Below are 57,671 nucleotides of genomic sequence, written 5' to 3' on the forward strand. Positions count from 1 at the left end.
GGGCAGGGTGGGTTAGTTGTTTAGGTGTTGAATGTGCTGGCGTCTTCGCGAGCAGGCTCGCTCCCACAGGTTTCTCAGTCGCACACAAAACTCGGGAGAACACCACGAATCCCCTGTAGGAGTGAGCCTGCTCGCGATGGCGGTGGGTCATTCAATAGTGATGTTGGCTGGATGGACGCTATCGCGAGCAGGCTCACTCCTACAGGGGTTTTGTGCCGAACAGAGAATTCGGGGCACACCACAAATTTACTGTGGGAGCGAGCTTGCTCGCGAAGGCGGTGTGTCAGGTTAGGTGATGTTGGATGTACTGGCGCTTTCGCGAGCAGGCTCACTCCTACAGGGGTTGGGGTTGTACTCGGAATTTGGGGTAGGGCGAAGCTCATTTTCTTTTAATAAGAAATTTTATTAGTTGCGAATGAAACGCGGTGCGCGGTGTTTAGTTGCTAAAAGCTTTAACAACTTCACTGGCTAAACCCAATCGCACTAACCCAACTAATAAAGTTGCCATTGATCGCTAAAACCCCTCTCTCGCCGTTGTGTTTTTGCCAACTGTTCTAGGCTGATTCCCCATCAGGCCGGAGGCATCACAGTGCCAACACTCAACGAGCCAAATGAGCCAAAAACACAGCGCCGCAAGGAAACGCGTCTATTCCTTTTCCTGGTCGTGTGCCTGTTTCCATTGCTTTCCATCGCCATCGTCGGTGGTTACGGTTTCATGATCTGGTTTTTCCAAATGCTTTATGGCCCGCCCGGGCCGCCTAACTGATCGTCCTCAGCACTCTGTTGGAGTCAGCACATGGAAGAAGCGCTGCATATCGCCAGCCTTGTGGTACTTGCCCGGCCGGAACTGTTTGATGCGGTTAAAGCCAACTTGCGTTTGTTGGACGGTCTGGAGTTGCATCATGAAAGTGCTGCCGGAAAACTCGTGGTGGTACTTGAAGCCACGCACGAAAACCAGATCCTGCAACGCATTGAACAGATCAATAACTTGCCCGGTGTGCTCAACGCCGCGTTGATCTATCACGAACTCCTCGAACCCGCAGGAGACTCCCAATGAGCATGTCGCGCCGCGAATTCGTCAAAGCCCAGGCCGCTGCGATTGCGGCAGCGGCCGCCGGGCTGCCGATTGTCACGTCGGCGAGCAATCTGATCACCGAAGCCGACATGGTCACGCTGGACTGGAACAAGGCGCCGTGCCGGTTCTGCGGCACGGGCTGCAGCGTGATGGTGGCGACGCGCGACAACAAAGTCGTGGCCACCCATGGCGACGTCAAGGCCGAGGTCAACCGTGGCTTGAACTGCGTGAAAGGCTATTTTCTGTCGAAAATCATGTACGGCGTCGACCGTCTGACCCAGCCGATGTTGCGCATGAAGGACGGCAAGTTCGACAAACAGGGCGAGTTTCAGGCGATCAGTTGGGACAAGGCTTTCGACATCATGGAGGAGAAATTCAAGCAGGCCCTGAAAGCCAAAGGCCCCGAGTCCGTGGGCATGTTCGGTTCCGGACAGTGGACGGTCTGGGAGGGTTACGCCGCCAACAAATTGATGAAGGCCGGTTTTCGCAGCAACAACATCGACCCCAATGCGCGCCATTGCATGGCCTCGGCGGTGATGGGTTTTATGCGCACGTTTGGCGCGGATGAACCGATGGGCTGTTACGACGACATCGAAGTCACGGACGCCTTTGTGCTCTGGGGTTCGAACATGGCCGAGATGCACCCGATTCTCTGGAGTCGCGTGACCGACCGGCGCTTGAGCCAGCCGAATGTGAAGGTCGCGGTGCTGTCGACCTTCGAGCATCGCAGTTTCGAACTGGCCGATATCCCGATGGTGTTCAAGCCGCAAACCGATCTGCTGATCCTCAATTACATCGCCAATCACATCATCGAAACCGGCGCGGTGAATCAGGATTTCATCAGCAAACACACGCGCTTCGCTAAAGGTGCCGATGACATCGGTTACGGCTTGCGCCCGGACGATCCACGGGAGAAACAGGCGAAAAATGCCGACAAGGCCAACACGTGGACGGACATGTCGTTCGAGCAATACGCCGCGTTCGTCAAACCCTACACGCTGGAGCGCACGGCGAAAGAAACCGGTGTTTCCGCTGAGCGGCTCAAGAGCCTTGCCGAGTTGTACGCCGACCCTAAACGCAAGGTCGTGTCGTTCTGGACGATGGGTTTCAACCAGCACACGCGCGGGGTTTGGGCGAACAACCTGATCTACAACATTCATTTGCTCACCGGCAAGATCAGCGAGCCGGGCAACAGTCCATTCTCGCTAACGGGCCAGCCTTCGGCCTGTGGCACCGCGCGCGAAGTCGGCACGTTTTCCCATCGTTTGCCGGCTGATCTGGTGGTGACCAATCCCAAACATCGGGCCACGGCGGAGAAGATCTGGAAGCTGCCGGCTGGCACGATTCAGGAGAAAGTCGGCTTCCACGCGGTGCAGCAGAGCCGCATGCTCAAGGACGGCGTGCTCAATGTTTACTGGACGCAGGCCAGCAATAACATGCACGCCGGGCCGAACATCATGCAGGAGGTGCTGCCCGGTTGGCGCAAGCCCGACAACTTCGTGATCGTGTCGGATGTTTACCCGACCGTGTCGGCCCAGGCTGCCGATCTGATTCTGCCCAGCGCAATGTGGGTGGAGAAGGAGGGCGCGTTTGGCAACGCGGAGCGGCGTACGCAATTCTGGCATCAGTTGGTCAGCGCGCCGGGTGATGCGAAGTCGGATCTGTGGCAGTTGATGGAGTTTTCCAAGCGCTTCACCACCGATGAAGTCTGGCCTGCCGAGTTGCTGGCGAGTGCGCCGGAGTACAAGGGCAAAAGCCTGTTCGAGGTGCTGTTCAAGAACGGTCAGGTTGATCAGTTCCCGGTCGAGCAGATTGTGGCTGGCTTCAAAAATGACGAGGCCAAGGCCTTCGGTTTTTACGTGCAGAAAGGTCTGTTCGAAGAGTACGCGCAATTCGGTCGCGGCCACGGTCATGACCTCGCGGCCTTCGATCGTTATCACGACGAACGCGGACTGCGCTGGCCGGTGGTCGATGGCAAGGAAACCCGCTGGCGCTATCGCGAAGGGCTCGATCCGTATGTCGAGGCCGGCAGCGAGGTGCAGTTTTACGGTTATCCGGACAAGAAGGCGATCATCTTCGCCTTGCCTTACGAGCCGCCGGCGGAAGCCCCGGACGCAGATTTCCCGTTCTGGTTGAGCACCGGCCGGGTGCTCGAACATTGGCACACGGGCACCATGACGCAACGGGTCGAGGAGCTTTATAAAGCGGTGCCGGATGCGCTGGTTTACATGCACCCCGAGGACGCGAAAGCCTTGAAGGCGCGGCGAGGCAGCGAGGTGAAGCTGATCAGCCGACGCGGGGAAATACGTGCGCGTATTGAAACGCGCGGACGCAATAAACCGCCGCGCGGATTGGTCTTCGTGCCGTTTTTCGACGCCAACAAGTTGATCAACAAAGTCACGCTCGACGCCACTGACCCGATCTCCAAGCAGACCGACTACAAGAAATGCGCCATCCGCATCGAGTTGATCAGCGCGGCTTGAGGAGAACCGTGATGCCTTTTCGAATCCTGCCGTGGGTATTGCTCGCCGTGATCGGCGTGACGATTGCCGCCGAAGTCGATTACCCGCTGGATGCGCCGGCCCCCGACGGCCGACGTCTGGGCGGCACCATCACCCAGAACTCGCCCGCGCCGCCGATTGCCAACGACGAGAACAAGGATCTCAAGCGCGAGCGCAATTACCCGGATCAACCACCGACAATTCCGCACAGTATTCGCGGCTATCAGATCGACAAGAACGGCAACAAATGCCTGTCGTGTCACAGCCGTGCAAACAGTGCGCGCAGTCAGGCGACCGCGATCAGCATCACGCATTACATGGATCGCGATGGCCAGGCATTGGCGGCGGTGTCACCGCGTCGCTACTTCTGCAACCAGTGCCACGTGCCGCAAAAAGAGGTGCAGCCGTTGGTGGGCAACAGCTTTGAAACCATCGACAAGATCCTGCAAGACGACGCCAATGCTGCGCAGAAACCTTGAGGAGGCGCCATGAAAGCACTGTTCGCCCTGCTTAAGGATTACTGGGGCATCCTCTGTCGGCCGAGCGTTTATTACAGCCTGGGGTTTTTGACGTTGGGCGGGTTTGTTGCCGGGATTATTTTCTGGGGCGGATTCAATACCGCGCTGGAGATGACTAATACCGAGAAGTTCTGCATTTCGTGCCACGAGATGCGCGATAACGTCTATGTCGAGTTGCAGGACACCATCCACTACACCAACCGTTCCGGTGTACGCGCCAGTTGCCCGGATTGCCACGTGCCCCATGAGTGGACACACAAGATCGCGCGCAAGATGCAGGCGTCGAAGGAAGTGTGGGGCAAGTTGTTTGGCACGATTGATACCCGCGACAAGTTCCTCACACTGCGCCGTGAACTGGCGGAGCATGAGTGGGCGAGGCTTAAGGCCAATGATTCACGCGAGTGCCGGAACTGCCATAACTTCGAGTTCATGGACTTTACCCGCCAGGGCAAACGCGCGGCGGCGATGCACTCGACAGCGCTGGCGAATGGCGAGGCGACATGCATTGATTGCCATAAGGGCATCGCGCATAAGTTGCCGGATATGAGTGGGGTGAAGGGGTGGTGATTTAGGGGATTAGTGGTGATCGGGCTGCCGCTTTCGCGAGCAGGCTCACTCCTACAGGTTTCCCTGTCGTACACAAAACCCGAGACGCACCACAAATCCCCTGTAGAAGCCGAGCTTGCTCGCGAAAGCGGTTTGTCAGCCACAGTGATGCCGGATCTGCCGCCGTCTTCGCGAGCAAGCTCAGCTCCTACAGATTTTCTGTCGTACACAAAATCTGAGTCAGAACACAAATCCCCTGTGGGAGCCGAGCCTGCTCGCGAAAGCGGTGTACCAGGCACATTGATATTGAACGTGCCGACGTCTTCACGAGCAGGCTCGCTCCCACAGGTTTCATTGGTGTACACAAAATCCGAGACGCACCACAAATCCCCTGTAGGAGCGAGCCTGCTCGCGAAAGCGGTGGGTCAGGCACATTGATGTTGAATGTGCCGCCGCCTTCGCGAGCAGGCTCGCTCCCACGGGTTTTACTTTGGATTTTCAACTGGTGGGTCTTGATCGAGACTGTAAGGTTCCCCCGTGTCGATTTCAGACCAAACCATGACGCCATCAGGCTACTGAGCCCTCCACCAAGCCAGATAAGGTGAAGTGTCTTTTCATTAAAAAACCACATCGGTTTGATAAGAACTGCGGCGGTTGGACGGGGTTTCTTGTACGGCAACAACGGTGATCCGTTGCCCCTGTCCAGTCGCTTAAATGTCGATCAGCAGAGAATAAAAAAACCAATGATTAGCCCGTCCAAGGATTCGAATGGCCAATTGGCGCAGGGCTTTAAGCCTCGTCACGTAACAATGCTGTCTATCGCCGGGATCATCGGCGCCGGTTTGTTCGTGGGCTCGGGGCATGCCATTGCGGCGGCGGGGCCGGCGGTGTTGTTGGCGTATTTGTTCTCGGGTTTGCTCGTTGTGCTGGTCATGCGCATGCTCGGTGAAATGGCGGTGGCCAATCCGGACACCGGCTCGTTTTCCACCTACGCCGATCAGGCCATCGGGCGCTGGGCGGGGTTTACCATCGGTTGGCTTTACTGGTGGTTCTGGGTGTTGGTGATTCCCATTGAAGCGCTGGCGGCCGGCCATGTGCTCCATCAATGGTTTCCGCAGATCGATGCCTGGCTGTTCGCGTTGGTGTCGATCATTGCGCTGGCCGTGACCAACCTGTTCAGCGTGTCCAAATACGGTGAATTCGAGTTCTGGTTCGCCATGGCCAAGGTCGTGGCGATCATCGGGTTTATCGGCGTCGGTTTTGCCGTGTTGATGGGTTGGGTGCCGGATCGCGAAGTCAGTGGCCTGAGCGGTTTGATGGCCACGCACGGCGGTTTTGCGCCCAACGGCCTGTCGGCGGTGGTCGGCGCTTTCATCACTATCATGTTCAGTTTTATCGGCACTGAAGCGGTGACCATCGCCGCCGCCGAATCCAACAACCCGGCGCAGAACATCGCCAAAGCCACGCGCTCGGTAATCTGGCGCATCGGCGTGTTTTATCTGCTGTCGATCTTCGTGGTGATTTCCGTGGTGCCCTGGAATGATCCGTTGCTGGCGTCGGTCGGCTCGTATCAGCGGGCGTTGGAAATCATGAACATTCCTCACGCCAAGTTCATGGTCGACGTCGTCGTGTTGATCGCCGTCGCCAGTTGCATGAATTCTTCGATCTACATTGCTTCGCGCATGTTGTTTTCGCTGGGACGCCGTGGCGATGCGCCGAAGGCGTTGAAGGTGACATCGGCCGCCGGCGTGCCACGGGCGGCTGTTTTCGCCAGCACCGTGTTGGGCGCGGCGATCACCGTGTGGAGCTATTTCATGCCTGCCGGGTTGTTTGAATTTCTGCTCGCCAGTTCTGGCGCGATTGCCTTGCTGGTGTACCTGACCATCGCCGTTTCGCAGCTGCGCATGCGGCGGATCTTGCGTCAGCGCAACGTCGAGCTGACCTTCCGCATGTAGCTGTTCCCGTGGCTGACCTGGCTGGTGATCGTGTTCATTTGCGCGGCGTTGACGGTGATGATGATCACCCCACAACACCGCACCGAAGTGAGCACGACCATTGGCCTCGCGTTGCTGATTTCCTTCCTCGGCCTGGTGACCTCGCGTGATCCTGCGCAGGCGGCCCGGGTGACGTCAGCGGGTTAACGCCGAACCACCAACGCTTCTGTAAGGACACAAATCCGATGTCATCGAACGCCGCCGCGCCTGACGGTGCGACCCAATCCGTTGGCTTTCTGCTGCTGGACAAATTCACCCTGATGTCGCTGGCGTCCGCCGTCGAACCGTTGCGCATGGCCAATCAATTGTCCGGGCGTGAGCTGTATCGCTGGCAGACGTTCAGCGTTGGCGGCGCGCCGGTCTGGGCCAGCGACGGTGTGCCGATTACGCCGGATGGGTCGTGGAGTAATCCTTGCGTGGATACGGTGATTGTCTGCGGCGGCGTCGGCATTCAGAGCGTGATCACGCGGGAGCACATCACTTGGCTGCAGGCCCTGGCGCGTCAATCGAAGCGCTTGGGCGGCGTGTGCACCGGCAGTTGGGCGCTGGCGAAAGCCGGGTTGCTCGACGGTTATGAATGCAGCGTGCATTGGGAGTTTCTCGCGGCGATGCAGGAAGCGTTTCCGCGTGTCAGGGTCAGCACCAGCCTGTTTAGCCTCGATCGCAATCGCGTCACCAGCTCCGGCGGTACCGCGCCGCTGGACATGATGCTGCACCTGATCAGTCGCGATCATGGCCGCGATTTGTCCGCTGCCATCTCTGAGATGTTTGTCTATGAGCGCATCCGCAACCAGCAGGATCATCAGCGCGTGCCGCTCAAGCACGTGCTCGGCACGCATCAGCCGAAGCTGCAAGAAATTGTGGCGCTGATGGAGGCCAATCTTGAGGAGCCGATTGAGCTGGATCACCTGGCGGCGTACGTTGATTTGTCGCGGCGACAGCTGGAGCGGTTGTTCCAGAAATACCTCAACTGTTCGCCGTCGCGTTATTACTTGAAACTGCGCCTGATTCGCGCGCGGCAACTGCTCAAGCAAACGTCGTTGTCGATCGTTGAGTTGACGCATGTTTGCGGCTTTGTTTCGACGCCGCATTTTTCCAAATGCTATCGCGAACACTTTGGCGTCCCGCCGAGCGACGAGCGCGGCGGGTCGGAGATGAGCCGAAAACCGGCGCTGAGGCCAGTGTCGACTCAGCCGCTGACGGTGCTGGAGCAGGCACGGAATGAGTCGACGTTTGCCAGTATTCGGATGGTTGACCACGCGGATTTGGCGCAGATAGGCTGATCGACATTCATCAGTGTGGGAGCGGGCTTGCTCGCGAAAGCGGTCGGTCAGCTACATTGATGTTGAATGTGCCGACGCCTTCGCGAGCAAGCTCGCTCCCACAGATTTTCTGTCGTACACAAAATCTGAGTCAGAACACAAAGCCCCTGTGGGAGCGGGCTTGCTCGCGAAGGCGGTGTATCAGTTAAACAAATGTCGACTGACACGACGCTTTCGCGAGCAAGCCCGCTCCCACAGGGGGCCGGTGTTAACTTTCGCGTTCGTCGAAGATGTCTTCAATGGGCATTTCGAATGCCCGGGCAATCTGGAATGCCAGCGGCAAACTCGGATCGTAGCGTTCGTTTTCGATCGCATTGATGGTCTGCCGCGACACGTTCAAGCGTTCTGCCAGATCAACCTGCGACCACTTGCGCTCGGCGCGCAGTTCCTTCAGACGGTTTTTCATTGGTAGCGGCGTCGCGCAATCTGCAGCCCAACAATCCACATCAGACCCATCACCGGCCACACGCATGTCCACGGAATGTGCGGCGCGCCGACGTTTTCCAGAAACCCGTAACTGAAGGTCAGCAGTGCCGAGGCGGCGAAGGCAAAACCGAGGGCTTCGAACTGGATACGCAGATGCATTTCATCCATGCGGCGCATGTTGCGCACGATCGCCCAGCACATCAGGCCTGCCGGAATGACCGGGGTCAGGGCCACCACGGATCGCAGAAAAATGTTGGCGTCCAGCAGGGATTGGCTGGCGATCAGGGAAAGGCTCAACACCAGCACGTAGAGAACTGATGCGGCGCCCATTTCGAGGTAGTAGCGGTTCATTCTTCACTTCCTATGTAAAAGACCCTTTACATCCTCACCGAAGAATTTGCCGATGTAAAGCACGCTTTCCATCAGCTCAAATAAAACGGGGCGGCATGATCATTAATCAGGCCGCCCCGCAGGTGTTTCAGTCAGTCAGATCAGTGCATTTTGCTGTGATCGTGACCTTCCATGTTGGTCAGCGAGCGAACCGGCGCTTTGACCTCGAGGGTTTCTTTCTCGCCCTTGGCGTTCTCGACGGTCAGGGTCAGCGGCACGGTTTCGCCTTCTTTCAGCTGCGCGCTCAGGCCCATCAGCATCACGTGGTAGCCGTTCGGATCAAGCTTTACGGCTTTGCCAGCCGGCAGTTCGACGAACTTCACCGGGCCCATGCTCATGACGTCATTCTTCATGGTCATTTCGTGGATCTGCACGTCTTTGGCGATCGGTGTGGCGACGCTGAGCAGCTTGCTGTCGCTGTCGGCCGTGACGGTCATGAATGCGCCGCTGGCGGTCTGGGTCGGCACGGTGGCGCGAACCCAGGCGTCGTCGACTTTGGTCTGCGCGGAGGCCTGAAACGCCAGGCCCATCAGCGACAGGGCAATCGCAGCACGTTTGATGTTGTTCAGAACAGGGTGCATCAGCAAACCTCCATAACGGTAAGCAAGTCTTCCGTGCATTCTTCTGCCGAAAGCGAGGTGGACAGGCCCAGGCGCAGGCCGCCACGGGAGTCGTAGACGTAACTGGTCGACGTGTGCGAGATGGTGTAGGTGTCGCCGGCCGGGACTTTCTCGTAGAACACGTCGAATTCCTTGGCGGTGGCCTTGGTTTCTTCAACGGTGCCGTACAACGCGACGAAGCTCGGGTCGAAGGCTTTCATGTAGGCGTCGAGGATTTCTGGCGTGTCACGTTCGGGGTCGAGGGTGATGAAGATCACCTGCAAGCGATCGCCGTCCTTGCCCATCAGTTTCTTGATTTTCGCCGCGCGGGCGAGGGTGGTGGGGCAGACCGCCGGGCATTGAGTGAAGCCGAAGAAGATCATCGGCATCATGCCGCGAAAGCTCGACAGCGACATGGTTTCGCCGTCGGTGTTCTTCAGCTTGAAAGTGCGTCCCAGGATCTTGTCGCTCAGATCTTTGCCGTACTTGTACGACAGTTCGCCGCGGGTGTCGCAGCCGGCGAGCAGGCCGAGCCCGAGTACGCCCATTCCCGCAAGCACCTTGCGGCGAGTCAACAAAGCCGTCATCTAATACCGCCTTTTGCAGCCCGCCCGTCGACAGGACGGGCGGTGGTTAACCGTAAAAGCGGCGCATGATACCAAACTGACGGCAACGACCGGCTCCGGATCGCCGTACGGCGTAGGATCTGGCGACAAAAGGTGTAAGAAAAAGTGACCGGTAGCGCGTGAGCGTCAGAGAGGGCGGCCCGTCGGACGCCTGTTTGTCTTGCCACCCGTTGTCATCAAATGAAAAGCCATTGTCGCCTGATGCGAAGCGATTGCCTGGCGCGCGACCTAGAGTCAGGTCAACGCCAATCGAGCGATACGCCCAACCTTGCAGGGAGAATAAGAAAAATGGCCAAAGCAGTGCGCTTCTACGAATCCGGTGATCCCGACGTGCTTCGCTTTGAAGATGTCGACGTTGGCGATCCCGGCCCAGGCCAGGTGCGTCTTCGCCATGTTGCGGTGGGCCTCAACTACGCCGACACCTACTTTCGCAACGGCACTTACCCGATCCCGCTGCCTAACGGCATGGGCGTTGAAGCCTCCGGTGTGGTGCAGGCCATCGGCGAGGGCGTGAGCAATGTGCGGGTGGGCGATCGTGTCACCTACACCGGGTTTCTCAACACCTTGGGCGCCTACAGCACTGAGCGTCTGATATCCGCCGCACCGCTGATCAAACTGCCGGAAACCATCAGTTTCGAAACGGCTGCCGCGATGACCATGCGCGGGCTGACCTCGGCTTACCTGATGCGGCGTATCCACAATTTCAAAGCGGGCGACAGTATCTTGCTCCACGCTGCTGCCGGTGGCGTCGGTCTGATCGTTTCGCAGTGGGCCAAGTTGCTCGGGCTCACGGTCATCGGCACCGTCTCCACCGAGGCCAAAGGCGAAATCGCCCGTGCCCATGGCTGCGACCATGTGATCAATTACAGCCACCAGGACGTCGCGCAACAGGTTCGTGAATTGACCGACGGCGTTGGCGTCAACGTGGTGTTCGACAGTGTTGGCAAGAACACCTTCATGGGCTCGCTGGACTCGCTCAAACGTCGCGGTCTGATGGTCTGCGTCGGTACGGCTTCCGGGCCGATTCCGCCGGTCGATCCGATGTTGCTGGCAATGAAGGGCTCGCTGTTTATGACCCGCCCGGCCTTGGCTGACTACATCGCCGACCCCGAGGAAAAAGCCGCGTTGGCTGGCGAGCTGTTCGACCTGGTCGGCAGTGGCCGGATCAAGATCGAAATCAATCAGCACTACGCGTTGCAGGACGCCGTTCAGGCCCACCGTGACCTGGAATCGCGCAAGACCACCGGCTCATCGATTTTCGTCATCTGAAGGAGTCGTCAGCCATGAGAGTCGAACAACTGACGTGCAGCATTGGCGCCGAGCTTGAGGGCGTCAGCCTTGCCGACGCGGTACATGACGACGGTCTTTTTGCCGAAATTCGCGCGCAATTGCTCAAGCACCGCGTGTTGTTCCTGCGTAATCAGGACATCAGCCGTGCCGATCACGTGGCCTTTGCCCGGCGCTTCGGTGAGCTTGAAGATCACCCGATGGTTGGCAGTGATCCGGATCATCCCGGGCTGGTGCGGATCTACAAGAGCCCGGAGCATCCGCCGGAACGCTACGAAAACTCGTGGCACACCGACGCCACCTGGCGTGAGGCGCCGCCGATGGGTTGTGTCTTGCGCTGTGTAGAATGTCCGCCGGTGGGCGGCGACACCATGTGGGCCAATATGGTCGAGGCGTATGCGCGCTTGCCGGAAGACGTGAAGATCAAGATTGCCGATCTGCGTGCCCGGCACAGCATCGAAGCCAGCTTCGGTGCCGCGCTGCCGATCGAAAGACGCCTGGCGCTTAGGGCGACGTACCCCGATGCCGAGCATCCGGTGGTGCGCACGCATCCGGACACGCTGGAAAAAGTGCTGTTCGTCAACGCCTTCACCACACACTTCAGCAATTACCACACCCCCGCTCGGGTGCGATTCGGCCAGGACGCCAACCCCGGCGCAAGTGAGTTGCTGCGCTACCTGATCAGCCAGGCGTACATCCCGGAATACCAAGTGCGCTGGCGCTGGAAACCCAACAGCATTGCGATCTGGGATAACCGCAGCACCCAGCATTACGCCGTGATGGATTACCCGTTGTGCCATCGCAAGATGGAGCGTGCCGGGATCGTCGGCGACAAGACTTACTGATCGACCCTTACTGCATTCGCACTCGAAAACGCCAGCCCGGTGCGAACCCGGCTGCGCGGACAATCATAAAAAAGGAGTACCCCATGCAATTTCTCGACGATTCCCTGCACCCGGAAAACATGGAAAAAGTGGTGATCACCGTGGCCCCGTATGGCCCCGAGTGGATGCCGGAAGATTTCCCCGAAGACATCCCGCTGACCATGGATGAACAGGTGCAGAAAGCGGTCGATTGCTACGAGGCGGGCGCCACTGTCTTGCACCTGCATGTGCGTGAACTCGACGGCAAGGGTTCCAAGCGTCTGTCGAAATTCAATGAGCTGATTGCCGGTGTGCGCGAAGCGGTGCCGGACATGATTATCCAGGTCGGCGGTTCGATTTCCTTCGCCCCGGAGAGCGATGGTGAAGCCGCCAAGTGGCTGTCCGATGACACCCGGCACATGCTCGCGGAACTGACACCGAAACCGGATCAGGTCACGGTGGCGATCAACACCACCCAGATGAACATCATGGAGTTGCTGTACCCGGAATACCTTGCAGGCACCTCGCTGGACAACCCGGCCATTCATGCCGCATACAGCGAAATGACCGTGCCGGCCGGCCCGGCCTGGGTCGCCGAACATTTGCGCCGGTTGATGGCCGCAGGCGTCCAGCCACACTTTCAACTGACCGGCATGCATGCCCTGGAAACCCTGATGCGTCTGGTGCGCAGCGGTGTGTACATGGGCCCGCTGAACCTCACCTGGATCGGCATCGGCGGTGGTTTCGACGGGCCGAACCCGTTCAACTTCTTCAACTTCATCCATCGCGTGCCGGACGCGTGCACCCTGACGTCCGAGTCGTTGCTCAAGAACGTGCTGCCGTTCAACACCATGGCGTTGGCGATGGGCTTGCATCCGCGGGTCGGCAATGAAGACACGATCATTGATCACAAAGGTGATCGCTTCGGGTCGGTGCAGCAGATTCAGCAGACCGTGCGCATTGCCCATGAACTGGGGCGCGAGATTGCTACCGGCAAGGAAGCCCGCGAGATTTATCGCATTGGCGTGGCGTATCAGAGCATCGAAGAAACCTTGTTGGCCAACGGCATGGCGCCCAACCGCAAGGCCGGGCAAAAAGGTCTGCCGCAACGCGGCTGACTGAACCGGGCGAGGGGCCGCTGGCCTCTCGTTCGTTGCGTTACCCCAACAGCTCGATAACAACAAATACAACAAAGTTTCGAGGAGGCTGCATGGCCTATCACCCCAGCGCCAGCGATGACGACGATAACGACGTCGGTGTTGCGCGCACATATGCCTGGATCGTTTTTGCCCTGACGTTCGGCTTGTTGATTTCCGATTACATGTCGCGTCAGGTGCTCAACGCGGTGTTTCCGATGCTCAAGGTCGAGTGGGCCTTGAGCGACAGTCAACTGGGCTTGCTCAGTGGCATCGTCGCGTTGATGGTCGGGCTGCTGACCTTTCCGCTGTCGCTGCTGGCCGACCGTTTTGGTCGGGTGAGAAGTCTGGCCTTTATGGCTTTTCTCTGGAGCGTGGCCACACTGGGTTGCGCGGTGGCGCAGGACTATCCGCAGATGTTCATTGCGCGGTTTATGGTCGGTGTCGGCGAGGCGGCTTACGGCAGCGTCGGCATCGCCGTGGTGATTTCGGTGTTTCCCAAATACATGCGCGCCACCCTGGCCAGCGCGTTTATGGCCGGTGGTATGTTCGGCTCGGTGCTGGGCATGGCGTTGGGCGGGGTGATCGCTGCGAAGATGGGGTGGCGCTGGTCGTTCGCTGGCATGGCGCTGTTCGGTCTGGTGCTGGCGCTGCTGTATCCGCTGATCGTCAAGCAAGCGCGGATTGCGCCGCAGTGCGCAACCCGTGCGGCGAGTAAAGCCGCGGCGGCGATCAAGCGTCCACTGCGCACCTTGTATTCCAGTCGTTCGGTGGTGGCGACGTACATCGGCAGCGGTTTGCAGTTGTTCGTCTGCGGCACGGTGATCGTCTGGATGCCCAGTTACCTCAATCGTTATTACGCTATGGGCACTGACAAGGCCGGTGCTGTGGCGGCGGTCATTGTGTTGTGCAGCGGCGCGGGAATGATTGTCTGCGGGATGATCAGTGATCGGCTGTGCCGTCATGCGCCTGAGCGCAAAGTCGCATTGGCCATCGCTTATTGCCTGGGCAGTTGCTTGCTGCTTTCGGCGGCCTTCGCCTTGCCGGCTGGGCCCGCGCAATTGCTGCTGATCGGCCTGGGCATGTTGATCGCCACGGGCACCACCGGACCTGCCGGGGCGATGGTTGCCAACCTGACGCATTACTCGGTGCACGGCACAGCTTTCGCCACACTGACCCTGGCCAATAACCTGCTGGGGCTGGCGCCCGGGCCCTTCATCACCGGCAAATTGTCCGATCTGATCGGCCTGCACGCGGCCTTCCAATTCGTGCCGCTGGTGAGTATCGCGGCCGCCGCAGTGTTCTTCTACGCGCGCAGTCATTACCTCAAAGACATTGCCCGGCTGGCGGGCGAACGCGTCAGCGACCCGGTCAATGAAATCGCCTGCGAGGTGAAAGTATGAGTCGTCTTCCTGCGTTGCGCGTTGCTGTACCAGACAACAAATGCCCGCCGAGAGGAGGGCGGTCACTGTTTGAGTTCGCCGATAAAAGCCTGGCGCTGTTCAACGTTGACGGTGAGTTGCTGGCCATCGACGACAGCTGTCCCCATCAGGGTGCATCGCTGTGTGGCGGTCGGCTGGAGGGCCAGGTCATTCAGTGTTGCGCGCATGGTTTGCGCTTCGATCTGCGCAGCGGCTATTTGCTCAATTCGAAGCAGGTCAAAGTCACACGCTACCCGGTTGAAGTCATTGATGGTCAGGCGTTTATCGTCCTCGCTTGCGAGGAGTCTATGGCATGAGCACCGTTGCGCTTACCCGTATTCATAGCCAGACACGCGAGTTGGCACCGGGGTTTATCGTCAGCCTTATCGTCGCCGCGGCCGCTTCGTTTTTGTCCGAGCATTACGGTGCACCGGTGATGCTGTTCGCGTTGCTGCTGGGCATGGCGCTGAATTTTCTGGCCGGTGATGGCGTGTGCAAGGCCGGCATCGAATTCACTGCGCGCACGGTGTTGCGCATTGGCGTGGCGTTGCTGGGTATGCGCATCACCCTTGAGCAAATTGCCGCGCTGGGCTGGAAGCCTGTGGCACTGGTGGTGTTTTTGGTGGTGGTGACCATTGGCGTGTCAGTGGTGGCCGCGAAGGCGTTGGGCTTTCAACGCTTGTTCGGCATGCTCACCGGCGGCGCCACGGCAATTTGTGGCGCTTCGGCGGCGTTGGCGCTGGCGGCGGCGCTGCCCCATCACCCGCAGAAAGAGCGGGCCACGCTGTTTACCGTCATCGGCGTTTCGGCGTTGTCGACCACGGCGATGATTGTCTACCCGATGATTGCCAAGTGGCTGGAACTCTCGCCGCAAGTGGCGGGCGTGTTTTTGGGCGCGACCATTCATGACGTCGCGCAGGTAGTGGGTGCCGGTTACAGCTTGTCGACGGAAACCGGTGACACCGCCACGGTGGTGAAATTGATGCGCGTGGCCATGCTGTTGCCGGTGATTGTCTGCGCGGCGATGGTCACGCGTTTGCAGGGGGCTGATACGTCAGGGAAACGCCCGCCATTGCTGCCTTGGTTTGCCGTCGGTTTTCTGCTGCTGGCCTGTATCAACAGCACCGGTTGGGTAGCGCCGGCAGTGCAAGGCGCGGTCAATGAGCTGTCGCGCTGGAGCCTGGTGATTTCCATCAGCGCACTGGGCATGAAGACACAGCTCAAGGAGCTGGCCGCCGTTGGCATCAAACCGATTTTGCTGATGGTCGGGGAGACGGTGTTTCTCGCGGTGCTGGTGCTTCTGGTGTTGCACTGGGGTTTCTAAGGTAAGGCAGGCCGCACCGTGCTGACTCGTCGGCCCGGTGCGGTAGTTAAACCGGTGCCAATCACACCGGTTTTTTCGCGGCGACTGTACCAGCAGTTGCCGTTTTTTTTGCCCGCCAGGTGGCGGGCGGCATGTCGAACTGGGTAATGAACCAGCGGGTGAAGGAGCTGGCCATGGAGTAGCCGAGCAAGTCGGCGATGCGGCTCAGCGAGTAGTTGGGATTTTCCAGGTAGCGCAACACCAGATCGCGTCGCACTTCATTGATCACATCGTTGAAAGCACAGCCGTCGTCCTTGAGGCGACGTTGCAGCGTGCGCACGTTCATGCCTTGGGTCTGAGCAATTTGCTCGATGGTGGCGCGGCCCATCGGCAACAGCAGATAGATAGCCTTGCGCACTTCAAGCAGCAGCGAATGGCTTTCATGACCTTGCAGAGAATCCAGATAACTCTGCGCATAGCGCGCCATGGCCGGGTCGGCGTTAGGGTTGGTGACGTCGAGGCTGGCATCGGAACAGACGATGCCGTTGAACTCGCTGCCGAACTCCAGCGTGCAGCCGAACAGGCGTCGATGCAGTTGCAGATTATCGGGCGCCTGATGTGTGAAGTTAACGCTGTAGGGATGCCAGTGCGTACCGAGCAGCGCCGAGCACAGACGGAACATCACGCCAATGGCCAACTCGGTGGCCTGTCGGCTGGGCATCGGCGTTTGCGTGACCACTTCTTCGCGAATGATCACCATCTTGCCGGCCTCTTCAACGAAGATAGCCAGCGAGTCATTCATCAAATGCCGGTATTGCACAACCACCTGCAGGGCGTCACGCAGCGTGCGCTGATGGCTGAGCAGCAAACTGACCACGCCGAAATCTGAAAGCTGACGGGATTCGGCCATGCTCAGGCCGAACGTCTGGCAGCCGCTGGCGGCCGCCGAGTCTTCCAGTAGCCGCACCGCCGAATCAATCGGAATGCGCTGCTCGGGCGCCAGCAGCTGTGCTTTGCTCAGGCCGACCGCCGCCAGTACATCACGCGGATTGAAGCCAAGGTATTGCGTGACCTCCAGGTAGTTGGTCAGGACAGCGGCGCGAACAAGCGTGGGCATGCTGGGTTCTTTCCTGGTTCGATAACGATAAGGAAGTACTGGGTGACTATATCCAGAGCATCTGCAATTGAACAGTTGCGACAGCGGCTGTGTTAACGCTGTCGCAAAGTCGTGATCGGCGATCTGTGTAGGAGCTGCCGAAGGCTGCGATCTTTTGATCTTGTTTTTGAAAGACAACGTCAAAAGATCGCAACCTGCGGCAGCTCCTACGGGGGCGGCATCCGTCCGGCGGAGGAAATTCTGTCATCAAAAGAAAAGTGCCTGACGTCCAATGAAAAGCACCCCGGCCGAGCGCTCTTTAATGTCGACACAACAAAAAGATTCTGGCGAAACAGCCAGTCGAGTCATCGAGACAGCGAAGGTGTTGACGTGGACAAATTGCAGACTGCCGCAACCGTTCTGATCGTACCGGGCCTGCGTGAGCATGTGGCCGAACATTGGCAGACGCTGCTTGAGGCGCGCCTGGAAAAAGTCCGCAGTGTGCCGCCGCTGACCACCGACAAACTCGACCTCGCTGCGCGCATTCGAGCGATTCAACAGACACTGGAGCAGATCGACGGCCCGGTGATTCTGGTCGCCCACAGCGCCGGCGTGTTGATGGTGGCGCACTGGGCGGCGCAGCACTCGCGTGCAATCAAAGGTGCATTGCTGGCGACGCCACCGGATCTCGATGCTCACTGGCCGGCGGGCTATCCGTCAGCGCAGACCCTGCAAGCGCAGGGCTGGAACCCTCTACCCCGTGGCCCATTACCGTTTCGCAGCCTGGTCGCTGCCAGCACTAACGATCACCTCGCCAGCCTCGAAGCCGTCACCCACCTTGCCGAAGGCTGGGGCGCTGAGCTGCGCTCGCTGGGAGCTGTGGGTCATCTCAACCCGGCCGCCGGTTTTGGCGCGTGGCCTGACGCCGAACTGTTGATCCAGGAACTGGATCGTTGATTCAGACGCCGGCTGGCTGAACGCCTGCCGGCACGTGCCCTCATTTCTGAAAACGTCTTCCCGCACACCGGGAAAGCGCGAGGGCGGCTGCGCTTAAAAACAACTACAAAAAAGCGGAGAAGACACGATGCACATCACCAAGCGCCATGGCCTTGCGCCTTCGCGTTACACCTTGCTGGCCTCGGCCATTCTGGCCGCAGCGCTACCGAGCGCCCATGCGGTCGAGATCGATACGGGCAACCCGGACTGGACGGCGCGGCTGGATAACACCGTCAAATACAACTACGGCGTACGCACGGAAAGTGCCGACAAACGGATGTTGGCCACGCCAAACAACAACGACGGCGATTACAACTTTCGCAAGGCCGGCACCAACATCAGCAACCGTATCGACCTGCTGACCGAGATGGACGTGGTCTACAAAAACTCGATGGGCTTTCGCGTCAGTGCGGCCAGTTGGTACGACCAGGCCTATGAAAATACCGGCTCCAATTCCAATCCTTTCGTCAATGGCAACGACGCACGATCGGGTCTGGTCGCCAATGACCCACGCCTGGCCGGTGTGACTCAAGACAACGTCGGCAACGGCAGCCCGCACCTGAGTCGCTACGCCCAGCGTTATTACACCGGGCCTTCCGGGGAAATTCTCGATGCTTTTGTGTTTTACAACACGGAAGTCGGCGAGCAATCGCTGCTGAGCCTCAAGGCCGGTCAACACAACGTGTTCTGGGGCGAAACGCTGCTCAACCCGGTGCATTCGGTCAGCTACGGCCAGTCCGGGCTGGATCTGGCGAAACTGTCGGCGTCGCCCGGCACTGAAGCCAAGGAGCTGTTCGTCCCGCGCAAGCAATTATCGACGTCCTTCACCGTCAACCCTGAACTGACGCTGGGCGCTCAGTATTTTCTTGATTGGGACGCTGCCCGTTTGCCGGAGGCCGGCACTTACTACGGCGGCTCCGATCTGGTTGGTTTCGGTGCGCAGTCTTTTCTGCTCGGCAACACCAATGGCGTGGTGCCCGGCAGCCCGCTGGGCTGCGGCGTCGCTCCGTGCAACGGCCTAACAAATGTGCGTCGCGGGCATGACCTGACGCCGGGCAGCAGTGGTGACTGGGGCGTCATGGCCAAGTGGTCGCCTGCGTGGCTCGACGGCACGCTCGGCTTTTACTACCGCAAGACCTCCGACATTCTCCCTCAAGCCTGGTTGAACGCCACCGGCCTGACATCGCTGAATGCCAACGGCAGCCGCCCGGCGGGGCAGGTGCCCGGTGTCGTCAACATCCTCAACTCATTGAGCACCAGCAGTTACCAACTGGCGTACGCCGACAACATTCAGATTTTCGGCCTGAGTTTGTCCAAGGACGTGGGCGGAGTGAGCGTCGGCTCGGATCTCAATATCCGGCACAACATGCCACTGGCGAGCATTCCGGCGATTGTCAGCTCGACCAGTCCTGCAGGGTTGGGCGCAGGTTTAGGGCTGTTGCCGGCACGTACCGCCGAGACGGGCGTGATCTACGACACGCCAAGCCGTGGCGACAGCATGAGCGCCACGGGTGACACGCTGCACTGGACGCTCAATGGTTTGATGTCACTGCCGAAGACGCCGCTGTTCGATTCGGCAACCCTGCTCTCCGAGCTGTACTACAGCAATCTGCTCAAGCTCGATGACAAGAACAAAGCGCTCTACAAAGGCGAGGACAGTTATCGCGGCATCGACGCGCCCACCCGGGATAACTGGGGCATCGCGATCAACTTTACGCCGACCTGGTACCAGGTGCTGCCGGGTGTTGATTTGAATATGCCGCTGTCGATCAACGCCGGTCTGGCCGGGGTGTCGCCGGTGTCCGGTGGCGGTGCGAAAAACACCGGCAACTATGCGGTCGGCCTCGGTGCCGTGGCGTACAACAAATACTTTATCGACCTCAAATACGTCGACGCTTTCGGCAAGACCGACAAGTGCGACACCAGCGGCCTGAGCACCGGCGCCGACCAGGCCGGCAAGGGCGATGGTTCGACCCCCAACGCGTTCAGTGGCAACCAGAACTACGCCTGTTACGGCGGCGGCTACTCGGCGTTTTCCGGTGGCGGCGCGACCACGGCTGACCGTGGCGCCGTGTACCTGACGATGAAAACCACCTTCTGATTCAACCTTGGCTCAAGTCTTACAGACAGGAGAACCACACGATGAAATTCGTCCATACAATGCTCGCCGTTTCACTGAGCATGGCGATCGCCGCGCAAGCGCAGGCCGCCGTTTCGGCGCAGGATGCGGCCAAACTGGGCAATAACCTGACCCTCGTCGGCGCGGAAAAAGCCGCCAATGCCGACGGTTCGATACCCGCTTACACGGGCGGGCTGACCACGCCGCCGGCCACCTACAAAACCGGCGACAGCATGCGCCCGGATCCTTTCGCTGACGAGAAACCGCTGCTGGTGATCGATGGCAAGAACGTGGATCAGTACAAGGGCGAGCTCTCGGCGACGGCGGTCGAACTGGCCAAGCGTTTTGCCACGTTTCACATCAATGTCTACCCGACGCACCGCACCGTCTCACTGCCTAAAGCGGTGCTGGACAACGGTGTGAAAAATGCCACGGGCGCCAAGTCGCTCGAAGGTGGTCTGGCCGTCGACAATGTTCTGCCGGGTGTGCCGTTTCCGATTCCGCAATCGGGCAACGAAGCGATGTGGAATTTCCTGCTGCGCTATCAGGGCGTCAACATCAGCTCAAAATACGACTCATGGAATGTCGACGCTGCCGGGGTTGCCAGTCTGGCTATCACCGGGCAGGCGTTCATCTCCTACCCGATCTATGAAAACCTCGCGCAACCGATCAGCAGCGCTGACGTGTATTACCAGATGAAGCTGACGTACACCGGCCCGGCGCGCCGTGCGGGTGAAGCGATGATGCTCAAGGACGCCGCCAACCCGTTGCAACAACCGCGTCGCGCCTGGCAATACCTGCCGGGGCAGCGCAGGGTCAAACTGGCGCCGAACCTGGCGTACGACACGCCGAACCCGGGCACTGCCGGTGCGGGTACTTATGACGATGTGTTCGTGTTCAACGGCGCACTGGATCGCTACGACTGGAAGCTGGTCGGCAAGCAGGAAATGATCGTGCCGTACAACACCTACAAACTGACCTATGCGCAGGATCCCAAGGCGTTGACCACCGCCAATCATGTAGCGCCTGACTACGTGCGTTGGGAGAAACACCGGGTCTGGGTGGTGGAAGGCAATCTCAAGCCCGGCGCCCGGCACATCTATCAGAAACGCCGCTTCTATCTCGATGAGGACAGCTGGACAGCGCTGGCCTCCGACCAATATGACGCCCGTGGACAGCTTTATCGCGGCTCGTTTGCCTTTCTCAGCCAGAGCTACGACAAACAGGTGCCGGACTCGACCCCTTTCATGATCTACGACCTGGTCGGCGGCACCTACAACATCAACGGCGTCGTCGGGCCTTACGGCGGCATCAAGTACATCGATCCGCTTTCGAAGGCGCAATGGTCGTCGGAGTCGTTGGTCGGCAGCGGTATTCGCTAGAGGGCGCGGTATGCATTGGCAGAAAAAATACGGCGGTGTGACGCTCGGCATGTGCCTGCTGCTGTTGCAGGGCGTCGCCCGCGCGGACGGCTATTTCGATGTGCTGGATCAGCCTGCCAGGGTCAGTGCCCTGGCAGCCAGCAGTGCGCTGTCCGGCGTGGCTCGGGCAGGGGCACGACTGGTTGCCGTTGGGCAGCGTGGGCACATCGTTTACTCCGATGACGGCGGCCAGCATTGGCAACAGGCCGCCGTGCCGGTGAGCTGCGACCTCACGGCGGTGAGTTTTTCTTCGCCGTCACAAGGCTGGGCGGTCGGTAATGACGGGGTGATTTTGCACAGCAGCGACGGCGGGGTGACGTGGCGCAAGCAGCTCGACGGGCGCCAGATCGGCCCGTTGCTGATCGAGCACTATCAGGCACTGGCCCGCGCTGAACCGGCTAACGAGCAATGGCCGTTGCTGGTTGCTGAAGGCCGGCGGCAGGTGGAGCAGGGCGCGGATAAACCGTTGCTCGACGTCTGGTTTGCCAATGATCAACTCGGCTATGCGGTCGGTGTCTTCAACCTGATTCTGCGCACCACGGACGGTGGCAAACACTGGATGCCGTTTCAGGATCGCACCGACAACCCGCAGGGTTTTCACCTCAATGCGATTGCCGCCACGGGGGATGCGCTGTACATCGCCGGCGAGCAGGGGCTGTTGCGTAAATGGGATGCAGCGCAACAGCGCTTCGTCGCCGTGCCCACACCCTATCAGGGCAGTTTTTTCGGCGTGCTTGGCAAACCGGGTGAAGTGATTGCTTACGGACTGCGCGGCAACCTTCTGCGCAGCACCGATGGCGGACGCAACTGGATCGCGCAGGACAGTGGCTTGCACACGAGCATTACCGCCGGGTTTGTCGACACTGACGGGCATTACCGGTTGTTCACTCAGGGCGGGCAGATGCTGGTCAGCCAGGGCAATGGTGCGCAGTTGCAATGGCGGCATGAGCCCGAACCGTTACCGGTGACCGGCGCAGCACAGACGGCCGATGGCGCGATGCTGGTCGTTGGTACCCGTGGTGCTTCGACACTGCGCAAAGAATAAGAAAACAACCCTAAAGGCGAGAACCCGGATATGGGCAATATCGAACAAGACAGCATGCCGGTGATCCGTGATGTACGTGATTTTGAGTGCAACTCCGGCAGTCGGCTGGAGCGCATGGTGTTCAATTTTCGCCCGCTGTTCATGTTGCTGATGGCCATGATCACCGTGGTGCTCGGTTACATGGCCGTCACCCGTCTGGAGCTGAAACCGAGCTTCGAAAAAATGATCCCGCAGAGTCAGCCGTACATTCAGAATTACCTCGAGAATCGGCAGGCGCTGCGTGGTCTTGGCAACTCGGTGCGGGTTGTGGTGGAGAACACCCGGGGCGATATTTTCGATCCTGCCTATCTGGACGTGCTCAAACAGGTCAACGATCAGTTGTTCCTCACGGCAGGCGTCGACCGCGCCTGGATGAAGTCGTTGTGGAGTCCGGCGGTACGCTGGACGGAGGTCACCGAAGAAGGCTTTCAGGGCGGCCCGGTGATGCCCGACGCCTATCAGGGCACCCCCGAGCAAATCGAGCAGTTGCGCCAGAACATCTCCCGCGCCGGCATCATCGGCAGTCTGGTGGCGAGTGATTTGAAGTCGAGCATGCTCGTGGTGCCGTTGCTGGACAAGGCTGGCGCCGGTGCTCAGCCAATCAACTACCGTGACTTCTCGCAGATGCTGGAAGAGCAATTGCGCGACAAGATCGAATTCGCCGGTGACAGCGCCGCGCGTAAGGCCGGCAAGGAGGGCGATGGCCCTTACAAAGTGCGCGTAATCGGCTTTGCCAAGCTGATGGGCGACCTGATCGATGGCCTGATTCAGGTGATGATGTTCTTCGCGCTGGCGGTGATCACATCGCTGCTCATCATTTATCTCTACACCCGGTGTGTACGCAGTACCTTGCTGGTGGTGGGTTGCTCGTTGGTCGCAGTGGTCTGGCAACTGGGCCTTGTCGCGTGGCTGGGTTATGCCATCGATCCATACTCGGTGCTGGTGCCGTTTCTGATCTTTGCCATTGGCGTATCCCACGCCGCGCAAAAAATGAACGGCATCATGCAGGACATCGCCCGGGGCACGCACAAACTGGTCGCCGCGCGCTATACCTTTCGCCGCTTGTTCATCGCCGGTGTCACTGCGTTGTTGGCGGATGCTGTCGGGTTTGCCGTGCTGATGCTGATCGACATTCCGGTGATCAAGGATCTAGCGATCACCGCCAGCATCGGTGTCGCGGTGCTGATCTTTACCTCGTTGCTGCTGATGCCGGTGGCGCTGTCTTATGTCGGCGTGGGCGCGAAGGCTGCCGAGCGTGCGCTGAAAATCGATACCCGCGCTGACAGCCACAAAGGTTTCGGCAGGTTATGGGACTGTCTCGACCGCTTCACCAGCGCCAAGTGGGCGACGGGCGCGGTGCTGGTGGCGGTGTTGATGGGGATCGGCGGATTCGCGATCAGCCTGCACCTGAAAGTCGGTGACCTGGAAAGCGGCGCGCCTGAGCTGCGCGCCGACTCACGCTACAACCGCGATAACGCCTGGATCACTGCGCATTACGCACTGTCCAGCGACCTGTTCGCGGTGATGATCAAGACCCCGCCCGAGGGCTGTCTGAGCTACAAAACACTGATCCTCGCCGATCGGCTGGCGTGGGAACTGCAACAGTCATCAGGGGTACAGGCCACTGTTTCGCTGGTCAACGCGGTTCGGCAGATCACCGCCGGTACCTATGAGGGCAACCCGAAACTCAGCAGCATCCAGCGCAATCAAGACGTCCTCAACTATGCCGCGCAGCAGGCTTCGGTCAACTCGCCAGAACTGTTCAACACCGATTGCTCGGTGATGCCGGTGATTGCCTTTCTCAAGGATCACAAGGCCGAGACCCTCGACGAGGTGGTCGCGATTGCCGACCGCTTTGCCCGCGAAAACAGCAGTGTCGAGCGCCAGTTTTTACTGGCAGCGGGCAGTGCCGGCATCGAGGCGGCGACCAATATCGTCGTGCGCGAGGCCAATCGCACCATGCTGCTGTACGTGTACGCCGCCGTCACATTGTTCTGTCTGGTGACCTTCCGCAGTTGGCGCGCGACGCTGGTGGCGTTGTTGCCGCTGGTGCTGACGTCGATTTTGTGTGAAGCGTTGATGGTGGTCATGGGCATTGGCGTGAAAGTCGCGACGTTGCCAGTGATCGCTTTGGGCGTGGGCATTGGCGTCGATTACGCGCTGTACCTGCTCAGCGTGCAGTTGCACTATCAGCGTCAAGGCCTGCCGTTATCCGCAGCGTATCGCAACGCCGTGGCGTTCACCGGGCGCGTGGTTGGGCTGGTCGGGATCACCTTGGCGGCGGGCGTGGTGTGCTGGGTCTGGTCGCCGATCAAGTTTCAGGCGGACATGGGGATTTTGCTGACGTTCATGTTTCTGTGGAACATGCTCGGAGCACTGGTGTTGATTCCAGCGTTGTCGCATTTTCTGCTGCGCGGGGTGACGGTCAAGCAATGGGTTCAGCCGCCAACCGCTGAACCCATTGAGTGCCTTAAAACTCAGGCGTGTACTTCACGCTGAACATCACGTTGCGCGGGTCGCCAAAGTTGTTGTTGCCGTTGAGCTGGTTATAAGCTGAGGTGTAGTAGCGTTTGTCGAACAGGTTGTTGGCGTTCACTGCCAGGCCAATTTCCTTGCTCAACTGGTAGCCGAGGCGAGCGCTCCACACGGTGTAACCCGCCACGTCGTAGGTGTGTTCGTAACCCAGCGTATGGCTTTGCGTGGTGAAACCGAGGCCGGTGCTGACGCGTTCCCAGTCGCCGCTGAACTGGTAATCGCCCCACACGCGCAGCATGTGTTTCGGTGTCCATGTGCTGAAGACTTTGCCTTCGTTGTCCGGGTCATCGAGGTACTTGGTGGTGTTATAGGTGTAGCCGGCGAACAGTTGCAGGTTGGTCAGCACTTCGCCGCTGATCTCGGCTTCAATGCCCTGGCTGCGGACTTTGCCGGCGGCATTGGAGCAATACCAACCGTCGCAGATCATGCCCGACGCGAGGTCGTTGACGGCGCGGTTTTCCTGGTCGTAGCGGAACACGGCCAGCGAGGTGTTGACCCGGCCGTCCATCAATTCGCCTTTGAGGCCAACTTCGTAGTTGCTGCCGACCACTGGTTTCAGCATCGTGCCGCTGGCATTGCGGTTGGTCTGCGGCTCGAACACGTCGGTATAGCTGGCGTAGACCGCCCATTCGCGGCTCAGGTCATAGACGATGCCGGCGTACGGCGTGACTTCGCCGGTTTCGTTCGCGGTGCTTTCCGGCTGCTCGATCGCCGCACCGAAGGCTCTCTGTGTCGCGTACTTGTAGCTGTAGTCATACCAACTGACGCGTGAGCCGAGTACGAGGGTCAGCGAGTCGATCGGTTTGACCCGCCAGCTGCCATACAAACCCTTCTGGCGAACGTCGTACTTGCTCGGTGTGGCTTGGCCGCCCGGTGTGTTGAGGATGCCTTCGTAGCTGATGTCCGGGCGATCGTGATCGATGTCGAAGATCGTGTCGGTGGTGTTGTTGTTAAAGGTTCGGGCGAATTTATCGTCGGAGGTGTATTTGGAATAGTTGCCGCCGAGCATCACTTCGTGGGCCATGGACAAGGCGTCGAAGTGGCCGGTGACGTTCATGTCGAGACCGAGTTTGGTCGCGTCGAAATCGGTGGCGAAATCGGCGTACTGAATGCCGCTGCCATCGGGATTGATCCCGTCGCCGCTGGTTTGCAGACGTTGACTTTTGCCCTTGTTGGTTTCGTCCATGCGCACCGCGCCGACCTTGAACGCCCAATCGTCGTTGAAGCTGTGCTGGAGGTCGGCGTACAGCGTGGTGACGTCGATGTCCAGATGGTTCCAGCGCGCGCCGCCGTAAGTCGAGCGCGGCACATTCAGCGGCTTGCCGTCGGAGTAGCGGGGCAGGCCACGGATCATCGGGCGTGACTCGCCATCGGAGTTGCTGATCGCCAGACCGAGTGTGGTGTCGTCACGCAGGTCGAAGTCCAGTGCGCCGTACAGCGAGTGGGTTTTGCTCCATTCGTAATCGACGAACGATTGGCTCTGGTCTTCGTCGGCAACGAAGCGACCGCGCACGCTGCCCGTCGAATTCAACGGGCCGCCGGCGTCCAGTTGCAGGCCGTAGTGATCCCACGAACCGGCCTTGCCGGTGATGGTCACGGTCGGCGTGTTTTGCCCGCGCTTGCGCACCAGATTGATCGCGCCGCCGGGGCTGCCGGTGCCTTGCAGCAGGCCGGAAGCACCACGGAGGATTTCCACGCGGTCGAAGAAAATCAGATCCTGCGTCGCCCAGTTGCCCAAAGCGTAAGTGTTGCGTGGGATGGGCACGCCGTCGTACTGCCAGTCATCGATCTGAAAACCGCGCGAGGTAATGATCATGCCTTTACCCACGCCCTGAACGCCGACCAGACCGGTGGTTTTGTTGACCGCGTCTTTCAGATCAACCAGATCCTGATCATCCAGCTGCTTGCGCGTCATCACGGTGATCGACTGCGGAATTTCCTTGAGCGTGTGCGTGCCTTTGCCGATGGTCACAGCGCGCGCGGCGTAGGAGCCCGAACCTTCGGTAGTGGTGGCGTCGAGGCTGCGTTCAACGATGTTGGTGGCGTCCAGTTGCAGCGAGGCGCTGTTGTCGCTGGCCGGCTCGACACTGAAGTTGCCTTGCCCCGTGACGCGCAGCTGCAAACCGCTGCCCGCGAGTGCCTTTTGCAGCGCTTGCTCGGCTGGCATCTGCCCGATCACCGCCGGCGCGCGCTTGCCGTGCACCAGCGCGGGTTCCAGCGAAATGATCTGCCCGCTCTGGCCGGCAATCGCGTTTAGCGTACTGGCGAGTGGGCCGGCCGGTAGGTTGAACGATAAGTCTTGCGCCAGCGCTGAGGTGCTCAGTGTCGCCAGAGCAACGGCTGCAGAAAGGTTACGGGGCCATGTGTTGAACACAACAATCTCCTGTTTTTGTTAAAGCGTCAGGAGATAGGTCGGATGAGAAATGAAAACCGGACACAAACAAGAATGATTTCCATAAAATATTTTTTCGCATTCATCTTTTGCTGATCATGGTCAGCCACGGGCTGTAGCGATTGATGCGGATTGGCAGGGTTTCGGCCAAGGCGTCCAGGGTTCGATCGGGGGCGTCGAGCGGGAACACGCCCTGCACCCGCAAGCCGCGCACTTCGGGGGCGACGCGCACAAATCCTCGGCTGTAAGGGCGCAGCGCCTCGACCACTTGCTCAAGGGATTCATCGAGCACGTTCAAGCGGCCGTTCAACCATTCGGCGCGACCGCGTTCATCGTCGCTGGCCAAGGTGATGTTGCGCGTGGAGAGCAGCGCTGCCTGACCTTCCTTGACCACTTGCGTGGTGCCATCGAACAACCGCGCTTCGACCGAATGCTGCAACACCACCAGGCGGCTGGCGTCCGCTTCCTGAGCGACGAGGAAGCGAGTGCCCAACGCGCGCATTTCGCCCTCGGCGGTGCGTACGATCAGTGGGCGATTCGCATCCGGCGCGACATCGATCACCAGCTCGCCCCGGCGCAGGATGACCAGGCGCTGGCGGTCATTGAAACGCAGATCCACCGCGCTCTCGGCGTTCAGGCTCAAGCGGCTGCCATCGGCCAGATTGAAGTTCTGCCGCTGACCGCGAGCGGTGTGCAAATCGGCCAGCAGCGATTCGCCGAGCTGAGTTTTGCTGCCCAGCAACAGACCGCCGCCAAGCAGGCCGAGACCGGCGATTACGCGCAAGGCGTCGCGCCGCGAAGCCTGGGGTTGCAGCAAGACCTGACGAGCTTCGCCGGCCTGACCGGGTAAACGTTGATCCAGTGTGCGAAACGGTTTGAACGTATCGCCGAGGCGTTCCTGCAATGTGTCCCAGGCCTGACGGTGCGCGCGATCCATCAACAACCAGGCGTTGAAACGCTCCTGCAGTCTGGCGTCGGGTGTGCCGGCGCGCAGCTTGACCATCCAGTCGATGGCCTGCTCGGTGACCGGGTCGATGCGCCGCTTGCTCATGGCGCCACCTCGCACAGATAGCACTGCAGCAACGCCTGTTTCATGTAGCGACTGACCGTGCGTTCCGACAGCCCGAGTTTCTGCGCAATCGCCACATAGCTGAGGCCATCGAGTTGGCTATAGAGGAACGTGGTTTTGACGATCAGCGGCAAGCCATCAATGGCGCGGTCAATCGCGACCAGCGCTTCGATCAGTTGCAATTGTTCTTCAGGGGAGGGCGCCAGTGCTTCGGGCAGCGTCGACAAACGCTCAAGGTAGGCCAACTCCAGCTTGCGCCGACGATGACGATCAAACACCAGACGACGGGCAATGGTCGACAGGTAAGCGCGCGGCTGTTCAATGCTGTCCGGGTCGACGCGCGCCACCAGCAATTGGCAAAACGTATCGGCAACGGTGTCCTCGGCGTCCGCATGGTTGCGCACTTGGCGATTGATATGTTGCAGCAGCCAACGGTGATGATCGCTGAAGAAAAATCCCAGCTTGCTGGACGGAGGAGAGTGCACTGGTGGGCTTTTCCAGATGTTAGTGAGAATCTCTCTCAATATTACCTGTGCCGTCAGATGCAGCGCAATGTTCCTGAAGGGCCACAAATGGGCTCTCGCACACTTCACGCGTCATTCAAGAGGTTTTGCTCTGTAAGTCTTGTAGAGTTTCTGGACTTCGGGATTATCCAGTTTTTCATAGGTGATGCCTTCCTTGTCCAAACCATCCAGTCCCTTTATCCCACCAATCATTTCCGGCCATTCGTCTCGGCTGGTGATATCCATTACGAATGGTCGAAGGTATTCATCGAGATGACCTTCGCAAGGGGCGCCAATTTCGTCACTGAGCGCGCGCAGGTAAACGTCTTTGTATGTTTTTGACCAGTCGATTGCGAATCTGGCGCGGTAGCTCAACTCCATGTAGATGAGCAAAATCGTTCGGCCATTGCCATCGAGGAACGGGTGGGCGGACGCAAGCTGTCCCATCACCTCGCCTGGACGATCCCGGAAGCGTTTTTTGTTTGCGGCGAGCTCCAATGCGTATTCGACTGACCTTTTGATCAGCTCGGGGCGTTCGAATACGGTATGGCGAGGATCGTCCGGTGATCCCTTGAAAACAGCCAGGTGGGGCACGAGTTCGTTCCTGTCTTTACCTGCCCAAGGGTAAAAACCGGAGAAAAGGGTTTCGTGTGTTTTAAGTACGGCTTTGTAGTCGATGGGCTTTTTCTTGGCCAGATAGGCTAGTGCGTCATCGATGCTTGCTTCAAAGGCGAGATGTTCAGATTCTTTAACTTCGAGAGGGTCTTTCAACTTAAGCGAGTTTTGCAGATAGCCTTCAGTGTCGAAATCGCCGAAGGGGTCGAAAGTCATGCGCTGAGCTGCTTTTTGCTGCGCCTTTTTTCCTGAAGGTACCGGCCCTGAAGGGCCATGATTTCAGACTTGCTCAGCACGCCTTTCCTTTTCAGATTGACGAGCAATTGTTCAACGCCATCGAGTTCGACGGCATCACCTGCCAGACGCGTAATCGTCACTGCCATGCGGCTCAGGCTATCGCGATCGCCGGTAACCTTATGCGCTTTGGCGAGCTTACGAACTTCAGTGGCGACACTGTCGGTCATTTTCAACGTCCTCAATTTTTCTCCCTCAAATCATAGCATGGCGTCTGATCTGCAAATTTGCCAGACAGCGCCTGACCCGTCAGCAAGCAGATTGATACGGCGAATGTACAAATGCTTATTGTCCCATTTGAGTTGACGGTGAAACGCTTTTCAGCCGATTTATCCTTTTTCAATGCGTCAGTAATCTGTACCCAACTTGAACGCAACAACAAATCCAACATTGAAAAAGGACGCACACCATGACCACTCCAACCTACAACCGCTTGAACAAAGACGACGCTATCGTGCTGCTGGTTGATCACCAGACCGGTTTGATTTCGCTGGTACAGGACTTCTCGCCGAACGAGTTCAAGAACAACGTGCTGGCACTCGCTGACCTGGCGAAGTTCTTCAACCTGCCGACCATCCTCACCACCAGTTTCGAACAAGGCCCGAACGGCCCGCTGGTACCGGAGCTGAAAGAGATGTTCCCGGATGCGCCGTACATTGCTCGCCCAGGTCAGATCAACGCTTGGGATAACGAAGACTTTGTTAAGGCGATCAAGGCGACGGGTCGCAAGCAGATCATCATTGCCGGTGTGGTGACTGATGTGTGTGTGGCGTTCCCGACTCTGTCGGCGCTGGCGGAAGGGTTTGAGGTGTTTGTGGTGACGGATGCTTCCGGTACTTTCAATACCACCGTGCAGCAAGCGGCGTGGAGCCGCATGACGCAGGCCGGTGCGCAGTTGATGAACTGGTTCTCGGTGGCGTGTGAGCTGCATCGCGACTGGCGCAACGATATCGAAGGGTTGGGTAACTTGCTGTCGCAGCGGATTCCTAACTATCGCAACCTGATGAATGGCTACTCGGTGCTGACGGCTCAGAAAAAATAAACTGACCTGCTAAACCAAAGCCTGCCCTGAAAAGCAGGCTTTGTCGCACCGACGATTAACTTGTGGCGAGGGGATTTATCCCCGTTGGACTGCGCAGCAGGCCCCTGCTTTTTCAGTTAAGAAGCGGGGGCCGCTGCGCAGCCCAACGGGGATAAATCCCCTCGCCACAGTTACGGCATCATCCTATTCACCGGTGGTGGCCATCAGGCCACTGACGCGAGAAACCAGTGTTTCGATAGCAAACGGCTTGGTCAGCACCTGCATCCCCGGGCCGAGTTGGCCGTTGCCGATCACCGAATGTTCTGCATAACCGGTAATGAACAACGTCTTCAACTGCGGGCGGATTTCCCGGCCGGCATCGGCCATTTGCCTGCCGTTCATGCCGCCCGGCAAACCGACGTCGGTAACCAGCAAATCGATGCGTGCATTGGAGCGCAGTGCCGCCAGCCCTTCAACGCTGTCGGCGGCGACGAGTACGTCATAGCCGAGGTCGCACAGCACATCCGCCAGCAGCAGGCGCACCGTGGGTTCGTCATCGACAATCAAAATGGTCTCGCCCACAGCGGTCACCGCAATCGATGTGCTTTGCGTGTCGTCGTGATTTTGCGGCGCCTGGCCGTGATAGCGGGGCAGGTAGATTGACATCGTGGTGCCTTGGCCCACTTGCGAATGGGCGCGCACCTGGCCACCCGATTGCTTGGTGAACCCGTAAATCATCGACAACCCCAGGCCCGTGCCCTGGCCCAAAGGCTTGGTGGTGAAAAACGGGTCAAAGGCTTTGGCGATGATTTCGGCGGACATGCCGGTGCCGGTGTCGGCCACACTCAGGCAAAGGTACTGCCCGGCGGGCATCTCCAACGCCTGAGCAGATTCGTCATCCAGTGTTCGATTGGCTGTTTGCACGGTGATGCGTCCGCCATCGGGCATCGCATCACGGGCGTTAATGCATAAATTCAACAGTGCATTTTCCAGCTGACTCCCATCGACCAACGCTGGCCAGAGGTCGCTTGCGCCTTCGGTTTTCAGCAGGATGCTCGGGCCGACGGTGCGCTGGATCAATTCAGTCATGCCGACGATCAAGATATTGACGTCGGTTGGCCGTGGATCGAGTGTTTGCCTTCTGGAGAACGCCAGCAAGCGATGGGTCAGAGCAGCCGCACGTTTGGTGGCGCCCTGCGCCGTGACCATGTACTTGTCGACGTCCTCCAGGCGACCTTGGGCGATGCGTCTTTCCATCAGCTCAAGCGCTGCGGAAATGCCGGCCAGCAGGTTATTGAAATCATGCGCCAGCCCACCAGTAAGTTGCCCGACGGCTTCCATTTTTTGCGATTGGCGCAACTTCTCTTCGGCCTGCATGAGGTCAGCCGTGCGCGCCGTCACCCGTTGCTCCAAAGTGTCATTCAGCGCACGCAGTGCCGAAATCGCGCGGTCTCGGTCAGCCTCGACATTGCGCCGGTCTTCGACATCAATGAGTACGCCGGGAAAGCGCAACGGGGAACCATCATCGTCACATTCGACGCGTCCGTTAGCCTCAATCCAAGTGTATTTGCCATCCGCACCGCACACCCGATACTGGTGGGAATAGGGGCCGCCACGGGCGATGACTTCGTTAATCGCGCGGGTGAGTCCGTCCCTGTCATCGGGGTGCACGGTTTGCACCACTTGCTCCAGACTCAAACCGTCGCGACCCAGCGTCGGATCAAGGTTGAACACCCGGGCAAAGGCTTCATCGACGGTGAAGCGATCAGTCGGCAGATGCCAGTGCCAAGTGCCGATAATTGCACCGGCGGCGAGGGCCAGTTGCACACGCTCGACGTTCTCGCGGGCCACGGCCTCGCTGACCCGCAGACGCTCCTCGGCGTCGCGACGCGCGGTCACGTCGCTGAAAAAAATCGCAATCTGTCGATCGGCAGGATCGCCAACGCTCACGGCGCGCACATCAAACCAGCGCTCAAAGGTATTCGCGTAATTCTCGAAATTCGCCGGCTCGCCGGTTTTGGCGACATGCCCATAAGTCTCGAACCAAAAACTCTCCAGATTGGGCGCAAATTCGGTGACCCATTTACCCCGCAAGTTGACCCCGGCCTGACGCTCGAACGCCGGGTTGGCCTCAACAAAGCAGTAGTCGACGGGACGGTCGTCAGCGTCGAATTTGACTTTGACGATGGCGAACGCCGCTTCGATGGTTTCCAGAATCGTGCGGAAGCGCTCTTCGCTGAGGCGCAAGGCGTTTTCGGCATGGCGTGAGCGCGTCAGGTCGAGCATGGCGCCGATCATGCGTTCGGCCCGACCCTCGGCGTTGCGCATCAGATACCCGCGATCGACGACCTCGGCGTAGGAGCCGTCTTCGCAGCGAAACCGGTATTCGGCGCTCCAGTCGGTAGACGTGCCATCAATGACGGCGCGGATCGACGCCTCAACGCGCGGCCGATCCTGCGGATGAATCCGCGCAAAACACCAGTCGCTGTTGGTCTCGGTGGCGATTGCCGTGTAGCCGTAAGCCTGTTGCAGGGCTTCGTTCCAGGTGATCCGGTCAGCGGTCAGATCCCAATCCCAGACCGCATCGCTGGTCGCCTTGACGGCCAATCGATAGCGCTCCTTGGTTTCGGCAACCGCACGGCTCGCCAAATGCAATTGATCAGCCAGGTCCTGCGCGCTGTCCTGCTTGGCGGCTCCGGCGTTGCCCAACGCCAGACGCAGCCGCGTGACCTCGGCCTCAAGCTCCTCGCGAGTAAGATGTTCCAGGATGTCACCCTTCGTGCGTTATTGGTTTTGGGGTCTGACTGCCATTGCTCACGCAGGCGCATCACTCATTGACACGATTGACCTGCCGCACAGAGGTTAAGTTGCACCGGGAAAGAAGGGCAATCCCCGGTGCGTTGTTTGATGCTGGCCGCCGTCAGCCGTGCACGGGGTAATCGGTATACCCTTCGCCGTTGCCGCCATACACGGTGGCCGGGTTCAGCGCATTGAGGGGCCAGTCATTGGCGATACGCGCGGGCAGATCCGGGTTGGCCATGAACGGGCGTCCGAAGGCGACAAAATCAGCCAGTCCGGATTCGAGCAAGCGGGCCCCGGATTCAGCGTTATAGCGTCCGGCATAAATGATTGCGCCGCTGAAGGTCTCGCGCACGGCCTGACGAAATGACAACGGCATTGCCGGCGCATCGTCCCAATCGGCTTCGGCGATGGACAGGTAGGCGATGCCGACGTCTTGCAAAACTTTGATCGCTTCGATGTAAGTGGTGTGTGGATCTTCCTCGACCATGCCCAGGTAAGTCCGCGCTTCATCGGTGGTGGTGAACAACGGCGCGAAACGCACACCGACTTTTTCCTTGCCGATGCACTCGGCGACACCCGCCACCACTTCACGCAAAAAGCGCAGGCGATTGTGCAGCGAACCGCCGTACTGATCGTCGCGAAGATTGCTGTGCGCGGAGATGAACTGATTGACCAGATAACCATTGGCGCAATGCAGTTCGATGCCGTCGAAACCGGCGTCCATCGCATTGCGCGCGGCTTGAATGTACAGCTGAATCAGTTCCTGAACTTCATCGGTGCTCAATGCACGCGGGGCCGACGGGGCGACCAGTTCACCCACGCCCGGCGCGGTTTCGATGAACACGCTGACACGCTCGGTGGCCAGCGCCGAGGCCGATACCGGCGCTGCGCCATTCGGTTGCAGTGCCGTGTGGGAGACGCGGCCGACATGCCACAGTTGCGCGAAAATCACACCGTCAACGGCGTGCACCGCTTCCGTGACTCTGCGCCATCCAGCGATTTGCTCCGGGGTATGAATGCCGGGTGTCCAGGCGTAACCCTGACCGCGTGGTTCGATCTGCGTGCCTTCGGTCACCAGCAGACCGGCGCCGGCCCGTTGCTGGTAATACTCGGCCATCAACTCATTGGCAATATTGCCCGGTTGCGTGCTGCGCTGGCGGGTGAGGGGCGGCAGGACGATACGGTTTTTCAGGGTGTGCAGGCCAAGCGTCGCGGGTTGGAAATAAGGGCTGTTGTGCATGGAGGTACCTTGTTCGACTGGTCTTATTAGACCAGTCGACTATTTCGAGAATAAAAATAAAACCGCGTAGCACGGTGATGAGGTTGAGCGATGAATCAGCCGAGCATTTTCAACAGTTTATCGGCGACAGCGGCAGAGCTGGCAGGATTCTGGCCGGTGACCAACTGGCCGTCCGCAACCACATGCACCTGCCAGTCAGCGACTTTGGAGTAACGCCCGCCGAGACGCTGAAACTCGTCTTCGATCAGGAACGGCACCACGTCGGTCAGGCCGACGGCGGCTTCTTCCGAATTGGTGAAACCGGTCACCTGGCGATGCTGAATCAGCGGCTTGCCTGCCGCATCGACGACGTGACGCAACACGCCCGGCGCATGGCAGACAAAGCCGTGGGGCTTGTTGCTGCGGGCAAAGGCTTCGATCAACGCGATCGAGTGCGAGTCTTCGGCCAGATCCCACAGCGGGCCATGGCCGCCGGGATAAAACACAGCATCGAAATCCTCTGCGCTGACCTCGGCCAGACGCCCGGTGCTGGCCAGTGCCTGCTGCGCTGCCGGGTCGTTGCGAAAGCGATCGGTTTCAGCAGTCTGCGCGCCGGGCTCATCGCTTTTCGGATCGAGCGGCGGCTGGCCACCGGCCGGCGACACCAAGGTGATCTGCGCACCGGCATCCTTGAAGGCGTAGTAGGGCGCGGCAAACTCTTCGAGCCAGAAGCCGGTTTTACGGCCGGTGTTGCCGAGCTGATCGTGGGAAGTCAAAACCATCAGAATTTTCATAGAGCACCCTGGTTTGATCGGTGACGTCGTGGCGCAAAGGATTCGCGTCACGCTGATACCCGCAAATGCGGTTGACGGGGCGCAGCATAGTTTCCAATTAGACCAGTCGTCTAGTAATTTTTTATCAACAGGTTTTTACTCGGCAGGTATGGCAAACTCGCCATCCTCTGAAATAAACGACTGGTCTATTGCCTGGTAATTTGCCCCCCATGAAACCGACCTACGACGACACCCGCCAACACTTGCTCGACACCGGCCACCGGATGATGGCCGAGAAGGGCTTCACCAGTGTCGGCCTCAACGAAATCCTGCAAACGGCTGGCGTGCCCAAGGGCTCGTTCTATCACTACTTCAAATCCAAAGAGCTTTACGGCCAGGCCTTGCTCGAGGATTACTTCGTCGGTTATCTGGCCGACATGGAGCGGCGCCTGACCCTGCCGGGGCTGACCGCCTATGAACGGCTGATGGATTACTGGCAGGGCTGGCAAGACCGCTGCACCCTCGAAGGCCACGGCGATGAGTGCCTGGTGGTAAAACTCAGCGCCGAAGTTGCCGACCTGTCCGAATCGATGCGCCTGACCCTGCGCGACGGCGCCGAGCAAGTGGTCTCGCGCATCACGCTGTGCATCGAGCAAGGCCAAGCCAAAAAGACCCTGCCGACCGGTGATGCCCGGCATCTGGCGGAAACCCTGTATCAGCTGTGGCTGGGCGCCAGTTTGCTGAACAAATTGCAGCGTACGGGGCAGTCGCTGAACACCTCGATGGCAATGACCAAAACACTGTTGGCCAGCTAATTTGGCTTGATGGTGAGCACGTGCACCGTTCGTCCAGTACCCGGCACTTGCGCGGTGCCGTTGTCTCTCACCTTTAAGCGCGGATTTTCCGTGCGGCCAAGTGGAGAGCCAGTCATGGACATCGATGAAAATGCACCGGGCAACAAGTCGCAGCAAGACGTGACGCGCACCACGGACAATGAAACGGGACACGACCCGAAACGCGATCAACCAGAGGTTCCATTGCCTGCCGATGACGAGTCACCGCTCGACGAGGACATGACGGATGTGGACGCCGCCAACTCGGTATCGAGTGAGCATCCGCCAGCGCAGTGAGGGGATTGCCATGAGCACGTCATTCAAGGTCGGCGACGCGGTGCGCTGGAACAGCGAGGCCGGCGAGATTCGCGGCACGGTGGTCAAGGTGCATACGCGGGATGTCGAGTTCATGGGACGGCATCGACCTGCTTCAAAGCAAGAGCCCCAGTACGAAGTCAAAAGCGACAAGACCGGGCATTTGGCGATGCATCATGCGGCGGCATTGCAGGTGAATCACAGCGTGAGCCACCCAATAAAATAAACAGTGGTGAGAAGGTTTAACCCAATGCTTTGTGCTCCTTTCAGGCATTCACCTGCTGACGGGTAGCCCACCAGCACAGCAATGACCCCACCGTCACCAGCACCGCGCCCTGCCAAAACTGCACATTCAGCGCCGCACCCAACCACACCGCGCCAAACGCCGATGACAGCACCGGCGCGGAATACGAGGCGGTGGCGAGTAACGTGAGGTTGCCACGCAAAATACCCATGTTCCACAACGCATAGCCACCGGCCATGGCCGTGCTGGCGGCGATCAGCTCCAGACTGTTGCGCAGGGAGAATGCCGGCATTATCTCGCCGCTCACTGCGTATTTGCCCCACAGGACAATGGCCGTCAGCACGAAAAACAGCACCACAAGATTCTGTCCTCCGGCATAACGCCGGGTGATGTTGCAGTACAACGCGAACGTGATCGCACAGGCCAGCGCCAGACTGTAACTGAGCGGATTGGACTGAACGTTGGCGACAATGGAGTCCACCGACAAGCCCTCGCCGCTGACCACCCAGACTATGCCGAACAATGCCAGCGCCGTGCCTGGGACAATCATCCAGCGCGCCTTTTGCCCGTTCATGACAATCGCCAGCAACACGGTCAGGCACGGCCACAAGTAATTGACCACTCCCAGCTCAATCGCTTGATGACGACTGTTGGCGAACCCCAGCGCCAGCGACAGGCACACTTCATACGCCACAAACAACGCGCTGCCGCCGATCAGATAACGCCACGATGTCGCCCGCAAACGCGGTCGCCCCAACAGGGCCACGAGCATGACGGCCCCCAGCGAATAGATCAGCGCCGAACCCGCCAAGGGGCCGAACATCTCACTAACGCTGCGGATCAATGCGGCGGCGGTGCTCCACAAGACAATCGCCAACAAGCCACAGGCTGTGGCGCCACGTTCACTTCTGACTGACATCAACGCTCTCTGAGTTAGCGGTTCGAAGAAGGGCGCTACACCTTCAGTTCAAACCGTGTCGTTGCTTCCAGTCACCCGGATAGACCACGTAGCCAAACAAGGCATGACCGCCGTAAATGAGCTCAGTGCCTTCAGGAATCCACAGCATCTGCCCGGGTTCGACCCGGTGATGCTCGCCGTTGGCCGTGAGCTCAAAGCAGCCTTCGATGACGAAGATGACTTCGTCATACAGCAAAGTCCAGCTGACTTCGGCGCCTTCCCAGCGAGCGAAGCCGACGCCCAGGTTCGGCGAGACCTCATTGCTCAGCGCCCGCGCAACCATCGCTGCGCCGGGCGGGCCGCCGCGATGGACAAAGTCGAGATCGCGATGGTCGATGCGGCGTACCGGGCCTTTGCCAGTCAAGGTTTTCACAGTTCGCTCCGGCTGTTCCACGCGGCCAGGCGGATTCGGGTACGCACGCCCAGACCGAGCAACGGTTCGGGTGGATTGCGTGACGGCATGCCGGTGACGTTGCGAATATCACTCAGCGATTGTGAGTCGGCACCCACGGCCAGATCCGCCAGCAACGTGCCGGAAATCGTGCCCCATGCCGCACCGACACCATTGTCGCAAGCGGTCGCGTAGACACCGTCTTCCAGCTCACCGAAGAAGTTGGTGAAGTTGCGCGAAATGGCGTAGACGCCACCCCAAGTGTGCGTGAATTCAACGTTAGCCAATTGCGGATATCGCGAGATCAACGCCTTGCGATGGCCAGCACGAATTTCCTGCCGAGTGCTGTCGCTGACGCTTTTGCCGTAGCGCGGCACATGCTTGTAGGTGTTGCGGATCATCAAGCGTCGATCCTGGGTCATGCGCACGGTGGTGCCGGCATGGTCGGCCGGCGTCAGCCCCCAATCAGCCTGCATGCCGATGGCGTCCATTTCTGCCTGAGTCAGCGGTCGCGTCCAACTGGCAAAAGTCATCACTGGCAGCAGACGACTGCGCAGGTAGCCGAACTCCTGGGTGAAAATACTCGTTCCCAGCAACAGGCGCGGCGTGCGGATTTGCCCGTCGCGACCTTGCAGCAGCCATTGTCCCTGAGCATCACGTTGCAAACCCTGAATCGGCGACTCTTCGAGCAACTCGACGTTGCCCGGCAGCGAGTCGGCCAACCCCCTCACCAACGCGGCCGGCTGCATCAGATAGCTGCCGGGCGTGTACACCGCGCGACGGTAGTGGCGGGTGCCGAGAACGTTGGCCAGTTGATCGCCCTCGACGCTGTGAAACGGCTCACCGAGTTCACGCATCAAGTGTTCGAAATGCTCCAGATACGCCAAACCCCGTGCACCGACTGCGCCCTGATATTTACCGGCGTGTGACCATTGGCAATCGATCCGGTGTTCGCCGATCAAGCGTTGCAACTGCGCGATGGCGCTGCGGTTCAACCCGAGCAGGCGCTGTTTGTGGGCCGGATCCGGATGTTCCAGAGCCATCTTGTGCGGCAAGTCGATAACGAAACCGGAGTTGCGCCCTGACGCGCCGTAACCAACACGCTGGGCATCGACCAGCACGATACGTGCGTCCGGGAGATGTTCGGCCAACTGGCGGGCGGCGGCCAACCCGGCAAAACCGGCGCCGATCACGGCGTAGTCAACCTGTTGCCGACCCGTCAGCCGACGCGGTGCAACTGGCGCGGGCAGGGCGGCGTACCAGCCGCAGTCCTGGTCATCGTGTGGCAAGTGAATTGCGCGGTTGTTCATAGTGTTGTTCTCAGGCCACGTTGGATTGGGCGAGTTGGCAGGTTTGCAGCCAGGCGCTGCGCTGTTGTTGTGCCTGGCGTCCGAGCAAGGCGAAGGCGCGCAAGGCACCGCTATCATCGTGGAACGCCGCACTCAAACCGTCGGCGGTCGGTTCGATTCGCCATTGGCCCGCGCAGTCGGGCGGTGCCGGCAGCAGGCAGAGTGGCGCGGCGGGGGTTTTCACCGTCACCGGCATCAGCGGGTAACGCACGGCGGTTGGCTGCCCGAGCAGTGTGCGGGCCAAGGCATCAATGCCCTGATTGATCGGCGCCAGATACGGCATCAGTTGTCCGTTGATTTCGATGCAGTCGCCCAAGGCATAAATGCCCGGCGTCGATGTCTGCAAACAGTCGTCGACCTTGATCCCGCGTCCGCACGCGATGCCGCTGGCGGTGGCCAGATCATGGTTGGGTCGCAGCCCGATCGCCGATAGAACCAGATCAGCCTGATGCGTTTCGCCGTTGGCCAGGGTCAAGTCGAAGCCGTGTTCGCCACGTTCGATGCGCTGCAGGGTGGTCTGCAGGTTCCATTGCACACCCAGTTCGCCAAGGGTGTTTTGCAGATGCTGACCCGCCGCCTGCGGCAATAGACGTTCCATCGGCCACGCGCCGAGGCCAATCACGCGAACCTCGTAGCCGCTGCTGGCCAGGTCATTGGCGAACTCACAGCCAATCAGCCCGTCGCCAAGGATCGCGATGCGCCGCACGCCCTCGAGGTGAGAGCGGAAGGCCTGATAGTCGGCGAGATTATTGACGCTGACCATGGCTTCCGAGCACCCTTCGACCGGCACGCGGATCGGCGCCGCGCCGCTGGCCAGTACCAGTTGCCCGTAACTCATTTCCCCCAGATTGGTGTGCAAACGCCCGGACGCCGCGTCAATTCGCTCGACATGGCAGTGCGGGTAAACGCGAATGCCCAAACGCTGCTCGATCGCCAACGGACTTTCACTGGCCAGCGCGGTCGCACTGCGTCCCTGAGCCAAGGCAATCGACAGGGCAGGTTTGGAATACACGTGCCCGCATTCACGCGTCAGCACGCGAATCTCTATATTCGGATCTTGCTTGCGCAGCGCCGCTGCCAGGCCGTAGCCGGCATGACCGCTACCGATGATGACCACCGGCCCGGCCACTGCGGCCATAGATTTCGCGGCGGTAACGGGTGCGATAACAGGCTTGACGCCGATGACGGCGATCGGCGCGGGGGCGGGGGCTTCGCTGATTTCGATCATCTCGAAATCGCTTTTGCCAACCTTGCATTCCGGGCACAACCAGTCATCGGGAATGTCCTCCCAGCGGGTTCCGGCGACAATACCGTCCTCGGGCCAGCCGAGGGCTTCGTCGTAGATCCAGCCACAAATAATGCACAGCCACTTTTTCATGGTTCAGTCCTCACTCGCCCTGAATGCGCACGGCCAGGTTCTTGGTACGCACATAGCTGTAGAGCGCTTCCTGACCTTTCTCGCGACCGTAGCCGGACAGACCGACGCCTCCAAACGGTGTCTCGATGCCGCCGGCATACCACTCGTTGATGAATACTTGGCCTGCGCGCAAACGCCGCCCGCAGCGAAAGGCGCGGTTCAGATCTTGGGTGAAGACACCGGCCACCAGACCGAAATCGGTACCGTTGGCCAAGGCAATAGCTTGCGCTTCAGTGTCGAACGGCATGATTGCCAGCACCGGGCCGAACACTTCGCTTGAGGCAATTTCCATGTCGGGAGTGACATCGCAGAACACTGTCGGCTGCATGTAGTTGCCGGTGGTTCCGCTAAGCGCTTCGCCACCGGCGACCACTCGCGCGCCTTGCGCTTGCGCCCGTTGGCACATCGCTTCGATGCCGCGTAACTGGCCCGAGGAAATCACTGGCGTCAGCTCGGCGTTTTCCGCGCCGGGGCCAACGCGCAAGTTGCGCGCCATTTGGGCAACCTGTTCGACCACTTCAGCGTAAATCGAGCGCTCTACCAGCAACCGCGACATGGCCGAGCAGACCTGCCCGGCATTAAAGAAAATGCCGTTGCGCACACTGCTCAGCAGTTGCTCACGATCAACATCGGCGAACACCAGTGCCGCGGATTTACCGCCCAACTCCATCACGCTCGGCACCGCGTTTTCAGCGGCGGCGCGCAGGATACTCTGGCCGGTCGGCACCGAACCGGTGAAGACGATCTGGTCAACCTGTTTGTGCCCGGCCAGATAAGCGCCGACTTCGCGGCCACGCCCGCAGATCAGATTGACCGCGCCCTGCGGCAGGCCCGCGCGCTCGATGGCCTGCATCAACACACACAGACCCAACGGCGAAAGCTCCGGCGACTTCACCACCACGGCATTGCCTGCGGCGAGTGCCGGTGCCAGGGAGCGGGCACAGATGGATACCGGAAAATTCCACGGCACGATCTGCAGGGACACGCCCATGGGTTCGTAAACGGTGAAATCCATGTAGCCGTTACCCAGCGGCACGGAAATACCTTCGATTTTGTCGGCCATCCCGGCGTAGTACTCGAAGTACCGCGCCGCTTCGGTGAACTCGTCGCGGGCGTCGTTCAGGGTTTTGCCGTTTTCGGCACAGAGAATCTGCGCGCCTTCTTCGGCGACCAGACGAATCTGTCGGGCAATTTCCAACAACCAGGTGACGCGCTGCGCCGGACGCACGCGCATCAGGTCGCCGCTGTCAGCGCAACGGCGCGCGGCCTGCAAGGCGCGCTCGGCATCGTCGACACTGGCCTGGGCCATGGTCGCGACCGGCTGATTGTCTGCCGGGTTGAGAATGGTCAAGTGTTGGTCGCTGTCGACCCACTGCCCGTCGATGAAGTTGAGCCAATGTGTGGTGGTCATGTTCATTCTCCCGCAGAGGCTGGCTTGACGCTGTCGAGCAGCGAACGCGCGGCCCACTTGTGGAAGTAATGGGTTGGCAAATCCATTTCCGGAGAGAACGCACCGCCGTTGTAACCCGGCGAACTGCGACCTTTTTGCATGCCTTCAACTGAAGCGATGTCCTCGGCGAACACCACACGCCACGACGCCATGACTGCATTGCGAGCGGCTTCGTAATGCGGGTCGAGCGCCTCGTCACCGACATAGAACAAGCGCAGATGCTCAACGGTTTTACCCGGAGCGATCGGCTCCAGCATCATCGCGAACGCGTGGTCGGCCTGGATGCCGAGCAGCACGTTAGGGAAGAACGCCACGTATTCGGCGTTGCGCAGGCGATCCACTGGCCACGACGGGAAGGTCGGCAGGTGCGTACCGGCGACGTCCGACAGGTTGTAGGCGTAGCTGCCCTGACCGGCGAATTGATCAAAGAGAATGTTGTAGTGGTCTTCCAGGCGTGAGTAGGTGTTCAGGCTCGGGTGCACCCACGGCAAGTGATAGGCCTCGCAATAGTTCTCGACCGCCAGTTTCCAGTTGCAGTTGACTTCGATCGCCATGGCACCGCTGTTGCCTTCGCGACGCATCAGGCTCATGCCGTCGTCGCCAAGGAACTGCTTCCAGCGTTCGGTCAACGGGGCGAGGGCGTCTTCCAGTGCAGGGGCATCGCCAGACAGATTGATGAAGACCATGTCCATCCAGATCGCACTGCGCAGCGCTTTCAAACCATGTTTTTCACAGGCGAAACGTTCGTCTTTGTGCTGGTTGATACCACCCACGTGCGGGGTGCCGCGCAAGGCACCATTGAGGTCATAAGTCCAGGAGTGGTAAGGGCAGCGGATCATGCCCTGGACGGTGCCGGCTTCCTGCACCAGTTTCACGCCCCGGTGGCTGCACACGTTGTGGAAGACCTGCACCTGACCTTCACGGTTGCGCATCATCAACAGCGGCAGTCCCATAAAGTCCACGGGTTTGACGTAGGCATTGGTTGGCAAGTCGGTGGCGAAACCGATGCACGCCCAGTTCTTGCCCATCACCTGATCACGGTCGAGTTCGAAGTAGTGTTGCTCGGTATAAAAATCGTTGGTCAGGCCGTGAGCGTGCTCGATAGGGGCGAGGACGTTTTCCAGACTGTGTACGGGAATGAGGTTGGCGATGCCCATTATTGTTTTCTCCAGATCGCACGGTAGGTCGGCCTTTTCGGCCTGTGGCTGGAGTGATTCTTGAGGTCGGGGCAGGGCGCGAACAAACCATTTTTCAACGCGGATTGATGAGAAAAAGTCATTTATGAGTGGTGCAGTCATTCATGCCGAAATCTCATCAATCGATGAGATTAAATGGTTTGTTGCGTGCCGATGGCTCGCTCATTGTTGGTCGCGCAATGGGTGACAGACGTTGCCTACAAAAAATCCCGTACAGCGCCTACTACAAAAACAAGGGAGATAGCTGATGCGTGCCAAAAGTGGCCTCTTCAAAGGGCTCAATCCAACCGTGACTATCGTGTCGGTTGCCATGGTCGTTGCCTTCGTTCTGCTCTGCGCGTTAAAAGGCGATCAGGCAACGGTGGTGTTCAAGACCGCATCCGACGCCATCCTCCACAACTTCAAATGGTTTTATCTGGCCCTGGTCAGCGGCCTGCTTGGCGTGTTGCTGATGATTGCGTGCAGCCGTTACGGCGCACTCAAACTGGGTCGAGAACATGACGTTCCGGAGTTCAGTTTCAGCGCATGGATTGCGATGCTCTTCAGTGCCGGCATGGGCATTGGCTTGATCTTCTGGTCGGTTGCCGAACCCGTTCTGCATTACGCCAATAACCCCTTCGCGCCGGGTCTGAGTGATGAAGCGGCAACGGTTGCGATGCGCCTGACGCTGTTTCACTGGGGCCTGCACCCGTGGGCGATCTTCACCATGATTGGCGTCAGCCTGGCTTATTTTGCTTATTGCAAAGGCTTGCCGCTGGCGCTGCGCTCGATCCTTTATCCGTTGATTGGCAAACGTATCTATGGGCCGATCGGTCACGTGGTCGACATCCTCGGCGTGGCAATCACCGCGTTTGGTGTCTCGCAATCCCTGGGCCTTGGCGTGGTGCAAATCAATACCGGTCTGCATCAGGTGTTTCAGATACCGGTGAGCATCGGTTTTCAACTGTCGATCATTGCATTTGTCAGCTTCATCGCAGCGGTGTCGCTGGTGGCGGGTTTGTCCAAAGGCATGAAACGCCTGTCGACCTTGAACATGTGGCTGTCATTCGGGCTGATGTTGGTGGTGCTGTGCCTGGGCCCGACGCGCTATATCCTCAATTTTTTCTTTGAATCGATGGGCGATTACGTCCAGCACATTGTCGGTCTGAGTTTCTGGACCGACACCCAGGCCGACACGCCGTGGCAGAACAGCTGGACAGCCTTTTACTGGCCCTGGTGGATGACGTGGGGGCCGTTCGTAGGCTTGTTCATCGCGCGGATTTCCAAGGGACGAACCATTCGCGAACTTATTCTCGGGGCGTTAGTGGTGCCGACGCTGGTGACCATTTTGTGGATGTCGGTATTCGGCGGGGCGGCATTAAAAGACGAGCAGCAGGCCCGTCATGCCCATGCACAATTGCCGGTGGCCGAGCAGGTTGAAGCGCAGCCATTTACCGGCGGCCCGGTACTGCAAGCGACCCAAAAAGAAACCACCGCCGCGATGTTCACGTTGCTGGAGCGGCTGGACGGCCCGGTCACTGGCGCTATCCTTTGTGTGATCGTTTGTTTGTTGCTGGCCGTGCATTTCGTCACGGCGGCCGATGCCGGGACGCAAGTGCTGTGCATGCTCAACTCGGTCGGCAGTATCAACCCGCCCAACTGGATTCGGGTGTTGTGGTGTGTGCTGGAGGGGGCGATTGCCGGCGGGTTATTGCTCGCTGGAGGGCTGGTGGCAATTCAGATGGCAAGCATCATTATCGGCCTGCCCATCGCCGTGTTTCTCTTGGTCACTGTCTACAGTCTGATCCGCAGCCTGCGGGCCGATACCATGAGTTCGGTCGAGGGTCTGATGGTGATGCGCGCCACCGCCAACGATCCGACAACGCAAGCGGAGAACGGCGCTTTCGCAGCGGTAATGGCGCCCCGCGAACTGGCGTGAATTGACAGTTTTTCAGAAGTAAAAAGGCACCGGCGTTTATATCGCCGGTGCCTTTTTTTCAAGCTGCGATCGTTTGCCCAAGATGGCTCATCAACCACTGCCGGAAGCGATTGACGCTTTGTCTGTTCGCTGCTCGGCCCATGGGCTCGAGCATGCAGAACTGCGCATCGGTGCGAAGATACACATCAATCGGTTTAACCAGATTGCCGTTGTGCAGATGGTCTCCCATCAGGTTCGACCAAGCCAACGCAATGCCTTGTCCGGCGAGCGCCGATTGAATCAGCATTGAATAGCTATTGATGTTGATCCGCCGTCGCGGTGTCGGCACCGGGTAGCCCAAATGATCAAACCAGTCCTTCCAGCCGATCCAGTCACTTTGCGGATCCTCCAGCCACAGCCAGGTGCATTCACCCAAGTGCTGTGGATCACTGATTTCTGGGTGCTGAGCGAGATAGGCAGGGCTGCACACCGGGAAAATTTCCTCACTGAACAGCGGCGTAACCAGCATATTCTTCGGTGGTGTGCTGCAGTAATACAGCGCCAGATCACAATCAAGGCGCGAGAAATCGCTGATCTGATCCGTAGCGATAATGCGCAGGTCAATTTCTTCGTTCTGTCGCTGAAATTCCGAGACCAGCGGCAATAGCCATAGCGACGCCATCGCGGTGCTGGTCACCACCGTCACCTGCTGCGCGCCACGCCAATGGCGGACACCGGCCGTCGCGTGGGCGAGCTGTTGCAGATTCTCGCGCACGCTTTCACAGTACTTTTTGCCAGTGACGGTCAGGTTGATTTCACGCGTGGTACGCGCGAACAGCGGTGTGCCCAGATAATCCTCGAGCACACGAATCTGTCGGCTGATTGCGCCTTGCGTGACGTTGAGTTCACGGGCGGCCAAGGTAAAGCTCAAATGCCGGGCGGCGGCCTCGAATGCCACCAGACTGTTGAGCGGTGGCAGCGGTTGCAGTTTCATCAGGCGATCACTTTTTTATAGGTTTTGTGCAGCGTTCGCGGATTGTGCAGAAGGCGCCAAACCGCCGCTACTTTTTTGTGACCGATCAGTGCAGATGACGACAGAAGGCAATGCGGGAATGGCAGATTCGATGAGATTACGATGGCAGCGCCGCTACGACAGCGCTGCCACCGATTTGATGTTTAGCCGGCCAACGTCGCGTTATCGATCACAAACCGATACTTCACATCACCCTTGAGCATCCGCTCATACGAGGCATTGATCTGATCCGCCCGGATCAATTCGATATCCGAAACGATGCCGTGCTCGGCACAGAAATCCAGCATCTCCTGAGTTTCAGCAATACCGCCAATCATCGAACCCGCAATCGTGCGGCGTTTCATGATCAGATTGAACACGTTCGGCGCTGGGTGCGACGTGGCCGGCGCGCCGACGAGGGTCAAGGCACCGTCACGTTTGAGCAGCACCAGAAACGCATCGAGATCATGCGGCGCCGCGACAGTGTTGAGGATCAAATCGAAACTCTTCGCGTGCGCAGCCATTTCCTCAGGATTGCGAGAAACCACCACTTCATCGGCACCCAGCGCCAACGCCGCTTCGCGCTTGGATTCCGAAGTAGTGAACGCCACAACGCGCGCGCCCAAGGCATGCGCCAGTTTGATGCCCATGTGGCCCAAACCACCGATGCCAACCACGCCGACCTTCTTGCCCGGCCCGGCGTTCCAGTGACGCAGCGGTGAATAAGTGGTGATGCCCGCGCACAGCAGCGGCGCGACGGCGGCCAGTTGCGCTTCGGGATGGCGGATGCGCAACACGTAGCGTTCATGCACGACGATGTTTTGCGCGTAACCGCCCATCGTCCAGCCCGGTGCGTCCGGGGTCGGGAAGTTGTAGGTGCCGATCATGCCGTCGCAGTAGTTTTCCAGCCCGGACTCACAGTCGTCGCAGTGTTTGCAGCTGTCGACGATGCAACCGACGCCGACCAGATCGCCCACCTTGTAATCGCTGACATGCGCGCCAACTGCTGACACCCGACCGACAATTTCATGCCCCGGCACACAAGGGAATTGCGTGCCGGCCCATTCCGCGCGCACCTGGTGCAAGTCCGAATGGCAGATGCCGCAGAAGGCGATATCGATCTGCACATCATGGGCCGCCGGGGCGCGGCGGTTGATCTGCATGGGCTCAAGGGGGTTGTCGCCAGCGTGGGCGCCGTAGGCTTGTACAAGCATGGGAACATCCTCAATCGGTTTGTCGTGGTGACATTCTTCGCTTTTCGGTGGGCCGGGAAGTAGTGCATTCCTGTGCGATCCTTGCCTGATCCTGTGCGCCGTTGTGACTTTGCGGTGACAGACGCTCGCGGCGTTTGCGGGTAATCTGCCGGTTCGCTGCATAAAACAAAAAACTCAAGCAGGAGTCATTGATGCAACCAATCCGTCTCGGTCTGGTGGGCTACGGCAAGATTGCTCAGGATCAACACGTCCCGGCGATCAACGTCAACCGCGCATTCCAGTTGGTGTCCGTCGCCACCCAAGGCAAACCCTGCGCTGGCGTAGAGAATTTTCAGTCGCTGAGCGAGTTGCTCGAAAATGGCCCGCCGGTGGATGCGATTGCCTTTTGCACGCCGCCGCAAGGTCGCTTTGCCCTGGTGCAGCAAGCGCTGGCGGCGGGCAAACATGTGCTGGTGGAAAAGCCGCCGTGCGCAACGTTGGGCGAGGCCATGGCCTTGGTCGATCAGGCAAAAGAGCAGGGCGTCAGTGCCTTGTTTGCCTGGCATTCACGCTATGCGCCGGGCATCGAAATCGCCCGTGACTGGCTCGCTACGCGAACTTTGCAAAGCGTACAGATCGACTGGAAAGAAGACGTGCGCAAGTGGCACCCCGGCCAGACGTGGATCTGGCAACCCGGCGGCCTCGGCGTATTCGACCCGGGCATCAATGCCTTGTCGATTGTCACTCACCTTTTGGCGCTGCCGCTGTTTGTCGAATCCGCAGAACTGCGCGTGCCGGAAAACTGCCAATCACCGATTGCCGCTTCGATCAAAATGTCGAATGCGCAGCAGCTCGATGTGCGGGCGGAGTTTGATTTTGATCATGGGCACGATGAGTTGTGGAGTATTGAGGTTCGTTGCAAGGAAGGCGTGCTGCGATTGGATAACGGTGGGGCGCTGTTGAGTATTGATGGCGTGCGTCAGGCCGTATCGGAAGAGGGTGAGTACGCGGCGGTGTATCGGCATTTTCAGCAGTTGATTGCCGAGAAGGGCAGTGATCTGGATTTGCAGCCGTTGCGGTTGGTGGCGGACAGTTTCTTTGTCGGTAGCCGGGTATCGGTCGCCCCTTTCTACGACGCCTGAAGAAACCAAATTTTATGGCCTGACAAATTCCAAATGTGGGAGCGGGCTTGCTCGCGAATGCGGTGTGTCATTCAGCAATCAGAGTGGCTGAACGGACGCCTTCGCGAGCAAGCCCGCTCCCACAGATTTTTAGAAACGGTCAAGTCTGTAAGGTTCGCTTCTTGGCAACTCACTCAACGCCATCCCGACAACCATCTCCGCCGTCACCGCCGCCTGCGTCAGCCCCAAATGCTGATGACCAAACGCAAGCAACACCTTGCCCCCGCACACCTGATCAATCACCGGCAGCGAATCCGGCAATGACGGCCGAAAGCCCATCCACGGTGTCGCCGCTTCAGCACTCAGATCCGTGCGAAACAAGCCCTGACTCAACCGATGCAACTGCCACGCGCGCTCCATGCTCGGTGGTTTCTCCAGCCCGGCGAACTCAACCGTACCCGCCAGCCGCAACCCTTCGGTCATCGGCGTCATGATGAACTTGCGTTCCAGCGAGGTGACCGGGAAGGGCAGTCGACCCTGTTCCTGCGGCAACATCAGGTGATAACCGCGCTCGGTGTCCAGCGGTACTTTTTTGCCGGTCAGCGCAGCGGTCAGTTTCGCCGAGTGCGCGCCGCAGGCAATCAGCACGCGGCTTGCGGTCAAGCCACCATTTCCGGTAATCAGCGAAACGCCGTTTTCCTGAACATGGCCTCCCTGCACCTGCTGCTGCAGAAAACTCACGCCGCAGGCTTTCGCCGCTTCAACCAATTCGCACACCACCCGGTACGGGTCGATGAAATGCCCGGTGCGCGGAAAAAACAAACCGCCCTGAATCTGCTCGCTGAGTTGCGGCGCCGTGTCCTGAATCGCCTTGGCCTGCCAATAATCGACAGGTACTTCCTGCTGTCGCAATCGAGCTTGCAACGCGCCGATGGCCTGACGTGATTCCGGGCGTTCGAACACCAGCAACGAGCCGTCGACTTTCAGCAAGTCCGGCCGCTGGATGTCGACGAGCAAGCGCTGCCAGGCATCCAGACTGCTTTCATTCAGCGCGCGTAATCCGGCCACGGTTTTCTGAAACGGTTCCGCCCGCAGGTTCAAGAGCAGCCGCGTGAACCACGGCAAGGCGCGGGGCAGGTATTTCCAGTCCAGCCGCAACGGCCCCATCGGGTCGAGCAGCATGGCCGGCAGGCGTTTGAGGATCGACGCATCGGCAATCGGGAACACCTGTTCGGTCGCCAGATGCCCGGCGTTGCCGAAAGAAGCGCCGTGGCCCGGTAGCTGTTGATCGATGACGACCACGCGCAAACCCTGGCGCGCAAAGCGCAAGGCGCAGGCGACGCCGATGATGCCGGCGCCGACCACAGCGATGTCGTGGGAGACGTTATTCGTCATTGGTCAGTGCTTCCCTGTGCCCATCGAGCAGGCGACTCAGGTGCAACGGATTGGCGTGTTTAAGTGCTGTCGGCAACAAGCTGTCGGGGAAATCCTGATAACAGACCGGGCGCAGAAAACGCAGGATCGCCGCCGTGCCCACCGACGTTGTGCGCGAGTCTGACGTCGCCGGGAAAGGCCCGCCGTGCACCATTGCATCGCAGACTTCGACGCCGGTCGGCCAGCCATTCACCAGCAAGCGTCCGGCCTTGCGCTCCAGTGTCGGCAGCAGCGCGCGGGCGTGATCAAGGTCTTCATCATCAAGGTGCAGCGTCGCGGTCAACTGACCTTCCAGACGCTCGGTGACTTCCCGCATTTCATCCACGCTGGCGCATTGCACGATCAACGATGCGGCGCCAAAGGCTTCGCCCTGCAGATTGTGATCAGCGAGGAAATCGGCGGCGTCGCTGACAAATACATGCGCCTGGCCCTGATTTGGGCCGCTGCCGATCTGGCCGATGCCAGCCACACTCGCCCGAGTGTTATCCGCCAGTGCATTCACCGCCGATTCATAGGCGTTGAAGATCCCCGGGGTGAGCATTGTCTGCGCCGGACTGTTTTTAATCCGCTCGGCCGTAGCGGCGATAAAACTGTCTAGCGCTGTACTTTTCAGCGCAATCACCAATCCCGGGTTGGTACAAAACTGCCCGGCGCCCAATGTCAGCGAAGCCACAAACCCATCGGCCAATGCCTGAGTGCGCTTCTGTAATGCCGCCGGAAACAGCAGCACCGGGTTGATCGAACTCATTTCCGCATACACCGGAATCGGCTCGGGCCGCGACTGCGCCGCTTGCATCAGCGCCAGACCACCGCTGCGCGAGCCAGTAAAACCGACTGCTTTGATGCGTGGATCGCTGACCAGCGCGATACCGACTTCGCGCCCGGAACCGTACAGCAGCGAAAACACGCCTTGCGGCAAACCACAGGTTTTCACCGCCCGTGCCACCGCGCGGCCAACCAGTTCACTGGTGCCGGGATGCGCACTGTGCGCCTTGACGATCACCGGGCAGCCGGCCGCCAGCGCCGATGCCGTATCGCCGCCCGCCACCGAAAACGCCAAGGGAAAATTACTCGCGCCGAACACCGCCACCGGCCCCAGCGCAATCTGCCGTTGACGCAGATCCGAACGCGGCATCGGTTGACGATCCGGCTGCGCGTTGTCGACGCGCACATCCAGCCATTCGCCCGCGCGCACGGTGCGCGCGAACATTCGCAATTGTTGGCAAGTGCGCCCGCGTTCACCCAGCAGGCGAGGGCGCGGCAGGCCGGTTTCAGCCATGGCGCGGTCGATCAATTCATCGCCGAGGGCTTCGATTGCCACGGCAATGCTTTCAAGAAATTCGGCGCGGACATTCAGGGTTGTCTCGCGATAAGCGTCGAACGCCGCCCAGGCCAATGCGCAAGCCTGCTCGACATGTTCCGCTGAACCGCCGGCATACGCCGGTTCCAGCGTGGCGTTCGTGGCCGGGTTGATGCCCCGAATGGCTTCGCGATTACCCGCGATAATGTGCTGCCCGATCAGCATGTGGCCCGTCAGCGTCATGGTGTTTTCCCGATAAGAAAGTGATGCCCGCCGTGAGCTAAAAACTTCACGGCAGGCGAAAGCAAGGATCAGGCGAAGTTTTGTTCCGCCGACCAGTTCTCGTACCAGTGACGGAACAGCGCGTACTGCTTCTCGGCGTAACGCCGTTGCGAGTCGCTCAACGCATCGGTTTCGTTGAAGTGCAGGGTGTATTCCCTGTCGCCGTTGAGCACCATCAGATGCTTGTAATACAGCACCAGGTCGCAGCCTTCATCGAACGACGACAGCACCGCCAATGCCGATTCCAGCTCCCGCGCCTGACGCCGCGCCTTCGCGTCTCCTTGGGCAGCCTTCTTGCTCAGCGCGACCAATTGCAGCACTTCGCGAGGCAGGGCGTTGCCGATGCCGGTGATTGCGCCGGTGGCGTTGCAGTTGACGAAACCGTGCACCACTTGCGTGTCGACGCCGACCATCAGCGTCACGTTTTCATCTTTGGAGGTGATGTTTTCAGCGGCGTAGCGCAGGTCGGCGCCGCCGCCAAATTCCTTGAAGCCGATCAGGTTCGGGAACTCGCGGCGCAGTTCGAAGAACAGGTCGGCGCGGGTGGCGAAGCCGTAGTAAGGGCTGTTGTAGATCACCGCCGGCAGGTTCGGCGCCGCTTGCAGAATGGCTGCGAAGTGGGCCTTTTGCGCAGTCGCCGAAGCGCCACGGGACAGTACGCGGGGAATCACCATCAAACCTTGCGCGCCGACTTTTGCCGCATGCGCCGCGTGGGCGACTGCTTCACGGGAATTCACCGCGCCGGTGCCGACAATCGTTGGAATACCCGCCGCCACCAGACGCGCCACGCCTTCCTGCCGCTCGGCCTCGGTGAGCAGCGGCCAGTCACCCATCGAGCCGCAATACACCACGGCGCTCATGCCGATATCGATCAGTTCGCGACCCTTGGCCACCAGCGCGTCGAAGTCCGGTTTGCGCTGGGCGGTGCACGGGGTCATCAGGGCCGGCATGCAACCGGTGAAGATGTTATCGCTCATTGTTTTAACTCCTTGGCACATCGTTCAAATTGAGGTGAAAAGTCTGCGTGGCGGTTTAAATGCCCCACGCGAACGGGTCTGTTTCGTCGATCAGCAAGGTGCTGTCGGCGGTCATGTAAGCGCGTCCGGTGATGTACGGGCGAATGCGCTCGCCCTCCCATTCGAAGCGGCCTTCGAATTGGCTGCCGGTGATGCTCGCCTGCACCCAGATCGCGCCGGGTTGCAGCTTGTCGTCGGCGGCGAGGCAAGCGAGTTTGGCGCTGGTTCCGGTGCCGCACGGGGAGCGGTCGTAGGCTTTGCCGGGGCACATGACGAAGTTGCGGCTGTCGGCGTTAGCGTCATCGGCGAACAGTTCGATGTGGTCGATCACCGCACCGTCTTCGCCGTAAATACCTTGGTCTTCGAGGGCCTTGAGCATCGCCCAGGTGTAGGCGGTGAGGTGTTCGACGTTGTCCATCGTCAGCGTCTGGCCGTGTTCGGAAACGAGGAAGAACCAGTTGCCGCCATAGGCGATATCGCCGAAGACGCGGCCGAATCCCGGCACATCCACCGGCACTTGTTTGCGATGACGGTAAGCAGGGACGTTGCCCAGCGTGACCGAGCCGTCGTCATGCAACGTGGCGCTGACCGGGCCGACCGGTGTGTCGATCTTGTGCACGCCCGGCTGGATTTTTCCCAGGTACTGCAACGAGTTGATCAGGCCGATGGTGCCGTGGCCGCACATGCCGAGGTAGCCGGCGTTGTTGAAAAAAATCACCCCGCACGTGGCGTCCGGCGACACCGGTTGGCAATACAGCGCGCCGACCAGCACATCGTTACCGCGCGGTTCCAGCAGGCAGGCACGGCGCCAGGCATCGTGCTGATTGCGCAGGGCATCGCGCTTTTCCACCATCGTGGTGCCGGCCAGATCGGGGAAACCGCTCATCACCAGACGCGTGGGTTCACCGCCGGTGTGGGAATCAATGACGTGTACTTCTTTCATGAATAGATCCCGTTGGATGATTTCAGTAGGCGCCGGCAGGGCGCACGGTCACGGTCGAGGCAGGGGCGGCGACTTCGCTTTCTTCATCGTCTTCTTCCAGACGCAGCAGGTGCGCCGGTACGCCCGTCGCGGCGCCCCAGTAATAAATACCGGTGGCGCAAACGGCGACGACAATGGTGTCGAACGGATGAGCGAGGATGCCGAGGCCACCAAAGGTGCCGAGTTTCGACAGCACAATCGTTACCGCGTAGAAGGCGATCAACCACGCCGAGGAGCGCACCTGGCTGGCCAGATTAAGGTGCGCGGTCGGCACGAAACGGCCGCACAGCAGGTACACAACGAACATCAGAATTTGCAGGCCAAGCAGCCACGACACGGTGTTCCAGCCCGACCAGTAAACGATCAGCGCGGCGATGATGAACGACACCGGCCCGAGCACGCCCATGCACTTGACCCGGAACGGACGCGGCATGTTCGGCGCATTGCGGCGCAACGCTGCCACCGTCACGGGCGCCACGGCGTAACTCAGCACCAGCGCGGCGGAGACCACGTTGATCAGCGCTTCCCACGACGGGAACGGCAGCGTCCAGAACACCGACAGGGCAAAGGTCAGCCACAGCGCCGGGCGCGGGATGCCGGATTTCTCGTCGATGTGGGTGAAGACTTTGAAGAAGGTGCCAGTCTGCGCCCAACCGTAGATCACGCGCGGCGTGGCGTTCATGTAGATGTTGCCGCAACCGCTTGGCGAGATCACCGCGTCGGCGACCACCAGATAGGCCAGCCAACCCACGCCAAGCGCCAGAGCGATGTCGCGATAAGGCAGGGAAAATTCCTTGCTGATCCCGGCCCAGCCATTGGCGAGCATTTCGGTGGGGATGCTGCCGAGAAAGGCCATTTGCAGCAGCACATAAATCAGCGTCGACAGCAGCACCGAGAGAATCAGCGCGATAGGAATGGTGCGCTGCGGATTCTTTACTTCGCTGGCCACAGAGATGATCGGCGTCAGCCCCAGATAGGCGAAAATCACGCCGCCCGCCGACACTGCCATTTCGATACCGGACAAGCCAAACGGCGCAAAACCTTGCACCTGGAAGTTGGCCGGTTTGAAGAAGGTGAAGAGCACGCCGATCACCAGCAGCGGCACGATGAACTTGAACACGCTGACCAGATTGTTGGCCTTGGCGAAGGTCTTCACGCTGCGGTAGTTGAGCAGGAAAAACACGCAGAGCAGGCCGAACTGCACCATCCAGCCGAGGATCGTCGGGTTGCCGCTGCCCGTCTGGGTCAGCTCGGGAAACCATGCCGCCGCGTATTGGCGCGAGGCAACTACTTCGATCGCCACCAGACTGGAAAACGCGATCAGGGTGATGAAGCCCATCAGGTAGCCGAGCAGCGGCCCGTGGGAGTAAACCGGGTAACGCACCACGCCGCCGGCACGCGGTAAAGCCGCGCCCAGTTCGCAGTAAACGATGCCCAGCAACAACACGGCAAAACCGCCCAGCAACCAGGAGAAAATCCCCGCCGGCCCGGCAATCGCCGACACGTGACTGGCCGCGAACAACCAGCCGGAACCGAAGATCGCTCCGAGCCCGATAAATGTGAGGTCGATCAGTGAAAGCTGTTTTTTGAACTTGCCTTGGCCTGACATGGCATCGCCTTCTTGTGAGTTATTGGATAGGCAGTTGTGTCACTGGGACGGCCAGACTTTGAACTCATCGACGGCATGGCGATTGATGTTTTGCGGCGGGTTGGATGACGAAATCAGCACAATGGCGCAGATTAATCGCGGCCCTCGACAGTCCTGCATTGATCCTGCAATCTGCACGCGAACGCCGCAGGGCGGGCACTTGGCCGATCCGCGTTTGAAGAGGAATCCGTAATGCAGCAAGCGTTTTCGATCCTGTCCCAAGGCATCGGCGGCCATCGTCCGCAGACCCTGGAGGAGTTACTGGCCGGTGCGGCGCTGCTGTTGCCGATGCTCGACGTGATCCCCAATGCGGCGATTTTCATCAAGGACACGCAGGCGCGTTACGTGCTCGCCAACCGCACCTTGGTGCAACGTTGTGGCTTGAAGGATTTGCGTCCGTTGCTCGGTAAAACCAGTGCGCAGGTGTTCCCGGCGCAACTAGGCCCGGGCTATACCGAGCAGGATCGCAAAGTGCTGGAGGAGGGCTTTGTGCTGGAGGATCAGCTTGAGCTACACCTGTACGGCAGTCGCGAACCGGGCTGGTGCCTGACGCACAAACAGCCGCTGTATAACCGTGACGGGGTGATTATTGGGCTGGCGGGGATTTCGGTGGATCTGCAATCGGCCAGTGAAACGCATCCGGCGTTTGAGCGATTGGCGGCTGTCGATGAGCACATTCGGGCGAATTTCAATCGTCGGGTGACTTTGGTGGAATTGACCCGGATTGCTGGTATTTCCGTTGCGCAACTGGAGCGTTACTGTAAGCGCGTGTTCCATTTGACGCCTCGGCAGATGATTCAGAAAGTGCGGCTGGAGCATGCGCATCGCTTGTTGCATAGCGATTTGCCGATCACTGACGTTGCGCTGCAATGCGGGTACACCGATCACAGTGCGTTCACTCGCCAGTTCAAGGCCTCTACAGGCTTTACCCCTCGCCAGTACCGACAGGCCACTTCTCAGTGAATGACTGTAATTCTCTGTGGGAGCTAGCCTGCTGGCGATGGCGTCCTGTTGGGCGGCTGGGTTTTTGTTGACTGGGTACATATCCATTGCTGCGGTAACGGCGGCTTAGGGTTCCGCCCTTACGGCGGGTCACCTTTTCCAAACGCCGAAAAGGTAACCCAAAAGGCTTTGCCCCAGCGTTCGGCCCGCTCGCTGGGGCTCGGGGTTCCTTCGCTCCGGAATTCATCCGGGCGCATCGCCTCCGGTTTGCTGCGCTGCACCTCCTCTCGATGTGTTTGGCTGCGCCAAACGGTCGCTGCGCTCCCACCCCCGGATCAATCCCTCCACTCAGCCTTCCGACGGGGCGGGTAGCGCAAGATCAAAAGCTGCAGCCGAGCTTGCGCTCATCCTGTGTAGGAGCTGCCGAAAGCTGCGATCTTTTGATGTTGTTTTTGCTTTTGTAGGAGCCGAGCTTGCTCGCGAAGGCGTCGGGTTGGGCGGCTGGGTTTTTGTTGACTGAGTACATATCCATTGCTGTGGTAACGGCGGCTTAGGGTTCCGCCCTTACGGCGGGTCACCTTTTCCAGACGCCGAAAAGGTAACCCAAAAGGCTTTGCCCCAGCGTTCGGCCCGCTCGCTGGGGCTCGGGGTTCCTTCGCTCCGGAATTCATCCGGGCGCATCGCCTCCGGTTTGCTGCGCTGCACCTCCTCTCGATGCATTTGGCTGCGCCAAACGGTCGCTGCG

50 protein-coding genes and 2 pseudogenes are annotated in these 57,671 nt (G+C 59.5%); 25 read left to right on the forward strand and 27 right to left on the reverse strand.

The features are described 5' to 3' along the window. Window positions 1-589: 589 nt before the first annotated feature. The 7 genes and pseudogenes from napE (at window position 590) to GVL50_RS17505 (ending at window position 7,917) form a co-directional block, all read left to right on the forward strand. Window positions 590-766 carry a periplasmic nitrate reductase, NapE protein gene (gene napE / locus GVL50_RS17475; protein WP_159814494.1) on the forward strand — a complete coding sequence of 59 codons (177 nt, stop codon included), beginning with the start codon at window positions 590-592 and terminating at the stop codon, window positions 764-766. A gap of 30 nt (window positions 767-796) precedes the next feature. Next, entirely contained in the window at window positions 797-1,057 is a 261-nt protein-coding gene (locus GVL50_RS17480) for a chaperone NapD (RefSeq protein ID WP_159814496.1), read from the forward strand. Beyond that, window positions 1,054-3,558, forward strand: a complete 2,505-nt coding sequence (gene napA / locus GVL50_RS17485) for a nitrate reductase catalytic subunit NapA (RefSeq protein WP_159814499.1) — start codon at window positions 1,054-1,056, stop codon at window positions 3,556-3,558. The genes GVL50_RS17480 and napA overlap by 4 nt, the downstream gene beginning before the upstream one ends. Before the next feature lie 11 nt (window positions 3,559-3,569). Further along, the gene (locus tag GVL50_RS17490) at window positions 3,570-4,055 is read left to right on the forward strand and encodes a nitrate reductase cytochrome c-type subunit (protein WP_159814501.1); all 486 of its coding nucleotides are present in this window, start codon (window positions 3,570-3,572) and stop codon (window positions 4,053-4,055) included. 9 nt (window positions 4,056-4,064) lie between these two features. Beyond that, entirely contained in the window at window positions 4,065-4,661 is a 597-nt protein-coding gene (locus tag GVL50_RS17495) for a cytochrome c3 family protein (protein ID WP_159814502.1), read from the forward strand. 722 nt (window positions 4,662-5,383) lie between these two features. Beyond that, a pseudogene (gene gabP / locus GVL50_RS17500) lies at window positions 5,384-6,781 on the forward strand (GABA permease). 38 nt (window positions 6,782-6,819) lie between these two features. Then, window positions 6,820-7,917 carry a GlxA family transcriptional regulator gene (locus GVL50_RS17505; protein ID WP_159814504.1) on the forward strand — a complete coding sequence of 366 codons (1,098 nt, stop codon included), beginning with the start codon at window positions 6,820-6,822 and terminating at the stop codon, window positions 7,915-7,917. Between the two features lie 247 nt (window positions 7,918-8,164). Here the strand turns inward: GVL50_RS17505 and GVL50_RS17510 are convergent, their stop codons facing one another. The 4 genes from GVL50_RS17510 to GVL50_RS17525 form a co-directional block, all read right to left on the reverse strand. Further along, window positions 8,165-8,362: a helix-turn-helix transcriptional regulator gene (locus tag GVL50_RS17510; RefSeq protein WP_159814506.1), complete on the reverse strand. Its 198-nt coding sequence runs from the start codon at window positions 8,360-8,362 to the stop codon at window positions 8,165-8,167. Beyond that, entirely contained in the window at window positions 8,359-8,733 is a 375-nt protein-coding gene (locus tag GVL50_RS17515; RefSeq protein ID WP_053119465.1) for a hypothetical protein, read from the reverse strand. The genes GVL50_RS17510 and GVL50_RS17515 overlap by 4 nt, the downstream gene beginning before the upstream one ends. Window positions 8,734-8,873: 140 nt before the next feature. Beyond that, window positions 8,874-9,353, reverse strand: a complete 480-nt coding sequence (locus GVL50_RS17520) for a copper chaperone PCu(A)C (protein WP_159814508.1) — start codon at window positions 9,351-9,353, stop codon at window positions 8,874-8,876. Then, window positions 9,353-9,958 (reverse strand): SCO family protein, encoded by a 606-nt coding sequence (locus tag GVL50_RS17525; protein ID WP_053119469.1) that lies wholly within the window; start codon window positions 9,956-9,958, stop codon window positions 9,353-9,355. The genes GVL50_RS17520 and GVL50_RS17525 overlap by 1 nt, the downstream gene beginning before the upstream one ends. A gap of 327 nt (window positions 9,959-10,285) precedes the next feature. On the opposite strand from GVL50_RS17525, the gene GVL50_RS17530 reads away from it, so the two are divergent. From GVL50_RS17530 to GVL50_RS17555, 6 genes are all read left to right on the forward strand, one after another. Further along, complete coding sequence (locus GVL50_RS17530) at window positions 10,286-11,266, forward strand: quinone oxidoreductase (protein WP_159814510.1); 981 nt, start codon at window positions 10,286-10,288, stop codon at window positions 11,264-11,266. Between the two features lie 14 nt (window positions 11,267-11,280). After that, window positions 11,281-12,129: a TauD/TfdA family dioxygenase gene (locus tag GVL50_RS17535; RefSeq protein WP_053119473.1), complete on the forward strand. Its 849-nt coding sequence runs from the start codon at window positions 11,281-11,283 to the stop codon at window positions 12,127-12,129. A gap of 83 nt (window positions 12,130-12,212) precedes the next feature. Next, window positions 12,213-13,265 carry a 3-keto-5-aminohexanoate cleavage protein gene (locus tag GVL50_RS17540; RefSeq protein ID WP_053119475.1) on the forward strand — a complete coding sequence of 351 codons (1,053 nt, stop codon included), beginning with the start codon at window positions 12,213-12,215 and terminating at the stop codon, window positions 13,263-13,265. Between the two features lie 92 nt (window positions 13,266-13,357). Beyond that, entirely contained in the window at window positions 13,358-14,686 is a 1,329-nt protein-coding gene (locus tag GVL50_RS17545; protein WP_159814512.1) for an MFS transporter, read from the forward strand. Next, window positions 14,683-15,021, forward strand: coding sequence for a Rieske 2Fe-2S domain-containing protein (locus GVL50_RS17550; protein ID WP_159814514.1), 339 nt, complete (start codon window positions 14,683-14,685; stop codon window positions 15,019-15,021). The genes GVL50_RS17545 and GVL50_RS17550 overlap by 4 nt, the downstream gene beginning before the upstream one ends. After that, window positions 15,018-16,028 carry a YeiH family protein gene (locus GVL50_RS17555; protein ID WP_159814516.1) on the forward strand — a complete coding sequence of 337 codons (1,011 nt, stop codon included), beginning with the start codon at window positions 15,018-15,020 and terminating at the stop codon, window positions 16,026-16,028. The genes GVL50_RS17550 and GVL50_RS17555 overlap by 4 nt, the downstream gene beginning before the upstream one ends. 61 nt (window positions 16,029-16,089) lie before the next feature. Here GVL50_RS17555 and GVL50_RS17560 read toward each other — a convergent pair whose 3' ends face one another. Continuing rightward, window positions 16,090-17,124, reverse strand: a complete 1,035-nt coding sequence (locus tag GVL50_RS17560; protein ID WP_053119483.1) for an AraC family transcriptional regulator — start codon at window positions 17,122-17,124, stop codon at window positions 16,090-16,092. A gap of 369 nt (window positions 17,125-17,493) precedes the next feature. On the opposite strand from GVL50_RS17560, the gene GVL50_RS17565 reads away from it, so the two are divergent. From GVL50_RS17565 to GVL50_RS17585, 5 genes are all read left to right on the forward strand, one after another. Next, complete coding sequence (locus tag GVL50_RS17565) at window positions 17,494-18,060, forward strand: alpha/beta hydrolase (protein WP_159814518.1); 567 nt, start codon at window positions 17,494-17,496, stop codon at window positions 18,058-18,060. A 127-nt stretch (window positions 18,061-18,187) separates the two neighbouring features. Next, window positions 18,188-20,200, forward strand: coding sequence for a DUF1302 domain-containing protein (locus tag GVL50_RS17570; RefSeq protein ID WP_159814520.1), 2,013 nt, complete (start codon window positions 18,188-18,190; stop codon window positions 20,198-20,200). A gap of 41 nt (window positions 20,201-20,241) precedes the next feature. Further along, a complete protein-coding gene (locus GVL50_RS17575) occupies window positions 20,242-21,600 on the forward strand; it encodes a DUF1329 domain-containing protein (RefSeq protein WP_159814522.1) in 1,359 nt (452 codons plus the stop codon). A gap of 10 nt (window positions 21,601-21,610) precedes the next feature. Next, window positions 21,611-22,684 carry a YCF48-related protein gene (locus GVL50_RS17580; protein ID WP_159814524.1) on the forward strand — a complete coding sequence of 358 codons (1,074 nt, stop codon included), beginning with the start codon at window positions 21,611-21,613 and terminating at the stop codon, window positions 22,682-22,684. A gap of 30 nt (window positions 22,685-22,714) precedes the next feature. After that, on the forward strand, window positions 22,715-25,222 hold the full coding sequence (locus tag GVL50_RS17585; RefSeq protein ID WP_159814526.1) for an RND family transporter: 2,508 nt from the start codon (window positions 22,715-22,717) through the stop codon (window positions 25,220-25,222). On the opposite strand, the gene GVL50_RS17590 is transcribed toward GVL50_RS17585, so the two are convergent. From GVL50_RS17590 to GVL50_RS17610, 5 genes are all read right to left on the reverse strand, one after another. Further along, the gene (locus GVL50_RS17590) at window positions 25,194-27,632 is read right to left on the reverse strand and encodes a TonB-dependent siderophore receptor (RefSeq protein WP_159814528.1); all 2,439 of its coding nucleotides are present in this window, start codon (window positions 27,630-27,632) and stop codon (window positions 25,194-25,196) included. The genes GVL50_RS17585 and GVL50_RS17590 overlap by 29 nt on opposite strands. Window positions 27,633-27,732: 100 nt before the next feature. Next, window positions 27,733-28,701, reverse strand: a complete 969-nt coding sequence (locus GVL50_RS17595) for a FecR domain-containing protein (protein ID WP_159814530.1) — start codon at window positions 28,699-28,701, stop codon at window positions 27,733-27,735. Then, a complete protein-coding gene (locus tag GVL50_RS17600) occupies window positions 28,698-29,204 on the reverse strand; it encodes a sigma-70 family RNA polymerase sigma factor (RefSeq protein WP_053119498.1) in 507 nt (168 codons plus the stop codon). Before GVL50_RS17600 ends, GVL50_RS17595 begins: the two co-directional genes overlap by 4 nt. Window positions 29,205-29,315: 111 nt before the next feature. Next, window positions 29,316-30,053, reverse strand: a complete 738-nt coding sequence (locus GVL50_RS17605) for a Fic family protein (RefSeq protein WP_159814532.1) — start codon at window positions 30,051-30,053, stop codon at window positions 29,316-29,318. Continuing rightward, window positions 30,050-30,301 carry a hypothetical protein gene (locus GVL50_RS17610; RefSeq protein WP_159814535.1) on the reverse strand — a complete coding sequence of 84 codons (252 nt, stop codon included), beginning with the start codon at window positions 30,299-30,301 and terminating at the stop codon, window positions 30,050-30,052. Before GVL50_RS17610 ends, GVL50_RS17605 begins: the two co-directional genes overlap by 4 nt. Window positions 30,302-30,540: 239 nt before the next feature. Here GVL50_RS17610 and ycaC point away from each other — a divergent pair, with 239 nt between their 5' ends. Then, entirely contained in the window at window positions 30,541-31,173 is a 633-nt protein-coding gene (gene ycaC, locus GVL50_RS17615; protein WP_159814537.1) for an isochorismate family cysteine hydrolase YcaC, read from the forward strand. Window positions 31,174-31,356: 183 nt separating this feature from the next. Here ycaC and GVL50_RS17620 read toward each other — a convergent pair whose 3' ends face one another. From GVL50_RS17620 to GVL50_RS17630, 3 genes are all read right to left on the reverse strand, one after another. Next, the gene (locus GVL50_RS17620; protein ID WP_159814603.1) at window positions 31,357-33,867 is read right to left on the reverse strand and encodes a PAS domain-containing protein; all 2,511 of its coding nucleotides are present in this window, start codon (window positions 33,865-33,867) and stop codon (window positions 31,357-31,359) included. A gap of 205 nt (window positions 33,868-34,072) precedes the next feature. After that, complete coding sequence (locus GVL50_RS17625; RefSeq protein ID WP_159814539.1) at window positions 34,073-35,194, reverse strand: alkene reductase; 1,122 nt, start codon at window positions 35,192-35,194, stop codon at window positions 34,073-34,075. Between the two features lie 95 nt (window positions 35,195-35,289). After that, window positions 35,290-35,967 carry a type 1 glutamine amidotransferase domain-containing protein gene (locus tag GVL50_RS17630; protein ID WP_159814541.1) on the reverse strand — a complete coding sequence of 226 codons (678 nt, stop codon included), beginning with the start codon at window positions 35,965-35,967 and terminating at the stop codon, window positions 35,290-35,292. 209 nt (window positions 35,968-36,176) lie between these two features. Here GVL50_RS17630 and GVL50_RS17635 point away from each other — a divergent pair, with 209 nt between their 5' ends. From GVL50_RS17635 to GVL50_RS17645, 3 genes are all read left to right on the forward strand, one after another. Beyond that, complete coding sequence (locus GVL50_RS17635; protein WP_159814543.1) at window positions 36,177-36,761, forward strand: TetR/AcrR family transcriptional regulator; 585 nt, start codon at window positions 36,177-36,179, stop codon at window positions 36,759-36,761. A 114-nt stretch (window positions 36,762-36,875) separates the two neighbouring features. Next, complete coding sequence (locus GVL50_RS17640; protein WP_053119506.1) at window positions 36,876-37,076, forward strand: hypothetical protein; 201 nt, start codon at window positions 36,876-36,878, stop codon at window positions 37,074-37,076. A 10-nt stretch (window positions 37,077-37,086) separates the two neighbouring features. After that, the gene (locus GVL50_RS17645; protein WP_159814545.1) at window positions 37,087-37,320 is read left to right on the forward strand and encodes a DUF2945 domain-containing protein; all 234 of its coding nucleotides are present in this window, start codon (window positions 37,087-37,089) and stop codon (window positions 37,318-37,320) included. Window positions 37,321-37,360: 40 nt separating this feature from the next. On the opposite strand, the gene yddG is transcribed toward GVL50_RS17645, so the two are convergent. The 7 genes and pseudogenes from yddG to GVL50_RS17675 form a co-directional block, all read right to left on the reverse strand. After that, on the reverse strand, window positions 37,361-38,257 hold the full coding sequence (gene yddG / locus GVL50_RS17650) for an aromatic amino acid DMT transporter YddG (protein ID WP_159814547.1): 897 nt from the start codon (window positions 38,255-38,257) through the stop codon (window positions 37,361-37,363). A 43-nt stretch (window positions 38,258-38,300) separates the two neighbouring features. Continuing rightward, window positions 38,301-38,669: an ethanolamine utilization protein EutQ gene (locus GVL50_RS17655; RefSeq protein ID WP_159814549.1), complete on the reverse strand. Its 369-nt coding sequence runs from the start codon at window positions 38,667-38,669 to the stop codon at window positions 38,301-38,303. After that, window positions 38,666-39,997, reverse strand: coding sequence for an FAD-binding oxidoreductase (locus GVL50_RS17660; protein WP_159814551.1), 1,332 nt, complete (start codon window positions 39,995-39,997; stop codon window positions 38,666-38,668). The genes GVL50_RS17655 and GVL50_RS17660 overlap by 4 nt, the downstream gene beginning before the upstream one ends. Window positions 39,998-40,007: 10 nt before the next feature. Next, window positions 40,008-41,264: an FAD-dependent oxidoreductase gene (locus GVL50_RS17665; protein WP_306109864.1), complete on the reverse strand. Its 1,257-nt coding sequence runs from the start codon at window positions 41,262-41,264 to the stop codon at window positions 40,008-40,010. Continuing rightward, a pseudogene (locus tag GVL50_RS29050) lies at window positions 41,253-41,414 on the reverse strand (rubredoxin); the annotation flags it as partial. The pseudogene GVL50_RS29050 and the gene GVL50_RS17665, both read right to left, overlap by 12 nt. Before the next feature lie 10 nt (window positions 41,415-41,424). Continuing rightward, entirely contained in the window at window positions 41,425-42,864 is a 1,440-nt protein-coding gene (locus GVL50_RS17670; protein WP_256671881.1) for an aldehyde dehydrogenase family protein, read from the reverse strand. Between the two features lie 2 nt (window positions 42,865-42,866). Beyond that, on the reverse strand, window positions 42,867-44,060 hold the full coding sequence (locus GVL50_RS17675; RefSeq protein WP_159814557.1) for an aromatic ring-hydroxylating dioxygenase subunit alpha: 1,194 nt from the start codon (window positions 44,058-44,060) through the stop codon (window positions 42,867-42,869). A 286-nt stretch (window positions 44,061-44,346) separates the two neighbouring features. Here GVL50_RS17675 and GVL50_RS17680 point away from each other — a divergent pair, with 286 nt between their 5' ends. Continuing rightward, complete coding sequence (locus GVL50_RS17680) at window positions 44,347-46,017, forward strand: BCCT family transporter (RefSeq protein WP_159814559.1); 1,671 nt, start codon at window positions 44,347-44,349, stop codon at window positions 46,015-46,017. A 58-nt stretch (window positions 46,018-46,075) separates the two neighbouring features. Here the strand turns inward: GVL50_RS17680 and GVL50_RS17685 are convergent, their stop codons facing one another. Together GVL50_RS17685 and GVL50_RS17690 are read right to left on the reverse strand one after the other, a co-directional pair. Then, window positions 46,076-46,990 carry a LysR substrate-binding domain-containing protein gene (locus GVL50_RS17685; protein WP_159814561.1) on the reverse strand — a complete coding sequence of 305 codons (915 nt, stop codon included), beginning with the start codon at window positions 46,988-46,990 and terminating at the stop codon, window positions 46,076-46,078. 182 nt (window positions 46,991-47,172) lie between these two features. Further along, on the reverse strand, window positions 47,173-48,222 hold the full coding sequence (locus GVL50_RS17690; RefSeq protein ID WP_159814564.1) for an NAD(P)-dependent alcohol dehydrogenase: 1,050 nt from the start codon (window positions 48,220-48,222) through the stop codon (window positions 47,173-47,175). A gap of 191 nt (window positions 48,223-48,413) precedes the next feature. Between GVL50_RS17690 and GVL50_RS17695 the strand changes: the two genes are divergently transcribed. Further along, complete coding sequence (locus tag GVL50_RS17695) at window positions 48,414-49,343, forward strand: Gfo/Idh/MocA family protein (RefSeq protein ID WP_159814566.1); 930 nt, start codon at window positions 48,414-48,416, stop codon at window positions 49,341-49,343. A 129-nt stretch (window positions 49,344-49,472) separates the two neighbouring features. Here GVL50_RS17695 and GVL50_RS17700 read toward each other — a convergent pair whose 3' ends face one another. The 5 genes from GVL50_RS17700 to GVL50_RS17720 all read right to left on the reverse strand — a co-directional run bounded on the left by GVL50_RS17700 (window position 49,473) and on the right by GVL50_RS17720 (window position 55,945). Beyond that, complete coding sequence (locus GVL50_RS17700; protein WP_159814568.1) at window positions 49,473-50,717, reverse strand: FAD-binding oxidoreductase; 1,245 nt, start codon at window positions 50,715-50,717, stop codon at window positions 49,473-49,475. Continuing rightward, window positions 50,707-52,299 (reverse strand): aldehyde dehydrogenase (NADP(+)), encoded by a 1,593-nt coding sequence (locus tag GVL50_RS17705; RefSeq protein ID WP_159814570.1) that lies wholly within the window; start codon window positions 52,297-52,299, stop codon window positions 50,707-50,709. Before GVL50_RS17705 ends, GVL50_RS17700 begins: the two co-directional genes overlap by 11 nt. 68 nt (window positions 52,300-52,367) lie before the next feature. Continuing rightward, window positions 52,368-53,315, reverse strand: coding sequence for a dihydrodipicolinate synthase family protein (locus tag GVL50_RS17710; RefSeq protein ID WP_159814572.1), 948 nt, complete (start codon window positions 53,313-53,315; stop codon window positions 52,368-52,370). A 55-nt stretch (window positions 53,316-53,370) separates the two neighbouring features. Next, the gene (locus GVL50_RS17715) at window positions 53,371-54,297 is read right to left on the reverse strand and encodes a 4-hydroxyproline epimerase (protein WP_159814574.1); all 927 of its coding nucleotides are present in this window, start codon (window positions 54,295-54,297) and stop codon (window positions 53,371-53,373) included. 22 nt (window positions 54,298-54,319) lie between these two features. Continuing rightward, entirely contained in the window at window positions 54,320-55,945 is a 1,626-nt protein-coding gene (locus GVL50_RS17720; protein ID WP_159814577.1) for an APC family permease, read from the reverse strand. Window positions 55,946-56,176: 231 nt separating this feature from the next. Between GVL50_RS17720 and GVL50_RS17725 the strand changes: the two genes are divergently transcribed. Beyond that, entirely contained in the window at window positions 56,177-56,947 is a 771-nt protein-coding gene (locus GVL50_RS17725) for an AraC family transcriptional regulator (RefSeq protein WP_053119530.1), read from the forward strand. Window positions 56,948-57,671: the final 724 nt, after the last annotated feature.

Source organism: Pseudomonas sp. 18058, from assembly GCF_902706155.1.
Classification (GTDB): domain Bacteria; phylum Pseudomonadota; class Gammaproteobacteria; order Pseudomonadales; family Pseudomonadaceae; genus Aquipseudomonas; species Aquipseudomonas rustica.

Coding starts and splice junctions, on each gene's coding strand:
- GVL50_RS17670 (WP_256671881.1), bottom strand. CDS start 42,864: ATGACCACCACACATTGGCTCAACTTCATCGACGGGCAGTGGGTCGAC.
- GVL50_RS17585 (WP_159814526.1), top strand. CDS start 22,715: ATGGGCAATATCGAACAAGACAGCATGCCGGTGATCCGTGATGTACGT.
- GVL50_RS17675 (WP_159814557.1), bottom strand. CDS start 44,060: ATGGGCATCGCCAACCTCATTCCCGTACACAGTCTGGAAAACGTCCTC.
- GVL50_RS17685 (WP_159814561.1), bottom strand. CDS start 46,990: ATGAAACTGCAACCGCTGCCACCGCTCAACAGTCTGGTGGCATTCGAG.
- GVL50_RS17510 (WP_159814506.1), bottom strand. CDS start 8,362: ATGAAAAACCGTCTGAAGGAACTGCGCGCCGAGCGCAAGTGGTCGCAG.
- ycaC (WP_159814537.1), top strand. CDS start 30,541: ATGACCACTCCAACCTACAACCGCTTGAACAAAGACGACGCTATCGTG.
- GVL50_RS17715 (WP_159814574.1), bottom strand. CDS start 54,297: ATGAAAGAAGTACACGTCATTGATTCCCACACCGGCGGTGAACCCACG.
- GVL50_RS17480 (WP_159814496.1), top strand. CDS start 797: ATGGAAGAAGCGCTGCATATCGCCAGCCTTGTGGTACTTGCCCGGCCG.
- GVL50_RS17560 (WP_053119483.1), bottom strand. CDS start 17,124: ATGCCCACGCTTGTTCGCGCCGCTGTCCTGACCAACTACCTGGAGGTC.
- GVL50_RS17700 (WP_159814568.1), bottom strand. CDS start 50,717: ATGACGAATAACGTCTCCCACGACATCGCTGTGGTCGGCGCCGGCATC.
- GVL50_RS17705 (WP_159814570.1), bottom strand. CDS start 52,299: ATGACGCTGACGGGCCACATGCTGATCGGGCAGCACATTATCGCGGGT.
- GVL50_RS17625 (WP_159814539.1), bottom strand. CDS start 35,194: ATGCACAACAGCCCTTATTTCCAACCCGCGACGCTTGGCCTGCACACC.
- GVL50_RS17545 (WP_159814512.1), top strand. CDS start 13,358: ATGGCCTATCACCCCAGCGCCAGCGATGACGACGATAACGACGTCGGT.
- GVL50_RS17580 (WP_159814524.1), top strand. CDS start 21,611: ATGCATTGGCAGAAAAAATACGGCGGTGTGACGCTCGGCATGTGCCTG.
- GVL50_RS17665 (WP_306109864.1), bottom strand. CDS start 41,264: ATGATCGAAATCAGCGAAGCCCCCGCCCCCGCGCCGATCGCCGTCATC.
- GVL50_RS17610 (WP_159814535.1), bottom strand. CDS start 30,301: ATGACCGACAGTGTCGCCACTGAAGTTCGTAAGCTCGCCAAAGCGCAT.
- GVL50_RS17505 (WP_159814504.1), top strand. CDS start 6,820: ATGTCATCGAACGCCGCCGCGCCTGACGGTGCGACCCAATCCGTTGGC.
- GVL50_RS17645 (WP_159814545.1), top strand. CDS start 37,087: ATGAGCACGTCATTCAAGGTCGGCGACGCGGTGCGCTGGAACAGCGAG.
- GVL50_RS17695 (WP_159814566.1), top strand. CDS start 48,414: ATGCAACCAATCCGTCTCGGTCTGGTGGGCTACGGCAAGATTGCTCAG.
- GVL50_RS17535 (WP_053119473.1), top strand. CDS start 11,281: ATGAGAGTCGAACAACTGACGTGCAGCATTGGCGCCGAGCTTGAGGGC.
- GVL50_RS17710 (WP_159814572.1), bottom strand. CDS start 53,315: ATGAGCGATAACATCTTCACCGGTTGCATGCCGGCCCTGATGACCCCG.
- GVL50_RS17525 (WP_053119469.1), bottom strand. CDS start 9,958: ATGACGGCTTTGTTGACTCGCCGCAAGGTGCTTGCGGGAATGGGCGTA.
- GVL50_RS17575 (WP_159814522.1), top strand. CDS start 20,242: ATGAAATTCGTCCATACAATGCTCGCCGTTTCACTGAGCATGGCGATC.
- GVL50_RS17680 (WP_159814559.1), top strand. CDS start 44,347: ATGCGTGCCAAAAGTGGCCTCTTCAAAGGGCTCAATCCAACCGTGACT.
- GVL50_RS17550 (WP_159814514.1), top strand. CDS start 14,683: ATGAGTCGTCTTCCTGCGTTGCGCGTTGCTGTACCAGACAACAAATGC.
- GVL50_RS17540 (WP_053119475.1), top strand. CDS start 12,213: ATGCAATTTCTCGACGATTCCCTGCACCCGGAAAACATGGAAAAAGTG.
- GVL50_RS17640 (WP_053119506.1), top strand. CDS start 36,876: ATGGACATCGATGAAAATGCACCGGGCAACAAGTCGCAGCAAGACGTG.
- GVL50_RS17660 (WP_159814551.1), bottom strand. CDS start 39,997: ATGAACAACCGCGCAATTCACTTGCCACACGATGACCAGGACTGCGGC.
- GVL50_RS17555 (WP_159814516.1), top strand. CDS start 15,018: ATGAGCACCGTTGCGCTTACCCGTATTCATAGCCAGACACGCGAGTTG.
- GVL50_RS17530 (WP_159814510.1), top strand. CDS start 10,286: ATGGCCAAAGCAGTGCGCTTCTACGAATCCGGTGATCCCGACGTGCTT.
- GVL50_RS17605 (WP_159814532.1), bottom strand. CDS start 30,053: ATGACTTTCGACCCCTTCGGCGATTTCGACACTGAAGGCTATCTGCAA.
- GVL50_RS17495 (WP_159814502.1), top strand. CDS start 4,065: ATGAAAGCACTGTTCGCCCTGCTTAAGGATTACTGGGGCATCCTCTGT.
- GVL50_RS17570 (WP_159814520.1), top strand. CDS start 18,188: ATGCACATCACCAAGCGCCATGGCCTTGCGCCTTCGCGTTACACCTTG.
- GVL50_RS17595 (WP_159814530.1), bottom strand. CDS start 28,701: ATGAGCAAGCGGCGCATCGACCCGGTCACCGAGCAGGCCATCGACTGG.
- GVL50_RS17725 (WP_053119530.1), top strand. CDS start 56,177: ATGCAGCAAGCGTTTTCGATCCTGTCCCAAGGCATCGGCGGCCATCGT.
- GVL50_RS17515 (WP_053119465.1), bottom strand. CDS start 8,733: ATGAACCGCTACTACCTCGAAATGGGCGCCGCATCAGTTCTCTACGTG.
- GVL50_RS17690 (WP_159814564.1), bottom strand. CDS start 48,222: ATGCTTGTACAAGCCTACGGCGCCCACGCTGGCGACAACCCCCTTGAG.
- napA (WP_159814499.1), top strand. CDS start 1,054: ATGAGCATGTCGCGCCGCGAATTCGTCAAAGCCCAGGCCGCTGCGATT.
- GVL50_RS17630 (WP_159814541.1), bottom strand. CDS start 35,967: ATGAAAATTCTGATGGTTTTGACTTCCCACGATCAGCTCGGCAACACC.
- GVL50_RS17720 (WP_159814577.1), bottom strand. CDS start 55,945: ATGTCAGGCCAAGGCAAGTTCAAAAAACAGCTTTCACTGATCGACCTC.
- GVL50_RS17520 (WP_159814508.1), bottom strand. CDS start 9,353: ATGCACCCTGTTCTGAACAACATCAAACGTGCTGCGATTGCCCTGTCG.
- GVL50_RS17635 (WP_159814543.1), top strand. CDS start 36,177: ATGAAACCGACCTACGACGACACCCGCCAACACTTGCTCGACACCGGC.
- GVL50_RS17490 (WP_159814501.1), top strand. CDS start 3,570: ATGCCTTTTCGAATCCTGCCGTGGGTATTGCTCGCCGTGATCGGCGTG.
- yddG (WP_159814547.1), bottom strand. CDS start 38,257: ATGTCAGTCAGAAGTGAACGTGGCGCCACAGCCTGTGGCTTGTTGGCG.